Below are 56,308 nucleotides of genomic sequence, written 5' to 3'. Positions count from 1 at the left end.
CCGCCGGGAAACTCCCAGAGCCCGGCAAGCTGCTTGCCCTCGGGCCGCTGCGCCAGGAGCACGCGCCCGTCGGCGTCGACCAGGGCGCAGGCGGCGACCAGGAGCAGGCGCTTGCCGGCGATCGTCACATCATTCATGCCCGATTTCACCCATGAACAGGCGGCCGGCGGTAGTGGTAGCGATAGACCTCGTCGAAGCCGAGAGAATGATAGAGCGCCAGCGCCGGCACATTGCCGGCCTCGACCTGCAGCCAGGCTTCCCGCGCGCCGCGCAGCCGCGCCCATTTCAGCGCCGACAGGATCAGGTTGCGGCCGTGGCCCTTGTTGCGTGCCGACTTGTCGGTGGCGACCTCGAACAGGCCGGCGAGATCGCCGTCATGGACGCAGATCAGCGTCGCCAGTGGTTCCGCTCCAGCCTCGAGCGCGAACAGCCCGGCCTCGGGCTGGATGGCGCCGATGATCTCCGACAGGCCTGGCCGCAGCGACGCGTCCGAGCCGCTGACCTTGAGCGACGCGCCGATGAAGCGGCTGATGTCCTTCAACGGGATCTGGTCCATGGCGGCGTCGAGTTGCGCATCCGCCAGCGGCAGCCGCATCACCAGCGATTCGTCGAACCGGCTCCAACCCTCGCGGTCGAGATGGCTGGCCAGATCCGGCCCCGATAACGGCGACATGCGGAAGGTCAGCGGACGGCCATAGGCATCGAAACGGCGGCTGGCGCGGCCGATGCGGTCGGCGATGTGCTGGGTGTCGCCGGGATCGAGCGGATTGACCGAATTCAGCCGCTTGGCCGGATGTCCGGCCGTCAGCCGCACCACCCAGGTGCCGTCATAATGGACTGCCGCCGCGGGCCAGGCGCGGAACCCGGCCGCCTCATAGCGGCGCACTGTCGCCAGCATGCTGGCCGGATGTTTGGAAACCAAGTCCGTCAGCTCCGGTAGTCGCCATTGATGGCGACGTATTCCTTGGTGAGGTCGCAGGTCCACACCGTCGCCTTGCCGCGGCCGATGCCTATATCGGCGCGGATGCGGATGTCGTCGCGCTTCATATACGCCGAGGTCGCTTCCTCCGAATAGGCCGGATCGCGCTCGCCCTCATGCGCCAGCCTGTTGTCGCCGAACCAGATCGACAGGCGGTCGCGGTCAGCCGGCTCGCCGGCCTTGCCGACGGCCATGACGACGCGGCCCCAATTGGCGTCCTCGCCGGCGACCGCGGTCTTGACCAGCGGCGAATTGGCGATCGAGAGCGCGATGCGCTTGGCCGAGCGCGCCGATTTCGCGCCGGTAACGGTGACTTCGACCTGCTTGCGGGCGCCCTCACCGTCGCGCACCACTTGCAGCGCCAGCGACTTCAGCACTTTGCCGAGCGCACGGCGGAACGCCCCCAGACGGGCATCCTTGGGGTCGGTTACCTCCGGCGCGCCGCGTTTGGCGGCCTTTCCGGTGGCGAAGAGCAGCAGCGTGTCGCTGGTGGAGGTGTCGCTGTCGACGGTCACCGCGTTGAAGGTCTTGGCCGTGCCGCGCGACAGCAGATCCTGCAGCACGGGGGCGGCGATCGGCGCATCGGTGGCGACAAAGGACAGCATCGTGGCCATGTCGGGTGCGATCATGCCGGCGCCCTTGGAAATACCGTTGATGGTGACATCGGTGTCACCGAGCTTGACGGTCTGCGTCGCCACCTTCGGATAAGTGTCCGTGGTCATGATGGCTTTGGCCGCCTCGGTCCACAGGTCGGGCTTGCCGTTGCTGACCAGACCAGCCAGCAGATGGCTGAACTTGGTTGTGTCAAGCGGCTCGCCGATGACGCCGGTCGAGGCCAGGAACACCTCGCCTGGCGTGCAGCCGGCAGCCTTGGCTGCCGCTTCGCCCGTCAGCGCGGTGGAGTCCCGGCCCTTCTTGCCGGTGAAGGCGTTGGCGTTGCCGGAATTGACGACGAGCACCCGGGCCTTGCCCGCGGCAAGGTTCTGCCGGCAGAAATCGACTGGCGCCGAGGGGCATTTCGACTTTGTGAACACGCCGGCGACCGCCGTGCCGGGCTCGAAGACCATGGCCAGGAGATCGGTGCGGTTCTTGTATTTTATCCCCGCTTCGGCGGTGGCGATGCGCACCCCCTCGATCTCAGGCATCTTGGGGTATTTCTTCGGCGCGAGCGGCGAAATCGTCGTGGACATGGAACCTCGGACGGGAAAAATCGGCGGAGAAACGCCGGTTTGCCCGATACGGCGCGCCCGCGCAAGGCGTTTTGGTGGCGGCGTGAGAACCGGAATTGGCCTTGACCGGTTCGCAGCCGGCTCCGTTGCAGTTCGCTGGCACCGCCCCGCCCAGGTTGCGATCTCTCCCGAGGGCAGCTTCTGACCCTGGCCCTGGTATTTCTGGGAGCCGTTGCGACTCGGCGCGGGAGCGCGGGCAGAGTTGGTCAGCACCGATGGCGGCCTGCGCATCGTGCGGGGGGACATGGCAGGCAAAATCTCTCCTGCCTCAGCCGCCAAGAACGGGCCGTTTCGTTTCATCGCCGGATCACTTATATTGCCGGCCTAAACCGACGGCGAGGGCGACAGGATGGCCGAAGAGACGGATACGGCGCGTAAATCCATCGGTGCGCGGCGCAATCCCGACAGCGCGGAAGCCATTCTCGATGCCGCCGAGGCGGTGTTGGTCGAGGCCGGCTATGCCGGCTTCTCGATCGAGGCCGTGGCGCGGCGGGCGCGTGCCGGAAAGCCGACCATCTATCGCTGGTGGCCGAGCAAGGCCTCGCTGCTGCTGGAGGTCTACCAGCGCCAGAAACGCGTCGATGTTCCCGATACGGGAAGACTGGAAGAGGATCTCGTCGGCTTCCTCAAAAACCTGTTCGCGCACTGGCGCGAGACGTCGTCGGGCAGCGTGTTCAGGTCGCTGATCGCCGAGGCGCAGTCGGACGAAACGGCGGCCACGGCCCTTGCCGGCTATACCGGCGGGCGCCGGGCCCACACCGGCCAGATCATCGAGCGCGCCAAGGCAAGGGGCGAGGTCGCGGCCGATGTCGATCCGGCTGTGGCCGCCGACCTGGTGGCCTCCTATGCGTGGCGGCAGCTCCTGACCAACCGGCTCGACGAAGACGAGGCGACGATACGCAAGGTGGTCCGCTATCTCCTGCGAGGCATAGAGGGGCCCGACGGCTGAACTGACGCAAAAAAGGGCGCGGCGCCCTTTGGCCACCGCGCCCCTTTTTCGAGACCGTTCTGGTTTACTTGGCGCTTTCCAGCGTATCGACGGCCTTCTTCAAATTGGCGTCGGGAATTTCGACCTTGGCATCGGCGCGCAGCGACTTGACCAGCGCGAAATACTTGTCGCGGATGACCGCCTGCTTGGCCTGGTCCTTGACGTCGTCGAAGGCCGGCGGCTGCTTGGTGCGCTTGTCATCGAGCTTGATCACATGCCAGCCGAACTGCGACTGCACCGGCTGCTCGGTGTATTTGCCGACCTCGAGCGCGAAAGCGGCCTTGTCGAATTCCGGCACCATCTGGCCAGGTCCGAACCAGCCGAGATCGCCGCCACTGGTCTTGCCGCTCGGATCCGAGGTGTGCTCGTTGGCGAGCTTCTGGAAATCGGCGCCGCCGTCGAGTTGCTTGATGATCGCTTCGGCCTCTTCCTTCGTCTTCACGAGGATGTGACGGGCATGCACCTCGTTGACCGGCGGCGTGTTGGCGATCTCCTGGTCGTAGCGGGCGCGGATCTCGGCGTCGGTGACCTTGTCGACGACGCCTTTCTCGACCATCTCGCCATGCAGCGCGCGCTGCTGCAGGAAGGCCATGCGGCGCTGGAAATCGGGATCCTTGTCGAGACCGGTCGAGACGGCCTGGGCGGCCATGACGCGGATCTCGATTGCGGCCGAAAGCGCCGCGGCGCGGCGTTGCTCGGCCGGGAGTTGCGCGAACTGCTGCGACAGCTCGCCTTCGGCAAGCACGAGATCTGCTTCGGTGAGGGGTTGGCCGTTGACGGTGGCAACCACTGTATTCGGATCGACCGGTGCCGCCGGTGCGGCCGGTGCCGCTGGTGGTGCCGGCTGGGCTGGTGCGGTTTCCTGCGCCATCAGCGGCGACAGGCAAAGAGCCGACAGGCCGACGGCCAGGCCGAGGCTGGCGAGCGACGCACGGCGGAACAACAGGGACATTAAGATGACTCCGATGAGGATGTGAAGGACAGGAGGCTTCCAGATCAGCCAGATTGTGGCCGAATTTGGCGCGACCGGCAGGGCCAGCGCGGCGTTGACATCAGTTGAGCCCCCTCTTATCTGTCCAACGACTTTGCGTCCAGAACCGTTTTCCGGGCGCTTTTTGCGTTGCCCGCATACAGGCGGCGCATTCACGTGGATTTGATGGGGCCGGCCGGCGCTCGTCTCAGTTTGAGAATTCTATCGAAAGGACCATTGGATGGTCAGTCTCGGCGGTCTCGCCCGTAAGGTTTTCGGCTCCTCCAACGACCGCAGGGTCAAGTCGACCCGGCCCCGTGTCGAGGCGATCAATGCCATGGAAAACGAGATGCGGGCGCTCTCCGATGCAGAGCTCGCCGGCCGCACGGAAAAGTTCCGCCAAGACATCGCCAACGGCGCCAGCCTCGAGGACCTGCTGATCCCGGCCTTCGCCACCGCCCGCGAGGCGGCGCGCCGCGTGCTCGGCATGCGCCCCTTCGACGTCCAGCTGATCGGCGGCATGGTGCTGCACAATGGCGGCATCGCCGAGATGCGCACCGGTGAGGGCAAGACGCTGGTCGCGACCTTGCCCGTCTATCTCAATGCACTGGCCGGCAATGGCGTCCACGTCGTCACCGTCAACGATTATCTCGCCACCCGCGACTCCGAATGGATGGGCCGCGTCTATAAGTTCCTCGGCCTCTCGGTCGGCGTCATCGTCCATGGCCTGTCCGACGAGGAGCGCCGCGTCGCCTACGCCGCCGACGTCACCTATGCCACCAACAACGAACTCGGCTTCGACTATCTGCGCGACAACATGAAGTACGAGCGCGCCCAGATGGTACAGCGTGGTCACAACTACGCGATCGTCGACGAAGTCGATTCCATCCTGGTCGATGAAGCGCGCACGCCGCTGATCATTTCCGGTCCGCTCGAGGACCGTTCGGAAATGTACAACACCATCGACACTTTCATCATCCAGCTGCAGCCGCAGGATTATGAGATCGACGAGAAGCAGAAGACCTCCATCTTCACCGAGGAAGGCACCGAGAAGCTCGAGAACCTGCTGCGCGACGCCGGCCTGCTCAAGGGCGAGTCGCTCTATGACGTCGAGAACGTCGCCATCGTCCATCACGTCAACAATGCGCTGAAGGCGCACCGCCTGTTCCAGCGCGACAAGGACTATATCGTGCGCAACGGCGAGATCGTCATCATCGACGAGTTCACCGGCCGCATGATGCCCGGCCGCCGCTATTCGGAAGGCCTGCACCAGGCGCTTGAAGCCAAGGAGCATGTGGCAATCCAGCCGGAGAACCAGACGCTCGCCTCCGTTACCTTCCAGAACTATTTCCGCCTCTACAAGAAGCTTTCCGGCATGACCGGCACCGCGCTGACCGAGGCCGAGGAATTCGGCAACATCTACGGCCTCGAAGTCACCGAGATCCCGACCAACCTGCCGGTCATCCGCAAGGATGAGGACGACGAGGTCTACCGGACGGTCGAGGAGAAATACAAGGCGATCGTCAAGGAGATCCGCGAAGCCAGCGCCAAGGGCCAGCCGACGCTGGTCGGCACCACCTCGATCGAGAAGTCCGAGCAACTGGCCGAGCGGCTGCGCAAGGAAGGTTTTAAGGATTTCGAGGTGCTGAACGCCCGCCATCACGAGCGCGAGGCGGCGATCGTCGCCCAGGCGGGCAAGCCCGGCGCCATCACCATCGCCACCAACATGGCCGGCCGCGGCACCGACATCAAGCTCGGCGGCAATGCCGAGATGCGCATCGCCGAGGAACTGGGCGACATGCCCGAAGGGCCCGAGCGCGAGGCGCGGGAAAAGGAAATCTATGCCGACGTCGAGCGCCTGAAGGAAAAGGCGCTGGCCGCCGGCGGCCTCTACGTGCTCGCCACCGAGCGCCATGAATCACGCCGCATCGACAACCAGCTTCGTGGCCGCTCCGGCCGCCAGGGCGACCCCGGCCGCTCGAAATTCTTCCTGTCGCTGCAGGACGATCTGATGCGCATCTTCGGCTCCGAGCGCATGGACGGCATGTTGCAGAAGCTCGGCCTCAAGGAAGACGAGGCCATCATCCATCCCTGGATCAACAAGGCGCTGGAAAAGGCGCAGAAGAAGGTCGAGGCGCGCAACTTCGACATCCGCAAGAATCTTCTGAAATATGACGACGTTTCCAACGACCAGCGCAAGGTCGTGTTCGAACAGCGCATCGAGCTGATGGACGGCGAAGGCCTGTCGGAGACCATTGCCGAGATGCGCGAAGGCGTTATCGACGAGATCGTCGCCAAGGCCATTCCCGAGAACGCCTATGCCGAGCAGTGGGATGTCGCCGGGTTGAAGGCCGAGGTCGCCGAGTTCCTCAATCTCGACCTGCCGATTGAGGAATGGGTCAAGGAAGAAGGCATCGCCGAGGACGACATTCGCGAGCGCATCACGCAAGCCGCCGACGCCGCCGCCAAGGAGCGCGCCGAGCGCTTCGGGCCCGAGGTGATGACCTATGTCGAGCGCTCCGTGGTGCTGCAGACGCTCGACCATCTGTGGCGCGAGCACATCGTCAATCTCGACCATCTGCGTTCGGTTGTCGGCTTCCGCGGCTACGCCCAGCGCGATCCTTTGCAGGAATACAAGAGCGAGGCGTTCGAGCTGTTCCAGGCGATGCTGGGCAATCTGCGCCAGGCCGTCACCGCGCAGCTGATGCGCGTCGAACTGGTCCGCCAGGCTGCCGAGGCCCCGCCGCCGGAAGCCCCCGACATGTTCGGCACGCATATTGACGGTACCACCGGCGAGAACGATTTCGAAGGCGGCGAAACCGCCCTTCTGGTGCGCCAGGAAAGCAACGCCATCGTCGCCCCCGAAGACCGCGACCCCAACAACCCCGCCACCTGGGGCAAGGTCGGCCGCAACGAAGCGTGCCCCTGCGGCTCCGGCAAGAAATACAAGCACTGCCACGGCGCTTTCGCGTAAGGAAAACCCGCAGGGCTCACATTCCCGGATTTCTGATCCGGGCGCGATTCCTACGTGCTCAGATCAGCCCGGAATCGCGCGCGGCGGCGGTCGCCTCGCCACGCGAAATGGCGTCCAGCTTGCCCAGCACCGCCGAGACATGATGATCGACGGTCTTCGGTGAGATGGTCAGGTGCTCGGCTATTCTCTTGTTGGAAAAACCGCGTTCGATCAGTTGCAGGACCTGCATCTGGCGCAGCGTCAGACCAGCTTGATTGGCGCGCGTGCTCTGCCGTGGTCCCCTTGCAATGTTATTGACGCCATTCTGCCGCATGACGGCGCGGACGTGCTGGGCGACCGGCCGGGCACCGAGCCCCTCGAATATATCCAAGGCCAGGCGCAGGGCCGGCTCGTCGCCGCGCAGCAGGGCGAGCGCCTGCTCGAACGGAGCACCCAGCCGGGCCCACAGCGTCGCGGCACCGTGCCAATCGCCGGCGAGCAGCAGGCGATAGGGCTCCGCCATGCCGGTCGTATCGCCAGGGTCGCTTTCAGGCGACAAGAGCAGCCGCCAGACGGCCAGTTCGGCGAACATCGCCCTCGTCGGCGACAGGCTTTCTGCCAGCTCGATCAGGCGAAGCGCCTCACTGGCGTCGCCTTGCCCAAGCCATGCCAGTTCGGCCATCGACGCCGTGTAAGGCACCAGCCGCTGCAGCTCCATTCCCCTGTCCAGGAACCGCTTCATTTCCTCCAGCACCGGCCCAGCCGGATCGCCTCGCCTTATGCGCAGTTTCGCCAGCGCGACTAGGGATGGGTAACGCACCAGGGCTGTCGTTGCAGCATCGTCGATGACGTCGAGAGCCATGGCCGCCGCATCGTCCCAAAGGCCGCGTCGCAAAAGCAGCTGCGCCTGCACGCCCCGCATATAGTCGCGCCAGGTCGCGAGGTCGTTCTCAACGCAATAGGCAATGCCGCGGTCGAGAAAGGATTGCGCGCGCACAAGATCGAGCTGGTTCATTTCGGCGCAGGCGCAATTGGTGAAGCCGCGTGCCGCGTGCTCCTGGAAATTCTGCACGAGCGCGATTTCAAGGCTGCGGGCGAGGTGAAGCCGGCCTTTGGCCAGATCAAGCCACTGCTCGGCCGAGCCAAGATTGTTGAGCGCGTGGCAGATTATCTCCGGCTTGTTCAACCGTTCGGCCAGAGCGACTGCCTTGCCGCCAAGCAGCAGCGTCTCATCGAGCTTCTCGGCCAGCATCGCCAGCTGCGAGAGATTGGAATAGGCCATGGCAAGCTCCGGACTGGCAGGCGCCTGTTCCAGCAATTCCACTGCCTGGGCCCCGAACAGGTCCGCCTGTTCGCGGTCACCCACCAGATAGGCGAAGCGCGACAGGCATCTGAGGCTGTCGCCCTCCCTGAGCGTGTCGCCCAGCGCCTGCTGTAGCCGGCGCGCCTGGCTCTGCGCCTCGATGGCCGCATCGATGCGGCCGATCAGATGGCATTCAAACGCATATCCTTCGTAAAGCCTCGCCCGGTCGCTCATCGGCAGGCTGTCGGCATGCCGCAAGGCGACCTCGTAGTAGCCGGCGGCATCGCGATGCGCGCCGACGCGGGAAGCCTCGCGCGCTGCGAGCGGGGCAAGCTCGCGCACCGCCTCAAGATTCTGGGCCTCCACCGCATGGTGCACAAGCCTTGCGGTAGTCACCTCGGCGTTTTCCTGCAGTGCGGAAAGCGCGCGCTGGTTGAATTCGCGCCGACGGCTCGAGGTCAGCGCCATCTCGATGGCGCGACGGGCGATCTCGTGCCGGAAGGCGTAGCCATCGCCGAGATCGTCGAGCAAGCCATTCGAGACACATTCCGCCAGCTGGCCGGCGCTGGCGACGCCACAGAGGCCGCGCAGCGCCCAGGCATCGGCGCGGCGTGGAAACACAGACACCGCGTCGAGCATTGAGCGCGCCCCCTGCGACAGGCGCTCGGCACGCGCCAGCACGGCGTCGCGGACGCTGGCCGGCGGGATCATCTCGCTTTCGGCAGCTAGCAATTCGGTGACGAAGAAGGCGTTGCCCGCGGTGGCGCGATATATTGCGCTGCCGTCGCGGTTGGCTGCTTCGGCAAGCGACAACACCGCCGCCTCGCTGAGCAGTGGCACTTCGATGCGCTGGACGTTGCCGGCTGGAATTTCGCCGAGCACCCGGCGCGCACGCATCTGCCCTTCGCTGCGGTCGGTGCGTGCCGTGAACAGCACCAGCATATGCGTGTTGGTGATGCGCCGGCCCAGGAAACGGACGAAATCCAGGGTCGCGTCGTCGGCCCAGTGCATATCCTCGATGACCAGCAAACCCGGCCGAGACCTCGCCTCGAAAACCTCGAGAGCGTCTGAAAACAGGGGCAGCCGCTGACCTTGGCGATCGTCGATTGCCCGGGGCAGTGCCCACTGCGCGTCCCGGGCCAGATCATAGAGCGGTCCCAGCGGATCGGGAATCGACAGGTCTTCGCAAGCGCTGCGGAATATGGAAACGTGCTGCCCGGCACGGGTTACGAACGCCTCGACGAGTGCCGTCTTGCCGGCGCCGGCCTCGCCCAGCAATGCCGCCACGCGGCCGCGACCGCGCGCGGCCTCCGCGAGCAGTTCCTCCAACTGATCGAGTTGTGCCTGCCGTTCCAGAAGCATCGTCACTGGCCCATAAGTATCGTCGTCCCTCGACCCTTCTCCAAAATACCCCCGCTTCGGTATCCGCAGTGTGGCTCCCAGACCAAACGTCGAAAACATAGGGAATCGTCCCGCGCAATATGGGGAAAGGCTCCGATGTGCGCTTTCGACGATCGTGATTTTTCTCCAACCGCGCTCATTTCGAGCGTGAATCAGTCACAAAAGGAAGCCACTCCATGCCTCGCTATCTGATCGAACGGACATTCCCCGACGGGCTCAACGTGCCGACGAACGACGTCGGCGCGACGGCGCTCGGCGGCATCATCATGCGCAACGCCGAGAAGGGGGTCACCTGGCTGCACTCCTTCGTGTCGCCCGACAGGAACAAGAGTTTCTGCATCTACGACGCCCCCTCGCCGGAAGCGATCCGCAGCACGGCGCAGAAGAATTCGCTACCGGTGGACAAGATCACGGAGGTGAGGGTCCTGGACCCTTACTTTTATCGCTGACCCTATGGACCAAGGATGGAACAATGAGCGTGAGATCGTCCTGGGCAGCGATGGGTGTCGGCTTACCGTGCTGTTTCCTCCCGAAACGGCAGCCGCCGTCGTGGCGTTCGACCATGCACCCTCCCGGCGTGGTCTCGCATCGCGGATTGTGTCCGCGCTGCTCGCGCCGTTGCGAAGCCGGCGCAGGCGCCTGCCACCGCAAGACGATTATTTAAGGCGGGACGTCGGTCTGCCGGAGCACGAGACGCGGCGGGACTACTGGGAATACTGGTGGTGGCATCAATGAGACCGCCGCCCGGCTAGAGACGGACGGATCGGACCCGTCCCGCAACTGACAATCCAACGCGCAGGCAGGGCAGCAGGGCCTTACTGGCCGGTCCTGCCGCCTGCGCGTCACCAACAACCAATGGAGAATAAAATGAAAGTCAATTTCTGGCGCCTTGCCGCGCTGTCCATCATGGCGATCGCCGCCACTGCGGCATCTGCGGAGAGTGGCAATCGGCTGGCCGCCGAGGTGCGGGCGGCCAACGGCCGCTTCGTGAATGTCGCGGCGGCCACCGCCGAGGGCTATGCGCCGATTCCCTGCGCCAGCGGCATCACCGGCGGCGCGATGGGCATTCACTACGTCAACGGCGCCTATCTTAAGGATGATGCCGTCGACCTCGCCAAGCCGGAGGCCGTGATGTACGAGCCGATGGCCGATGGCAAGCTGAAGCTGGTGGCCGTCGAATATATCACCGCGAAGGGTCCCGCGTCGCTCGAAGGCCAGCTGTTCAACTTCGACAGCGCTCCCAACCGCTACGGCCTCGGCCCCTTCTACGAACTTCATGTCTGGGCCTGGAAGCCGAACCCGACCGGCGCCTTCGCCGACATGAACCCGAATGTCTCATGCGATGCCATGAAAAAGGCCGACTGACGGCAAAGGCCTGCCGGAACAGTGCCGGCAGGCCTTTCAGGCGTGGCGAGGAGAAATCATGATTGAGATCGGTACTTCCTGGCAAAGCTGCGCACCAGGGGGCAAGGCCAGCCGCAACGAAGCCTGCCCCTGCGGTTCCGGCAAGAAATACAAGCACTGCCACGGGGGCTTTCACGTAAAGGCGCAGCGCTTTCCTTCTCCCCGTCACTATACGGGGAGAAGGTGCCCGAAGGGCGGATGAGGGGCGGCGCCGGCGGTCCAGATTGGCGTCGCTAAAATCCTGCGAATGCCGCCTCGTCGACGGTCACTTCCTCGACCATCTTCACCCGCACGCCGACCTTCTGATCCTTGAGCAGATCACAAAGTCCGTCGCCATCAATCAGGTCGATAGCCGGAGCTCCGTCGCGCACTGCCTCTCGACGAGCATCCGCGGTAAATGTTCCTGTGGTGATAACAAGGCCTTTGTCGGCGCGGCCAACCATCGCGCCGCGAAAGTCGCGCACAACGCCTGCGCCGACCGAACCTTTCCAACGCTTGCATTGGAAAAGCACGTGAAATGAAAGGAGGTTAACCCGCAATACGCCCGTGCCGTCTATGCCACCGTCGCCGCTCCTTCCGGTGACTTCGACCTTGATAAAACCCGCCTCTCGCAGAAGCCGCTGGCACAACCGCTCGAACGCCGCCGGATCGAGCGCCAGAAGAATGTCGAGCAATTGCTCTCGCCAGTCCTTCAAAGCGATACCAGCTGCTTCCGCTTCAGCCTCCACCCGCTCAGGGGCAACGACAACTTTCGCCTTGCGCAATGCCGCGTCGGCTCGCCTCACACGCCGTACAATCTCGTCCGGATCAAGTGATAGCGACGCACGGCCTTCCGCCGTGAGAGCCCACACGCCGCGCTCGCTGTTGTTCGTAAGGCCTGCGTTCTTTAGCCAGCTTCGCGCCCACGCGCAGCGGTAGTCGAATTTCGACCGTGGCCCGTCGCCGACCAGCGCCGCCCGCGCCGCGTCGGAAACGTTCATCAACGCGGCCGTCTTGTCGTCGATTTCTTCGATGGAAGCCGAACCGCCGAGGGCGTCCAGCGCCTTGAGAACCGGCACAAAGAATTCTGCGAAAGGAGGAACAACCGCTTTCATCCCCCCATCCTCATGCTACCTTGCGCGAAGTGTACTTGCCGTCAGAAAGTGGCGTCACCCGGCCATAGCGAGCCAGCGTGAGAAGCACCTGCGCCACCCGTTGCTCGATCTTTTTGCCGCCACCCTTGAACGACCGGGAGATGGTCGCGGCGTCGAGTGGGACTGCACTTGCTGAGAGCAGCGCTTCTACAGCCAGCGGCTGCTCGTATCTGTCCTTCGGGAAGGCCGGCTTGCCGGTATCGATCGCCACCACACCTTCGCCGAGGTCCAGTTCGCCAGACTCCGCAGCCTTGCCCTTGGCAAAGCGTGGTATCTGGTAATCGGGCCTGAGCCAGCGCACATGGCCCGCTGCCTCTTCCTTCACGCGTTCGGCGTTCAACGCCACAAGTTTTTCAAGAATCTGTTCGTCGGACAGATCTGGCGACCAGCCGTAGGCTTCTGCCGTCAGGCGGTCGATCGTGTCGTGTATTTCCTTTAGGATCAGCACCAGTCCGCGATCTTTGATGTCTTCATCTTTATCTGTAAGCACCTCGCCAGCCTTTAGCTTTTCCAGAACGTTGTACAAACCGGTCAGTGTCAGATCGGGATAATCGGCCAATACTTTCTTCCTGACCTCGTCGAGGCTTTCGCCAGCGTCGCTGAGTTTTTGGCGAAGAACGTCAGAAGGAGCTGGAAAGGGGAACAGTGTAAAACAGGACGTATTGTAAACCGGCGTATTGGCCTTTCCCGCACGGCCTCCGACCGCAACAGTGAAGATGGAATGAGCCCTTGAAGAAAGCACCGCCAACACAAATGCGTCCTCAGTTGCAACAACTCGGAGCTTCTGATCCGGCAAAATGCTTTTCGGCAAAAATACGAAGTACCTTTGGGGGGAATTCTCCAACGTCACAACAAATCGTGACCGATCTACCAGTGCTTGCCGTAGCTCAGATCGGTTTGCCTCAAATTTCCAGAATTCATCTCGGAGTCTAGGATTTCTTTCCTTTTCTCGTTCCGGCTTCACTTTTTCGAGGATATAATTGTAAGCGTCTGGGAGATCCTTTCGCAATTGGTTTTGATCAAACGAATTGACGTCGATGACATACAAACCCCTCCAGCGCTGTCCGACGTCGTGCCCGTTCATAATTGCAGGTGAATATCTCTCTCGATCCGCTTCATTAGGAAAGAGGACGTTACGGGCCTTAGCGTCGATATGAAGCGCGCGTGAGTATGGCTTGACGCCAGCATGGCAAATTCCGAGATTCGCCTGCTGTTCATGCATTGTCGTGAGATTCGGGCCGACAGCTAGGTTCGGCCCGATGTTTTCGAGATTTATCTCTCTGTATCCATCATTTTCTCGCCGCGCGCCAGCAACCCTGTCGTGGTCAGGCGCAAGCATCAAGAGGCTAGGCCCGCTAGCTCGGTCCACAGTGATGAACGCAACTCGGACACTTGCTCCGTCATTGGCTGACGGCCAATCATGGTCTGGTATGGCAAAACGGATGAACCACCGGGTGGATAAAGCGTTTCGTAGAACGGCATTGTTCTGACTGAGTCGAATGCGACTAGTTGACACGAATCCGATTCGACGAGCAATGCCACTCTTTGCAGCCCGTATCCAGAAGAACAATATCAAGTCGGCAGCTTGCGTGAACTCGCGATAAAGTGGCTTGAGCTGATTTACATAACCATCCGAAAGTAATCCTCGCATATCTCGATTGGAGATGAACGGCGGGTTTTCCACTATGAACTCCGCATCTGGCCAGTCCGGCCACCTTGCATTGGGAAACGTCTCTAGTCGCTTGCCTTCTCTTTCAACGACCTTGGGCACTGGATAACCATCCCATGTCAGGACCGCATCATAGCCTTCGCGATGGCCGAAATTGATGTTTTTGAATGCCCGTAAAATCGGCTCCGCCGGATGGCCGGTCCGGGTGCGATAATGCTGTTGCAGATAACCGATCCAAACCACCAAGTTCGGCAATGGCTGCCGCGCGCGGATTGAGTTCCAACCCGAGGAACTGATGCGGATCGACCGTCTCCCGCTCCAGCCCAAGGCTTTCATTGAAGCCGAGGCGGGCTAGCGTTTCCAGAACCTCGCCTTCGAGCTTCTTCATCAGTTCGAGACTGACATAGAGGAAGTTGCCGGTGCCGCAGGCTGGGTCGAGCACGCGCGTCAGGCAAAGCTGATGATGGAAGCCCCGCACGATTTCGATCGCCTTGGCGTCATCGTGCGCGTCCTTGGCGGCCTCGGCCTTGGTCAGCGTTTTCTGCCAGTCGCCGCGTAGCGGCTCCATAACAGTTACCTCGACGAGCCGCTGCACGTAGGAGCGTGGCGTATAATGCGCGCCGAGCTTCTTGCGCTCGCCCGGCTCCAGTGCTTGTTCCAGCAGAGTGCCGAAGATGGCTGGATCGACCTCGGTCCATTTCGCCTTGGCTGCCTGCAGCAACTCGCCGATTTCTTCGCGACCGAGTGGAAACGCCCGCGCATTCTTGAAGAGATTGCCGTTGAAATAGCGAAGCTCGGTACGAAACGCCGAGAAGAAGCGCTTCTTCTGCACCGGTTCGTCCATCTTCGCCCACAGTTCCTCGATCAGTGGCACGAATGCCGAGGGCGATTTCACGCAATCCTCCAGCAGTTCGGTGAACGAGCCTTTCGGCAGCAGGTCCACATCCTCCGCGAACATCGTGAAGATGCAGCGCATGAGGAAATGCGCCACCTCCTCGGCCGCATGATTTTTCTCCAGCGCCTTGCTGACTTCCGCCAAGCGTTTGGCGATCTCGCGTGTAACCCGCGCCGATTCCTTTGCAGGATCGAGGCTTGCCGGATCGGTCCAGATACGTGCGAAAAGCTCGCGCGTTTCCTGATGCCTCAGGTCGTCGAGGTAGACGCGAAAACCCTTACGGTCTGGAAACTGGCTATAGGCGCGGCCGGTGCCGGTAAAATCGGCGAAAATCTCGAAGGCATTGCCGACGTCGCAGGCGATGACAAAGGGCGGCGCGGGGTGGCTGGCATCGAGCAGATAAACGTACTCCTCCGCCTGCTTGCGCGCATTCTGCATCATCACGTCCCAGCCGCGCGCGACGCTGCGCTTGCCGAGTTGTTCCGGTTCCTCAGCGAACAGCGCGCCCTGTCCTGGAATAGCATTCTTCGCGCCGGGCAACCGCGATTGTTTGGCTTCGAGTATGAAGCAGCCCTTCTTATAAAGATCGATTCGTTTGGAGGAGGCGATCTCGTCGCTCGCACGCCTTCGCACCGCGCGCTCGAACACGTAATCATTGTGTTCGCGTTCGGCACCGGAGGGCTCAGGACGCGGAACGCCGATCACGTCGCAGAACTCGGACAGGAACATCTGGTAGTTGGCGCGTTCCGCGCCGCCTTCCCGGGCTGTCCATCTGTGGATAAATTCTTCTATTTGCACGTATTCCCCCACTGGTTGCGGAGAAAAACAGAATTCGTTTTCAACAGCAACCGCACATTGGCGATATAGCTCTCGATAGGAATGCGTCCGTTCGTCTTCAGCCCACTTTCCCCAACCCGGCGCCGCCCCTCATCCGCCTGCCGGCACCTTCTCCCCGTATAGGGAACGGGGAGAAGGGAGCTCCCCACCCACCCTTTCTTAAGGTGTCTCCGCTACACCAAAGCCTGAAAAGAAGCGGAGAACGGAGAACAATCGGGGTGCGCTTTTCCGCGGCCACGACAGCCGGGCGGTTCTTGCCGCAGCGTTTGGCGCTGCGCGTGGAGCCGTTGCTTGGCCGCGTCGACGCCGTGCTGTTCACCGCCGACGAGCGCGGCGAGGCCGGCCGCATGTCTGTCATCGCCTTTTCCATCCGCATCGTCAGCGCCGTCATCGCCTTCGTCAGCCAGGTGCTGATGGCGCGCTGGATGGGCTCGTTCGAATACGGCATCTTCGTCCTTGTCTGGGTGACCATGGTCATCGTCGGCAATCTCGCCTGCCTCGGCTTCCACACCTCGGTCATCCGCTTCATTCCCGAATACCGCGAGCGCGGCCTCATCGACGAGTTGCGCGGCATCGTCGTGGCCAGCCGCCTGTTCGTCCTAATCGCCTCGACGGTCATCGCGGGGCTCGGCGCGCTCGGCGTGTGGCTCGCTTCGTCATGGACTGAAAACTACTATGTCCTGCCGTTCATCCTCGGCGTCATCTGCCTGCCGATGATAGCGCTGTCGGATCTGCTGCAAGGCCAGGCCAGGGCGAACAGCTGGGCGCTGTTCGCCCTGGCGCCGACCTATCTGATACGGCCCGTGCTGATCCTGCTGTTCATGGCGCTGATGCTTTTCGCCGGCTACGCGCCCGACGCGAAGACCGCGATCTTCGCCTCGATCGCCGCCACTTACGTCACCACGCTCGCCCAGCTTATCGGCGTCACCCGGCGCATGGAAAAGCAGATTCCGGCCGGGCCGATGAAGGTGCATTTCGCACAATGGTTCATTGTCTCGCTGCCGATCTTCCTGGTCGAAAGCTTCTTTTTCCTGCTCACCAATGCCGACGTGCTGATGGTCGGCGCCTATATGGACCCCAACGACGTCGCCGTCTATTTCGCCACGGTCAAGACACTGGCGCTGGTGCATTTCGTCTACTTCGCCGTCAAGGCAGGCGTCGCTCAGCGCTATGCCCAGTTCACCCATGGCGAGCCGGAAAAGCTTGCCGCCTTTGCCCGCGAGACGGTGTCGTGGACCTTCTGGCCATCGCTCGCCATGGCGCTGCTGGTGCTGGCGCTTGGCAAACCGATGCTGATGCTGTTCGGTCCCGAATTCACATCGGGTTATCCGCTTCTGTTCCTGCTCGTCTTCGGCGTCGTGGCGCGCGCCGCCGTGGGCCCGTGCGAAAGCCTGCTCACCATGAGCGGCAACCAGAATGTCTGCGCCGCCGTCTATGCCATGACGCTGGCCTTCAACATTGGCCTGAACGTGGTGCTGATCCCGCTCTTCGGCCTGTGGGGCGCCGCAATGGCCACCGCCTTCGCCATGATCTTCGAGGCCGGCGCGCTGTCCTTCACGGTCTGGCGCAAGCTCGGCATCGTCATGGCGATCTTCGTGCCAGCCAAAGGAGCCGCGTGATGGCCGCCATCCCCTTGCTCGAGGAAACCAGCGGCGGCCCCGCCGGCGCCATGGTGTCCGGCCTTGCCGGACTGGGGCGTGACACCGACCCGGCCCATATCGAGATCCTCGCCAACAACCGGCCCGAGCGGAAACTGGCCATCTATCCGGCGTCGGCCGGGTTCGACCTCGTCGAGGAGCTGGATTATCTGTGCGCCCGCACCATCGAGCCCAACGTCTTCTTCAACCCGCGTTTCCTCGCGCCCGCAATGCCCCGGCTGGAAGACCGCGAGGTGCGTCTGGCCGTCATCCGTGACGGCGATGAATACCGCAACCGGCTACGCCTTCTGGTGCCGTTCTCGGTGGAGCGGCCGGTGGTGCCGCTCGGAGTTCCGGTCATGCGCACATGGTCGAGCCCGTTCGGCCCGCTCGGCACCCCGCTGGTCGACCGCGACGATCCGGTCGGTGTCCTCGAGGATTTCTTCTCGATGCTGTCGCGCCCGCATCTGAAGCTGCCGAAAGTGTTCGTCCTGCCCGACATCAGGCTCGACGGCGCGGTGGCGAGCCTGGTTGCCACTGTGGCCGAAACGCGTGGCCTGATGTTGGTCACCACCGGTCACGCCCAGCGTCCGCTGCTCGAGAGCGAACGCGACGCCGAGGACTATCTGAAGGCTTCGCTGCGCGCGCACCATTACCGCGAGTTCCGCCGCCTCAAGCGGCGGCTGGGCGACCTCGGCAAGCTTGAACATGTCGTGGCGCGCGGCCCCGACGAGATCCGTCACGCCATCGAGAGCTTCCTGACGCTGGAGGCGGCCGGCTGGAAGGGCCGCGAGCGCACGGCCATGGCGATCGACCGCTACCGCGCCGCCTTCGCCCGCGAGGCCGTGCACAGGCTGGCCGAGCAGGACCTGTGCCGCATCCATTCGCTGACGCTCGACGGCCGCACCATTGCGTGCCTGATCGTCTTCGTCGAAGCCGGCGTTGCCTACACCTGGAAGACGGCCTACGACGAAACTCTGGCCGGCTATTCGCCAGGCACGCTGCTGATGATCGAGGTGACCAGGCAGCATCTCGACGACCCCAACATCATGATGACCGATTCCTGTGCCGTGCCCGACCATCCAGTGATGAGCAGGCTGTGGACCGAGCGCAAGCCGATGGGCACGCTGGTGATCGGCCTGACGCCGGACGCCGACCGTCTCGCCCGCCAGGCGGCCTCGCAACTGCATCTCTACCGGGAGACCCGCAACATGGCCCGCCTGCTGCGCAACCGGATGAAGAGCCTGCTCAAGAGACGATAGACGCGCTCGCATCTTCTGGATCGCGTGGATGCTTGCTTCAAGCCTGAGCATTTGGTTGCTTCATGGGATAAACAGTCACTGTATTGATAGCGTTTATTCGCCAGCGCCTGCTTGAGCAACAGTCACAATCTTTCAACAAAGCGCGACAAAGGTGATGCGATTTTGGGTATAATTCATGTCGCTTGCCGGCGGCGCATCCGTTTTTCTTCAGCGCTTTTCCTCGTGGCGGACATCAGAATTAGCTAATTCATTCGAACATATAAAGGACATTCACGGAACTTAAGTGGTAACATAAGACCTTTGGGACCAGACCCTGGGACTTTGGTCCGCCTTCACGAAATCCGGCAGCGAGCATGAGGCTAATCTTCATTGCTCTTCAGGAACTTGAAACGGCCGACCAGATCTAACTTGAGCCACTCGTCCTCATTCTTCCCCGTCGCTTTCGGCGGTGGCGCGCGGATTGCGAGGAACAGGCGCTGAACGCGAGAAATCCACCTGCCGGAACCAGCGGGTGAGCCGCCATGGGAAAGCTGCCGGCGCCAGAATCCTGGACGCGTAGAAGCCCGCCACGGAGCCCTACGGGGACGGTCTTGGGCGAGCGAGCGCCATGTCGAAAGTGTCCGGCAGGTGAGGATGCGCGCCGGTCCGTCTCACCGAAGCCGTGGTCATCGCGTCGACCGGGAGAATAATCGACATGCGAGCATAGTGGTCCGGCCACAGCGGCTTTCCAAACAGGAAGAACACGATCGCGAGAAAACAAATCAGCAGCAGGACGGCGAAGGTGTTCGCGATGATCTCGCCAAGCTGCATGTCTTTCTCCCCGAAGTCGGACACCCGCCGCTCGCAGCAACGGCGGGCGTCCAGGGACCGTCGATGAAGGGACTTTACTCGACGGCTTCCACGCCAATGAGGAACGGCGGCTTATGTTCAGGGTTTAGGACCAATGCGTCGATGCTTCGGACTTCAGTCCCAATTGCGGGTCCGAGGAGAAGGAGACAGTCTGCCTTTCGCACCGGCTAAGCCCTCCACCAAGGTACCTGACAGCCGGGAGCACAGCCCGGCCTGCTCGCCAAGTGCCGAACCTACCGCCAAAAGCAGGCCGGGCTCCTTCTGTCGATAGTCAAGATCGTCGCCCAACGGGGAAAATGACCAGCTACAAGGTGGAGGAAATCCTGGGCGAGAGAATTATCGGCACGCACGAGGTGGCGGCTTCAAGTCCCGCAGGGGCTGCCAGACGGGCAACCGGTCATCCGATGCAACCCCGCATTCCAGGCGCGCTGTTCGTTCGGGTCACCAGAGAGGACGGCACGGTCGCCGAATTCAGCTTCGCGGGATTTCCTTGTTGAACCCGGATGCCGTCGGATAGGACGGCACGAGTGGCGTTTCTTGCGACTATGGCCGGTGTCTACGCCGACCCATTGGCGCGGTTCGGCATTGAAGGAACCCGCTCGCTCTGACCCTTTGTATTCACGTGAATTCCGAAGCTCGTCGATGAATCGTTTCGACGCGACTTGCACCAGAATTGCGTTAGCGTCCCAGCGGCTGTCTGGATGCCGAAACCAATTCGTCTTCGTCCCTGATCCCGGCCATGTAATTCGCGATTATGCGGGATGAAATCGCTTCGCGTTGCTGGGCCGATCGGGCGTCGAGCTTCAGCCTGTCGAACACGCGGCCAAGCAGGGCCACTTCGGAGGAATCGAAGACGCCAGCCTCCTGAGCTTTCTGACGAATCGGCATGAGTTCCTCCCTTTCAGATAAATAAGCAACAACTGATGCAAGGGGCAATCTCAAGGCCTGATATATCCACACCGAGGAACGGTCAGGCGGCCAACATAGGTCCTGAAGCGTGAAAGCGGCTACCGCATTGGACAGGCCGTCCTGCACCCTGCCGAGCCGCTCCCGGATGTCGCTCTTGCGATATCGGCTTTAAGCGGCGCACGACAAACTCGAGCACCATATCCGCAGTGCCGAAACGCCGATCGGGAAATTAGCGGCAGACGCATCGAAGCGGCGACTGAAATGGTGCCCCTAGCCGGGATCGAACCAGCACTCCTTGCGGAACTCGATTTTGAGTCGAGCGCGTCTACCAATTCCGCCATAGGGGCTCAGGCCGGGCGGCCTGGATGGCGCGGACTATACGGTTGGAGGCCTGTTCGTCAACTGGCCTGTTGCCGATAGCCTGCGGAGCCGCGACCAAACCGCCCCTTTCGGTTTCCTGCGGGCACTGCCATTGTGCGGCGCGGAAAATCTTTCTAGACAGGCGTCGTGTCGAAGCGCCTGGCGTCCGGAAGAAGGAACGCGGCGCGCTTCGGGTCTTGGTTTCACGCATGCACCTGTTTCATCCATGCCCCTGGTTTTCTGCCTGCCCTTATGCCGGCCACGCCGTGCATGTGGGCGCCGTGCGGTAGGCATTTACGACATTAGGAGAGCCGATGCTTCGCGGACTGTACGACTGGACCTTGTCGCTGGCGGCGCGCAAATCCGCCGAATGGTGGCTGGCCTTCATCGCCTTCGTCGAGAGTTCCGTGTTCCTGGTGCCGGCCGACGTGCTCTATCTGCCGATGGCACTGTCGCGGCCTGATCGCGCCTATCGCTATGCGCTGATCGCCACCGTCGCCTCCGTGCTGGGCGGCATCGCCGGCTGGTTCATCGGCCACTACGCCTACGACGCGCTGGCGCGGCCCATCCTCGAATTCTACGGCAAGTATGACGAGTTCGAGGCGCTGCGCGTCTCTTCGGGCATCGGCTTCATCATCTTGATGCTGATCACCTCGGGCGCCGCCCATCTGCCGCCGATCAAGGTGGTGACGATCCTTTCGGGGGTCATCGGCGTCAATCTTTTGCTGTTCATCGCGCTGGCAATCGTGGCGCGCGGCGGGCGCTTCCTGCTCCTGGCCTGGCTGCTGCGCCGCTATGGCGAGCCGATCCGCGAGTTCATCGAAAAGCGCCTCGGCCTGATCGCGGGTGCGGCGGCAGCCGCCCTGATTTTGCTCTATATCCTGGTCAAATACGCCTTCTGATTCATGTCGCCCAAACCGCGCGGCGGCGTGGCGACATGGACCACAAGACCGGGCGAGCGGCGAACATAACGGACGAAAGACCCCATGACTGCGACCATGACTGCCAACACCGGACGCCAGCGGACCATGACGGCCCTGTTCCTTGCCGTAGCCATGGCCGCCACTGTCGGCTCCGCGCTCGCCTTCCAGTACATTGGCGGCTACATCCCTTGCCATCTCTGCCTGGAACAGCGCACGCCCTACTATATCGGCGTGCCGCTGATGCTGCTGGCGCTGCTTGCATCGGCGCTGCACGCGCCGGCATGGGTGGTGCGCGGCTTGCTGGCCATCGGCGGCCTGCTGATGCTCTATGGCCTTTATCTCGGCATCTATCATGCCGGCGTGGAGTGGGCCTGGTGGCAGGGCCCGGCCGATTGCACCGCGGGCGGAGGCCCGGTCGACACCGGCGGCAAAGGCGTCCTCGACGCGCTCGACAAATTCGTGCCCCCGTCCTGCGACAAGGCCGCGCTTCGCATTCTCGGCCTGTCGCTCGCCGGCTGGAACGCCATCGCCAGCCTTGTCCTCTCGGCCATCGCCTTCCGCAGCGCGCTTTCGCGCGACTGAGTCCGTTCAACCGAACGGCACGACAAGAGTTCGAGCAGAAATCCGGCGGGCCGAGTCGGATAGCGCGGCTTTCGACGTCCGAGCCAGGTCGACCCCCACTCCGTCTCGGCTCCGCCGAGCCACCTCTCCCCCGATCGACGGGGGAGAGGAATGGCGCGAACCTATTGCCTCAGGCTCCTTTCCTCTCCCTCCGGAGGGGGGAGAGGTGGCGCTGCGAAGCAGCGACGGAGTGGAGGAAGCCGGTCCTCAAAACGCGAAGCCGCTGATAAGTGAGCGCGGCCGAGCTGGTCCGATATCAGGGTATGTCAGACTATCATGGAGACAATCGCTTCAGACGGCCAGCGTCCCGAATTCTCGGACGATCTCAGGGTTCGAGTTCGACATCCCAGTACAGATAATCCATCCAGCTTTCATGCAGATGGTTGGGCGGGAACAGACGGCCATTATTGTGCAGGTCGTGCACCGTCGGCTGGTAGGGCTTCTGCAACGGCCACATCTTGGCATGGGCCGGCATCATGCCACCTTTCCTGAGATTGCAGGGCGAACAGGCGGCGACGACATTCTCCCACGTCGTAGCACCCCCGCGATGGCGGGGGATGACGTGATCGAAGGTCAGATCGTCGGGCGTGCCGCAATACTGGCACTGGAAGCGGTCGCGCAGGAAGACGTTGAAGCGTGTGAAGGCTGGATGCCGCGACGGCTTCACATAGGCCTTCAGGCTGACGACGCTCGGCAGCTTCATCGAGAAGGTCGGCGAGGACACCGCGTGCTCGTATTCGGCGACGATGTTCACCCGTTCGAGGAACACCGCCTTGATGGCGTCCTGCCACGACCAGAGCGACAGGGGGTAATAGCTGAGCGGACGGTAATCCGCATTCAGCACCAGCGCTGGAAGCCCATCCGGAGATACGGCAACCGTCACGTCGTTGGCCTCCTTGGTTCTCTAACCTGAATGGCGCGGATACTGTAAGCCCGACATGACAGGGATGTGAAGCGGATTGTCACGCGTCCGAAGGCACAAAAAAACGAGATTTTGATGCTTTTTCGCGTTTTCAGGCCGGGGGTGCGGCATCCCTGCCCTTCAATTCGCGATAATAGGACCAGAAAAGCCGCGATGCGACACCTCTCCATGGGCTCCATGATTCGGCGAGTTGGATCAGTGTTTTCTCCTGCGGACGCGGGTCGATGCCGAGCGCATGGCCGACGGCGGTCTGGAGCGCGACATCGCGCGCCGGGAAGATGTCGGGATGGCCTGCGGCGAACAGCAGATACACCTGTGCCGTCCACGGACCGATACCGGGCACCGCCGTCATGGTCGTGATTGCCTCGCCGGCGTCAAGCGAACACAAATGATGAAGATCGAGGCCGTCCGCCACCGCCTGGGCGGCGGCGAGGAGGCCGCGTTGCTTGGGTCGCGACAGGCCCGCCTCGCGAAACATGTCCTCGCCGGCGGCAAGGATCGCCAGCGGCGTCAGCGGGTCGACCAGTTTCGTCAGCCGGCCGAAGATCGCATCGGCGCTGGCGCGCGACACCTGCTGCGAGACGATGATCGAGGCAAGGCTCAAGAATCCCGGTTGGGAAAGCCGTAGCGGCACCTCGCCCGCCATGCCGCGGATCTTTTCCAGCCTTGGGTCGATCGCGCAAAGCGCGTCGAGCCCCCGGGCGATGTCGTCCAATGTGGCGATACGTTGCATGCTTTCTTGTTCCTGAACCGGCCGCACGGTAGCAATTGGCAAAACCGCCGCACAACCCGATTGCCGCTCAAGAGATGACACTCCTGACATTCCGTTTCGCGCCCAGTCCCAATGGCGAACTGCATCTCGGCCATGCCTTTTCGGCGCTGCTCAACCAGAAACTGGCGCGAGCGGTCGGCGGCCGCCTGCTGCTGCGCATCGAGGATATCGACACCACGCGCTGCTCGCCGGAATTCGAGGCGGGCATCTTTGCCGACCTGAAATGGCTCGGTCTTGCCTGGGAACAGCCTGTACGACGGCAATCCGAGCACTTCGCCTGTTATGAGACGGTGCTTGACCGGCTGATCCGGGAGGACCTTGTCTATCCCGCCTTCATGAGCAGAAGCGAGATCCGGGCTTTCATCACCGAGAGCGAAAAGCGCGACTGGCCGCGCGATCCCGACGGCGTGCCGGTCTATCCCGCCGTCGACAAGGCTCTGCCGGCGAAGGAACGCCAGCGCCGCATTGCCGAGGGCGCTCCCTTCGCCTGGCGGCTGGATGTCGATGCGGCGATGGCACGCGTCGGCAAGGATTTGTCATGGAACGAATTTTCAGACGAATCGCTTTCCGCGACGCGCGTCGTCGAGGCCCGCCCGCGCGATTGGGGCGACGTGATCGTGGCGCGCCGCGAAATCCCGACCAGCTATCATCTCGCCGTCGTCGTCGACGATGCGCTGCAGGGCGTCAGCCATGTCGTGCGCGGCCAGGATCTTTATTCCGCCACCGGGGTACAGCGGCTGCTTCAGGAACTGCTTGGCCTGCCGCAGCCAGCCTATTTCCATCACCGGCTGATCCTGGGACCCGACGGGCGCAAGCTGTCGAAAAGCCTGAAGGACACCGGCCTTGCCGTCTTGCGCGAAGCGGGCGTGTCGGCTCACGATGTCAGGCGGATGGTCGGTCTCTGACGCAGGCGAAGGCCGAAGAGACAGCTTGCAGAAAAGGCGGCCGGTTGAATTCCGGTGATGCATGGATCAATCGTTTCGTTTTGCGCGCCGGCTTGAACCGGACTAGAGCTTCGCCACGGCTCAATTCTCATCAAGCGCGGTCCCCGGAAAATGCACAGCGTCAAGCGGCTCATCCCCGCCACTTTCGTCGTCCTGTGGGCGACCGGCTTCATCGGCGCCCGCTATGCCATGCCGTGGGCCGAACCGTTTACGTTCCTGGCTGCGCGCTTCGTCCTGGCGGCGGCGTTGTTCGCCGGCCTGGTGGTCGTGCTTGGCTCCAAGAGAGCCTCCCGCGAAGAGGCATTGCACGCCACCGGGGCCGGCATTCTGATGCATGGCGTCTATCTCGGCGCGGTCTTCTGGGCTATCCACAGGGGCATGCCCGCCGGGCTGTCGGCGCTGATTGTCGGCCTGCAGCCGCTGATCACGGCGGTGCTCGCCGGCAAGTTTCTCGGCGAGGCGATCCTACCGCGCCATTGGGCCGGCCTCGCGGTCGGCCTGGCCGGCGTCGTCATCGTGCTCTGGCCAAAGCTCGGCGCGCTCGGCGGCGGCGTGACGTCAGCCACGTTGACAGCCTCGCTCGTCTCGGTGCTCGGCATGAGCGCCGGCACGATATGGCAGAAGCGTTTTGCTTCCGGCGGCGACCTCGTCGCCGCGACCATGTGGCAATATGTCGGCGGCGCTTCGGTGATGATCGTGGCTTCACTGGCCTTCGAGACCCACACGGTCGTCATCAACGGCGAATTGATCTTCGCCATGGCCTGGCTGGTGCTGGTGCTGTCGATCGGCGCCATCTTCCTTCTGATGGTGATGATCCGCGACGGCGAGATGTCGAAGGTCGCTTCGCTGTTCTATCTGGTGCCGGCGGTGACGGCCGTCATCGCCTGGGCCTTGTTCGACGAGCAGCTCAACGCGCTTCAGATTGCCGGCATGGCGATCACGACCTTCGGTGTCGGTCTGGCAACGGTGCGGCAGACCAAGGGAAGAATTGTAGAAATGAGGAATTGAGGAATTGAGGAATTGAGGAATTGAGGAAAATGGTGCCATCTGGCGCTGGGGGCTTCTTCTTCAATTCTCCAATTCTCCAATTCTCCAGTTCTTCAATTCAGCCGGTCATCCCACCCGCGCGCGTGCCTCGAGATAGCGGCTGATTGCTGCGTTGAGTTCGCCGCCGAGAATGAAGATCGCGGACACGATGTAGAGAAAGACCACCGCGATCATGATCGAGGCAAGCCCGGCATAGGTCGTCACATAGGACGAGAAATGGTCGAGATAGGTGGCGAAAATGGTCGAGCCGATCAGCCATGCGGCGAGCGTGAAGACGATGCCGGGGATCAGCGAGACGAAACGGCGCTTGCCGGCCGGCAGCCAGTAATGCACTGAAAACAGACCGCCGACGATGACGGTCGAGGCGATGACGTAGCGCCACAGCGTGATGGTGCCCGTATAGGGTTTTATCCACTCGAAATGCGCCTCGGCCAGCCGCGCCAGCAATGGCGCGAAGACCAGGAGCACGCTGATCGCCAGGAAGCCTGCCGTGGCGATCAGCACGAAGAAGATGCTCTGCACGCGGCGATAGATGATGCCGCGCGTCTCGGTGACGCGATAGGCCCGGTTGAGCGAGGTGCGCAGCGCCTCGATGCCGTTCGAGGCGAAATAGGCGGCCAGCAGCACGCCGTAGGTGAGCAGATCCGATCGTCGCACGGTGAGCACGTTCAGCACCTCTCGCGCGATCGGTTTGGCGATTTGTTCCGGCCAGGTGTCGAAGACCAGGTGCACGGCCGTGTCGGCGAAGGCTTGCGCGCCGAGGAAGCTCGCCAGCGTGGTGGCGAAGATCAGGAACGGAAACAGCGCCATCAGCGAGGTGATTGCCAGATGGCTGGCCATCGCCCAGCCGTCATCGGTGTTGAAATGACCGATCGCGTCGTAGAGCACGCGGCGCAGGGCGACGATATTCCGCAACAAGAACCGCGCTCCCCTTCGATTGTCTCGACGCCGCGAATATGGGAAGGGAATGCGGCAAATGGCAACCCTTGGTCATAAGACGAATCCGTCGGCACGCGCGTTGCGCGTCATCATCGTCACCGGCGCGTCGTCCGGCATAGGCGCTTATTGCGCGCGGGCGCTCAAGGCGGAAGGCTGGCGGGTGTTCGCCACGGCGCGCAAGCCCGAAGACATCGCGGCCCTGGAAAAGGAGGGCATCGAGGCGTTCTATCTGGACTATCGCGAACCTGCCTCCATCGAAGCGCTTGCGGCTTCAGTGCTGGAGCGGACCGGCGGCAGGATCGATGCTCTGTTCAACAATGGCGCCTATGCGCAAGCGGGCGCGGTCGAGGATCTGCCGGTGGCCGCCTTGCGCGAGCAGTTCGAGGCCAATTTCTTCGGCCGGCACGACCTGACCCGCCGGCTCGTGCCGGTGATGCGCCGCCAGGGCCGTGGCCGGATCGTTCATTGCTCGTCGATCCTTGGCCTGGTGCCGGTACGTTTTCGCGGCGCCTATTCGGCATCCAAACACGCTTTGGAGGCGCTGATGCTCTGTCAGCGCCAGGAACTGGCCGGCAGCGGCGTGCATGTCTCGCTGATCGAGCCGGGGCCGGTGAAATCGAAGATCGCCAGCAATGGCCTCGCCTGGTTTCTCAGGAATATCGACCATGAGAATTCCGTGCATCGCGCGGACTATGAGGCGCAGTTGGAACGGATGCGCACCGGCGGCAGCCAATCGGCGCTGAAGCCCGGGCCGGAAGTGGTCCACAAGGCGCTTCGCCATGCACTTCTGTCGCGGCGCCCGCGCCCGCACTATGTGGTAACAGTGCCCGCCAAGGTCGGCGCCACGCTCAAACGCATCCTTCCGGCATCGATGCTTCACCGCCTGCTCGCCAAACGCGCCTGAACAAGAAAAGGACTGGAAACGCAAATGGCATCCGTCTTCAACATCCTTGCCATCCTGGTCATGGTCGCCGTGGTGATCGTGCTGGTCCGGGGTCTGATCAACATGATGCGCGGCGGTTCCGGCATGACCTCCAACAAGCTGATGCAGACGCGCGTCGTGCTGCAGGCCGTGGCGCTGGCGCTGATCCTGCTGGCCGTGTATTTCACCCGCAAATGAGGACACCGGCCGTTCGGGAGGCGACGTGGTCAAGCTCAACAAGATCTACACCCGCACCGGCGACAACGGCACCACCGGGCTCGGCACGGGTGAGCGGCGGCTGAAGTCCGATCTCAGGGTGGACGCCTACGGCACTGTCGACGAAGCCAATGCCTGCATTGGCATGGCTCGTGTTCACACCGCCCCAAGCCACCCGGCGATTGACGCCATGCTTGCCCGCATCCAGAACGATCTCTTCGACCTGGGCGCCGATCTGGCCGTGCCCGACGACGGCAAGCCGCTCGGCTACGAGCCGCTGCGCATCATTGCCGCGCAGACCGAGCGCGTCGAACACGACATCGATCTCCTCAACAACGACCTCCAGCCGCTCAAATCCTTCGTGCTGAACGGCGGCACGCCGGCCGCCGCTGCGCTCCATCTCGCCCGAACGGTGGCGCGGCGGGCCGAGCGGCTGATGGTGGCGCTCGCACAGCATCCTGGTGAGCACGTCAACCGCGACGGGCTGAAATACATCAACCGCGTCTCCGACTTCCTGTTCGTCGCCGCCAGGGCGGTCAATGACAATGGAAATGCCGACGTGTTATGGGTTCCTGGCAAGAACCGCTGAACTATGCCAAGGCGGGAGAGGCCAGGCACCTATGTTCATCCCGCTCTACGACACCAACAGGCTGCGGCACATCAGGCTGCAATATGTGACGATCGCCCTGATCCTGGCCAACGCGCTGGTCTATTGCGCCACCGCGCTCGGGGGCGAGAATTTCACCAATGCCGCCGTGCTCGGCCTCGGCTTCATCCCCTCCGTGGTGCATGACACGGCAGAGCTCGACCCGCGCTTTATCGTCATTCCCGAAAGCCTGAGCTATCTCACCTACTCATTCCTGCATGCCGACATTTTCCACCTTGGCGGCAACATGCTGTTCCTGTGGGTGTTCGGCGACAATGTCGAGGACGCGCTCGGCCATATCCGCTATCTCATCTTCTACCTCCTGTGCGCCATCGCCGGAGCCGCCTTCCAGGGCCTCATCGCGTGGGACTCGCAGGTGCCGCTGATCGGCGCCTCCGGCGCCATCGCCGGCGTGGTCGTCGCCTACCTGATCCTCTATCCCAGGGTGAAGGTCTGGGTGCTGGCCTTTGCCCGCATTCCGCTGCGCATCCCGGCCTTCATCCCGCTCCTCCTGTGGGTGCTGTTCCAGATCGTCATGTTCGCCGCCGGTGGCGAGGACCAGATTTCCTGGGCCTGCCACATAGGCGGCATCATCGCCGGCGCCGTGCTGGTGCTCGTGCTGCGCAGCCGCGGCGTGCCGCTTTTTGCGGGCGCGGACGAAGAAGCCGCACCCGCCGACCAGCCCGCCGTCGCCGTAGATCCGGCCGTAAACGAGCCGATTGCCGCGCAGCCCGTGCCACGCTGGGGTCGAGGAAGTGCCCCGGCCCCGACTGAACCGATTGAGTGAATTGCCCGACGCCGTGGCATATTGACGTGCGGGTTCGCCGCAACTACGGAAGCGTTTCCGCCCGCCTTTGGCGGTTGAAGAGCAGAATTTCCATCCGGAATGTCGGCTTTCGACAACTCTGACAGGGTTCACGCTGGTATAGCGCGCCCCAACTATCTCAAGAGAGGTGACAGGAAAATGAAGATCCTTGTGCCCGTGAAGCGGGTTGTGGATGCGAATGTGAAGGTTCGCGTCAAGGCTGACGGTTCGGCGGTGGAATTGGCCAACGTCAAGATGGCGATGAACCCATTCGACGAGATCGCGGTGGAAGAGGCGATCCGGCTCAAGGAAGCCGGCAAGGCCGAAGAGATCATCGTCGTGTCGATCGGCCCGCAGCAGGCGCAGGAGACGCTTCGCACCGCGCTCGCCATGGGCGCCGACCGCGCCATCCTGGTCAAGACCGACGAGCAGACAGAGCCACTGGGCGTCGCCAAGGTACTGAAGGGCGTGGTCGAGGCCGAGCAGCCCGGCCTTGTCATCCTCGGCAAGCAGGCGATCGACGATGATTCCAACCAGACCGGCCAGATGCTCGCAGCCCTTCTCGGCTGGGCGCAGGGCACGTTTGCTTCCAAGGTGGTGCTGGAGGGCGACAAGGCCAGGGTGACGCGCGAGGTCGACGGCGGCCTGCAGACGGTTGAGCTGAAGATGCCGGCGATCGTCACTGCCGACCTTCGCCTCAACCAGCCGCGCTATGCATCGCTGCCCAACATCATGAAGGCCAAGAAGAAGCCGCTCGACGAGAAGAGCCCGGCCGACTACGGCGCTGACGTCAAGCCGCGGCTGAAGGTCATCAAGACCGAAGAGCCGGGCGGCCGCAAGGCGGGCGTCAAGGTCAAGAGCGTCGCCGAGCTCATCGACAAGCTGAAGAACGAAGCCGGCGTGCTCTGAGATCGGAAGGAACAGATAAAATGACCATTCTCCTCATCGCCGAACACGACAACGCTACCCTTTCCGACCAGACCGCCAAGGCGCTGTCGGCCGCGCTGCAGATCGGCTCGGACGTGCATGTGCTGGTGGCCGGCAAGGGCGCCAAGGGCGCAGCCGACGCCGCCGCCAAGCTGAAGGGCGTGAGCAAGGTGCTGCTGGCCGAAGCCGACGAGCTTGCCGAGCGTCTCGCCGAGCCGACCGCGGCGCTCGTCGTGTCGCTGGCCGGCTCCTATGACACCATCGTCGCGCCGGCAACCTCGTCGGGCAAGAACGTCGCGCCGCGCGTGGCCGCTTTGCTCGACGTGGCGCAGGTCTCCGAGATCATCGAAGTGGTCTCGCCGGACACCTTCAAGCGGCCGATCTATGCCGGCAACGCCATCCAGACGGTACAGTCGACCGATGCCAAGAAGGTCATTACCGTGCGCACCGCCTCCTTCCAGGCGGCGCCCGAGGGCGGTTCGGCCGCTGTCGAAACCGTCAGCGCTGCGGCCAATCCTGGCCTCTCCTCCTTCGTCGAGAACAAGCTATCGGAGACCGATCGTCCGGAACTGACGTCGGCCAAGATCATCATCTCGGGCGGCCGCGCGCTCGGCTCCTCGGAGAAGTTCCAGGAGGTCATCCTGCCGGTCGCCGACAAGCTCGGCGCTGCCGTCGGCGCATCCCGCGCCGCCGTCGATGCCGGTTATGCGCCGAATGATTGGCAGGTCGGCCAGACCGGCAAGGTCGTCGCCCCCGACCTCTACATCGCCGTCGGCATCTCCGGCGCCATCCAGCACCTCGCCGGCATGAAGGATTCGAAGGTCATCGTCGCCATCAACAAGGACGAGGAAGCGCCGATCTTCCAGGTTGCCGACTATGGCCTCGTCGGCGATCTGTTCGTTGTCCTGCCGGAGTTGCAGAAGGCGCTTTGACGCCCTGCCGCAAAGCGTATTAAATTGTGAGGGGTGGGGTAGACGAAGTCGCCCCACCCTTTTAGTTTGCACCGCACAAAAAGCAGGCCGCAAAGGCCTTTTTCGACGGGATCGGTGTAATGAGCAAGATCGAAACGATCGGCATCATCGGCGCGGGCCAGATGGGCGGCGGCATCGCCCATGTCTCCGCACTTTCGGGCTACAAGGTGCTGATCTACGATATATCGCCCGACCGTATCGAGAAGGGCATCGCCACTGTCAGCGGCAACATGGCCCGCCAGGTGGGGTCCGGCAAGCTCGACGAGAAGCTCCGCAACCAGGCGATGGCGCGCATCGCGGCGGCGCCATCCATGGCCGATCTCGCCGGTGCCGACCTGGTCATCGAGGCAGCGACCGAGGACGAGACGGTCAAGCGCAAGATCTACGCCCAGCTTTGTCCGCAGCTCAATCCCGAGGCCATACTGGCGACCAATACCTCGTCGATCTCGATCACGCGGCTAGCCGCGCAGACCGACCGCCCCGAGCGCTTCATCGGCATCCATTTCATGAACCCGGTTCCCCTGATGAAGCTGGTCGAACTGGTGCGCGGCATCGCCACCGAGGACCAGACCTTCGAGGCGGCAAAGACCTATGTGAAGCAGCTCGACAAGACGATCACGGTCTCGGAGGATTTTCCGGCCTTCATCGTCAACCGCATCCTTTTGCCGATGATCAACGAGGCGATCTACACGCTCTATGAGGGCGTCGGCACGGTCGATGCCATCGACACCGCCATGCGGCTCGGCGCCAACCATCCGATGGGGCCGCTGCAGCTGGCCGATTTCATCGGCCTGGACACCTGCCTGTCGATCATGCAGGTGCTGCATGACGGCCTGTCGGATTCGAAGTACCGCCCCTGCCCGTTGCTGGTCAAATATGTCGAGGCCGGCTGGCTCGGCCGCAAGACCGGCCGCGGCTTCTACGATTATCGCGGCGAGCATCCGGTTCCGACACGCTGACCCGACAGGGTTGATCGCGGCCCTATCGCGGGGCTACGACGCTGCGGCCAGGGGCTTGGGCGTCCCGATTTCGATCCTGTCGTCCGTGGCGTCATTCTCGGGCGCCATGGACACGCATCCGCGACCCGCAGCCTTGGCCACGTAGCAGGCGGCGTCTGCCCTGGCGATGATCTCGTCGACCGCGCCGCAATCTGCGTTGATAGGAGCCAGTCCGATGCTGGCGCCGATCGAATGGGGACGGCCTTCCCAGGTGAAGTCGAGGCCCTGTATCGCATCGATGATGGATCGCGCCGCGATCCTGGCCCCGGCGGCCGAGCCCGACTTCAGAATGACCGCGAATTCGTCGCCGCCCAGACGCGCGACCATGTCCTGCGGACCAAGCACGCCACGCACGGCCTCGGCAACGCGCTTGAGCAATGCGTCTCCCGCCGCGTGGCCGCCTGTGTCGTTGACCAGTTTGAAATGATCCAGATCGATGAACATGAACTGATGTCCGATCCCCTCCTTGCGGGCCTGATCGACCAGTTCTTCCATGGCGCGGATGAAACTCGCGCGGTTGGCAAGGCCGGTCAGCGCATCATGCGCGGCGGCGTGGGCAAGCTGGCGCTGCAGCGCGCGCGCATCGGTGAAGTCCTGGAAGACGATGACCAGTCCGCAGAATTCGTTGCGTTCGTTCATGATCGGCGACACGACCTGCCGGATGCTGCAGCGCGTCTCGTCGCGCCGGATGAGGACGGCGCGGCTGTTCTGGTCATCGGCTCCCTGGCCGCCGATCGCAGGCCGCGCCACGCCGATCCTGTGGCCGGTCTCCTCGTCGACCGCCCAATAGACATGGCCGAGCGTCTTGCCGAGGGCATCATTGCAGGAGACACCGGTCAGCTTTTCGGCGACAGGATTCATGAAGGTGACGCGGTTGGCGGCATCGGTGCAGATGACGGCATCGCCGATCGACTGGAGCGTCACTTTGAGGCGCTCCTTTTCGTCCGCCAGCATGGCCGCCGACACGGCGAGGCGCTCCTCCGCCTGCTTGCGCCGGGTGATGTCGGTCAGGCTGCCTATCGCCCTGATCAGCCGCCCCTCTTCGTCGCGCTCGATCGCCTTGCCGCGGTCGAGGAACCAGAGCCAGCGGCCATCCTTGTGGCGCATCCTGAATTCGGCCTCGAAGAACGGCGTGCGGCCTTCGAGATGGGCGCGGTCCGCCTCGGCCACTGCTTCGCGGTCGTCGGGATGTATCATCGCCAGCCAGTGATCGGGGTCACCGTCGAGTTCCCCGTCGGCGTAACCCAGCATCTTGACCCAGGTCGAGGAATAGTTAGTGCCGCCCCTGCGCTTGTCGAAGTCCCAGACGCCCTGGCCGGCGCCGGCCAATGCAAAGTTCCAGCGCGTTTCGGCCTCGGCGATCCGCGCCTCGGCCTGCTTGCGCGCATCGATGTCCTCTATCTGCGAGACGAGATACAGCGGCCGGCCGCTATTCCCGTCGCGAATGACGGAGCCGGCCAGCCTGGCCCAGACGGGCGTGCCGTCCTTCTTGAGATAGCGCTTCTCGAAATGAAAGGAATCGATCTTGCCGGCCTTCAGGTCTTCCATCGTCTCCCGCCCGATCTCCAGATCGTCGGCATGCGTGAGCTGGAAGAAGGTCAACGCCTCGATCTCGTCGCGGCGGTAGTCGAGCATGGCAGCGAAAGCCGGGTTGGCCTCGAGAATGCGCCCGTCGAGGCCGACGATGGCGACGCCGATGGAGGAATCCTCCATGGCACGGCGGAAGCGCTGCTCGCTCTCGGCGATCTGGCGGCGGTCCTTGCGGATGACGCGCGCGAACATGCAGGCCAGGAGAAGTGCGCCGGCTGCCACACCGACCGACGCCTGCACACATAATTCGAGCGTCTCGGCGCCGGGATCCAGCCGCGACAGCAGGATCGATGCCGTCATCGCCGCTGTCCCGCCCACGAGCAGAGCCAACCCCGCATGTCTGTGCGGCGCCGGCCCGATGATCCTTCGCATTGCCACGATTTGTACCACCCCGTGGGCAATCGCATTTCCCGTGAAAATCCTGACGGATCGATTTTAAGGAAAGGTTGCGTCGGGTATCGGCGATGCCGCCGGCCGGCAAACATTTGCCGGCATGATTAAGGATCGGTATGCGCGGGATGCAGCAGCGGGCGTCGCGCTACCAGCGCACGAAAAACCGGCCGCCGAGCGCGCCGAGCAGCGCCAGCGCGGCGATCGCGATCGTATACCAGGTGGCGACGAAAAGCGGCGAATCATCAAAGCAATGCGCGGCATAGAAGGTTGCCGCCAGCCCGCCGGCGAGCAGGCCCGCGGCCGTGCCGGCCAGCACCGGCCGTGTCGGCGCGCCATAGCGCAGCATCCACAGGAAGATGGCAAGCGGGCCGATGCCGATCAGCGGGATGAGCCCCATGCAGACCATCATGTTGGAACCGACGAGACGCCTGCCCCAGTCGGCCTCGGGCACGGCGTAAAGCTCCAGCACCACGGCCACTGCCACGAGCACGGGCGCAGCCGCCATCCAGGCCGCCGCCTTGCCTGTCGATGCTCCCGGTGTCGACAATGTCCTGACGAAGGCGAAGGCGCTGGCGGCGAGCACGATGGTGAACAGGAACTTCGAAAGAAAGCGCATCGTATGTGCGGCAGCCATGAAGTCGGGGCGCGGACCGATCGTCATCATGAAAACCGCGCCCGCGATCACGGCGGCCACACCGGCAGCCAGCCACCAGGCCGAGCGCAGCGGCATCGCCTTGCTGCGGGCGTCGGCATCAAGCGCCTTGATGAGATCCTCGGTCCTCATGTCATTCCCGCCCAAACCGCCCCTGCCCGAACCGCTTGGCAATGGCTGCAAGTCCGCGATGCAAAGAAACCCGCACCGCTGTTTCGCTGATGCCGAACTTGGCTGCCGTGTCGCCGATCGAGCGCCCCTCCACCGACACGGACGACACCACGGAGCGCTGTGCCGGCGGCAGGCCGTCGAGCGCCCGGCTGATGTCGCGTTCGCTGACGGTTTCCGTTTCCGGCTCGGCGAAGGTTTCGGCGATATCGTCGACATCGATCTCGATGCGCCGTCCGCGCCGCCGGAACGCGTCGATCAACTTGAAGCGCGCGATGGCATAGACCCAGGGCAGCACAGGTGCGTCCTGGCGCCAGGTGTGCCGTTTCACATGAATGGCCAGCAAGGTTTCCTGCACGACATCCTCGGGATCGACCCCGCCTTTGACGATCTTGCGCCTGGCAAAACCGCGAACCAGAGCGGCCGTCCGGTGCAGAAAGTCGGCATAGGCCCTTTCATCTCCCGCGATCGCGGCTCGCATCAGCCGGGAAAGCTCGGCCTCGTCCTTGCCGCTCACAAGAGTTCACTCCCCGATCTTCGCGCCTCGGCGCTGATTTGTTACGTGGCCGGCGAAATAATGTCCAAGGCAAACTACCGGCAAGTCACGAAAGATTGCGGGCGAACGCGAACTTGGGCTCGTCGACGGCGACTGTGTCCTGGACCGTCGGTCGCGCGCGGCCATCACGCGGAATTGTCCGCCTGGCATGGGTCTATGCCGCCAGCGGCCGATTGAAGCAGGCCAAAAATGTTGACTACACCTGTCATGTATCGATAGGTGCTGCGTGCCAGTTCAACGAGATCGAGGACGACGCCCATGAAATACGCTCTTTCCACCCTTGCCGGCGCCGCGGTGGTGGCGGTCAGCCTGATGGCTGGCCAGGCGATGGCTGAGGATACAGGCATCATCGTCTACAATGCCCAGCACGAGAGCCTCGCCAAGGAATGGGCCGACGGCTTCACCAAGGAAACCGGTATCAAGGTCACGCTGCGCAATGGCGGCGACAGCGATTTCTCCAACCAGATCGTCGCGGAGGGCACCGCCTCGCCCGCCGACGTGTTCCTGACCGAGAATTCGCCGGCCATGGTGCTGGTCGAGAATGCCGGCCTGTTCGCGCCGGTCGACGCCGACACACTGGCGCAGGTTCCGCAGGATTATCAGGCAGCGAGCGGCAAATGGGTCGGCGTTGCCGCCCGCAGCACCGTCTTTGCCTACAATACCACCAAGCTCAAGGCCGACCAGTTGCCCAAGTCGCTGCTCGACCTTGCCGATCCGAGCTGGAAAGGCCGCTGGGCCGCCTCGCCGTCGGGCGCCGATTTCCAGGCTATCGTCAGCGCGCTGCTGCAGCTCAAGGGCGAAGCCGCGACGGCGGACTGGCTGAAGGCGATGAAGCAGAATTTCACCGCCTATAAAGGCAACAGCACCGTGATGAAGGCGGTCAACGCCGGCGAGATCGAAGGCGGCGTGATCTATCACTACTACTACTTCGGCGATCAGGCCAAGACCGGCGAGAACAGCAAGAACGTTGCGCTGCATTATTTCAAAAACCAGGATCCGGGCGCCTTCGTCTCGACCTCCGGCGGCGGCGTGCTGGCTTCGAGCAAGCATCCCAAGGAAGCCCAGGCTTTCCTGAAGTGGGTGACCGGCAAGGGCGGCCAGGACGTGCTGAAGAACGGAACGTCCTTCGAATACGCGGTCGGCAAGGGCGCAGAGTCCAATCCGAAGCTGGTGCCGCTGGCCGACCTGCAGGCGCCGAAGATCGATGCCGCGACGCTGAACTCCAAGAAAGCCACCGACCTGATGACGGCGGCCGGCTTGCTTTAGTTGCCGTTCGTCCTAATAAGGACACCGGCCGTGCTCCCGCGGGAATTCCGCGGGAGCGTTTTGTTTTTTCGAGATGGCATTCGTCGATGACGACACGCTGTATTCCCGACCATGATCGTGGTCTTTCGATTGCCGCCGCCGGGCGGCAAGGGCGCGAAGTCTGAGCCGATGCAGTTCGCGGCCGACATTGCAAGCCCGGGCCTGCCGCCGAGGACGCGCCGCAGGGCGCGCCGGCGCGCTGCGTCATGGATCGTTGCCGCCGCTATCTTCGTTTCGCTGCTGGCCCTGCTGCCGCTTGCCTTCATCGTCTGGGTCGCCGTGCAGACCGGTTGGGAAACCGTCTCGGCGCTGGTTTTCCGGCCGCGTGTCGGCGAGCTTCTGGCCAACACCGTCCTGCTTGTCGCGCTCGCCGTGCCGATCGCCATCATCCTGTCGGTGGCGCTGGCCTGGCTGACCGAACGCAGCGACCTGCCCGGCGCCCGGCTGTGGGCCTGGCTATGCGTGGCGCCGCTCGCCATTCCCGCCTTCGTGCACAGCTATGCCTGGATCACCATGGTGCCCGGGCTGCATGGCTTGTGGGCCGGCGTGCTTGTCTCTGTCATAGCGTATTTCCCGTTCCTTTATCTGCCGGTATCGGCGGCCCTGCGCCGGCTCGATCCGGCGCTCGAAGACGCCGCGGCCGCACTCGGCCTTGGTCCCTGGCGTGTGTTCTGGCGCGTCGTGCTGCCGCAGCTCAGGCTTGCCATCTGTGGCGGCGCATTGCTGGTCGGCCTGCACCTGTTGGCCGAATACGGCCTTTACGTCTTCATCCGCTTCGACACCTTCACCACGGCGATCGTCGACCAGTTCCAATCGACCTTCAACGGGCCGGCCGCGAATATGCTGGCCGGCGTGCTGGTGAGCTGCTGCTTCGTGCTGCTCGGGCTGGAGGTGCTGGTGCGCGGGGAAGAGCGCTATGCCCGCGTCGGTTCGGGCGCCGCGCGCCACCAACAGCGCGCGCCGCTCGGCCGGGCGACCGTGCCTTGCCTGCTGCTGCTTGCCGCCACCACGCTTCTGGCGCTCGGCGTACCGTTCGTCACCATCGGACGCTGGCTTGCCGCCGGCGGCGCCGAGGTCTGGCGGCTCGACGAGATCGGCCTGGCGCTCGGCCAGACGTTGTTCCTGGCGCTCGCCGGCGCGCTGCTCGCCACCGTCGCCGCCATGCCGATGGCCTGGATCTCGATCCGCGCGCCGGGGCCTCTGCAGCGCTTGCTGGAGGGCTGCAACTACATCGTCGGATCGCTGCCCGGGGTCGTGATCGCACTGGCGCTGGTCACCATCACCGTGCGCATCGCCCTGCCGCTCTATCAGACCCTGTTCACCATCCTGGTTGCCTATGCCTTGATGTTCCTGCCCCGCGCCCTGATCAGCCTGCGGGCGTCGATCGCGCAGGCGCCGGTCGAGCTCGAGCGCGCCGCGTCCAGCCTCGGGCGGTCGCCGCTCCATGCATTGTGGTCGACGACGATCCGCCTGTCGGCGCCGGGTGCCGCCGCCGGCATGGCGCTGGTGGCGCTCGGCATCATGAACGAGCTGACCGCGACCCAGATGCTGGCGCCGAACGGCACCCGCACGCTCGCGATGGCATTCTGGTCCTACAGCGGCGAGATCGACTACGCTTCGGCAGCACCTTACGCCTTCATCATGGTGGCGATGTCGCTGCCCCTGACCTGGCTGCTCTATGTCCAGTCAAAACGGATGGCAGGACGATGAGCTTTCTCGAACTCAGGGGCTTGCACAAGCATTACGGCCCCGTCGCGGCGCTTGCCGGCATCGATCTCGACGTCGCCAGCGGCAGCCGCACGGCCATCGTCGGGCCGTCCGGCTGCGGCAAGACCACCTTGCTGCGGCTGATCGCCGGTTTCGAGGCGCCCGACCAGGGCAGCATCGTGCTTGACGGAAAGATGCTGGCCGACAGCGGCGGCGCCGTTCCGGCGCACCGCCGCGGTATCGGCCTGGTTGCACAGGACGGCGCCCTGTTTCCGCACCTGACGATTGGCGACAATATCGGTTTCGGGATGGACCGCCGGCTGGACAAGCGATCCGAGCGCATCGTCGAGCTCGCCTATATAGTGGGGCTGGACAAGGCGATCCTGAAGCGCCGCCCGCACGAACTCTCCGGCGGTCAGCAGCAACGCGTGGCGCTCGCCCGCGCCATGGCGATGAAGCCGCGGCTGATGCTGCTCGACGAACCGTTCTCGGCGCTCGACACCGGCCTGCGCGCCTCCATGCGCAAGGCCGTGGCGGAACTGCTCGAAGCCGCCGGCATCACCACCATCCTGGTGACGCACGATCAGGCCGAGGCGCTGTCCTTCGCCAGCCAGGTCGCGGTGATGCGCGAGGGCCGGTTTTCGCAGGTCGGCACGCCGCGCGAACTTTATCTCAAGCCGAAGGACAGGATGATTGCCGAGTTCCTTGGCGACGCCATCATCCTGCCGGCGAAGATAGCGGGCGGTTTCGCCACGTCGCCGCTTGGCCGCATCGCCGTCGATACGTCGGACAGCCGCGATGTCGCCCGCATCATGTTGCGGCCGGAGCAGATCGGACTGAAGCGGACATCGCGCGAGGGCATGTCGGGCACGCCGGACATGCTGTTTGGCGAGGTAACGGAATCCGAATTCGCCGGCTCGACCTGCACGGTCGCGGTGCGGTTGCTCAACAGCCCCGACCCGCCGGACGCCGCCGCCATCGGCAGTACGCCGCTGATCCTGCGCAAGTCCGGCATGGACGCCCCGGCGGTCGGTGAGATCGTCCGGCTCACCGTGTCGGGACAGGCGCATGTATTCGCCTGACCGGCCGACGGTTCGCGGCTCGCTGATCAGCATGCAAGATTGGCGTCAGTCGACCCTCTTTGCAGCCTGATCGAACCAGTGAAGTTTCTCGGCCTTGGCCACGACGCGCAACTGGTCGCCGGGCTTGGCTGTTGCGCGCGCGGCCACACGCACGACGATGCGGTCGCCGCCTGCCGCACAGTGAAGAAAGCTGTCCGCTCCCACCGGCTCGACCGCCTCCACCATTGTCGGCAGCACGAGCGCGCCGGACGGTGCCTCGGCCGCGAAAGTGACATCGGCATCCTCGGGGCGGAAGCCAAGCGTGACGGCATTCGCAGGCGCAAAGTCGCTCGTCTTGCTGCCGGTCAGCGCCGGACCCGAAAGGGACAGAAGATTCATCGGCGGTGCGCCGATGAAAGAGGCGACGAACGTCGAGGCCGGCTTTTCGTAAATGTCGAGTGGCGCGCCCGCCTGCTCGACCAATCCGCCATTCATGACGACAAGGATGTCGGCCAACGTCATCGCTTCCAACTGGTCATGGGTGACGTAGACCGAGGTGACACCGAGCGAGCGCTGCAAGTTCTTGATTTCGACCCGCATCTGGCCGCGCAGCTTGGCATCGAGATTGGAGAGTGGCTCGTCGAACAGGAAGACTTTCGGATTGCGCACGATGGCGCGGCCCATGGCGACGCGCTGGCGTTGACCGCCTGAAAGCTCGCGCGGGCGCCGGTCAAGCAGCGCTGAAAGCTCCAGCACCTTGGCGGTCGAACGAACCCTGCTGTCGATCTCGTCCTTGGGCGTACCGCGATTGCGTAGCCCGTAAGCCATGTTGTCGTAGACTTTCATATGCGGATAGAGCGCATAGTTTTGGAACACCATGGCGATGTCGCGCTCGGTCGGGCCGATCGTGTTGACGATCTTGCCGTCGATAGCGACCGTGCCGGAAGAAATGGTCTCCAGCCCGGCGATCATCCTCAAAAGCGTGGACTTGCCGCAGCCGGACGGCCCGACCAGCACACAGAGTTCCTTGTCGGGAATGGCAATGGAGACGCCCTTCACGGCTTCGACGCCGCCGGCATATACTTTCTTCACGTCCCTCAGATCGACCGTCGCCATCGGCTTCTCACTTTTCGGTGTCGACCAGTCCGCGCACGAACCAGCGCTGCATCAGCACCACAACCAGGATTGGCGGCAAGATTGCCAGGATCGCCGTGACCATGACCAAATGCCATTGGGTGTCGGCATCGGCGAAGGAGACCATCTTCTTCAGTGCGATGACGATGGTGTTCATATCGTTGCTGTTGGTGACCAGCAGCGGCCACAGATACTGCGTCCAGCCGTAGATGAAAAGAATGACGAACAGCGCCGCGATATTGGTGCGCGACAATGGCAACAGGATATCGAAAAAGAACCGCCATGGACCGGCGCCGTCGACGCGCGCCGCCTCGACCAACTCGCCCGGGATGGTCATGAAGAACTGGCGGAACAACAACGTTGCGGTGGCCGAGGCGATCAGCGGGATGATCAGTCCGGCATAAGTGTCGATCATACCGAGGTCGACCATTACCTTGTAGGTCGGCAGGATGCGCACCTCGACGGGAAGCATCAGGGTGATGAAGATCAGCCAGAAGAAAGTCATGCGCAGCGGAAAACGGAAGAAGACGATCGCATAGGCCGACAGGATCGAGATGAATATCTTTCCGACCGCAACGCCGAGCGCCATGATCGTGGAGTTGAGGAGCAGCCTGCCGACGCCGAGCCCGCCGATGCGGCCGACGCCGCCGAACAGCGCCTCGCCGTAATTGTTCCAGAACTCGCTGCCCGGCCGGAAAGGCAGTGGCGGCCTAAGGATGGTTTGCAGCGTCTGCGTCGAGGCAACGAAAGTGTAGTAGATCGGAAAGGCCACGATCAGTATGCCGAGGATGAGCACGGCATGTGCAAGGAAAATGCGAAACGGGGATTGACCGATCATCGCGCTCCTCAGCCGTAATGAACCTTCCGTTCCACGTAGCGGAACTGGATGGCGGTGAGCGCGATGACGATGACCATCAGGATGACCGACTGCGCCGCCGAATCGCCGAGGATCAGATTGACGAAGCCGTCATTGTAGACCTTGTAGACCAGTGTCTCGGTGGCCTTGCCCGGCCCGCCGCCGGTGACGGCGTGGACGATGCCGAACGTGTCGAACAGCGCATAGACGGTATTGACGACCAAAAGGAAAAACGTCGTCGGCGCCAAAAGCGGGAAGACGATGGTCCAGAAGCGCTTGGTTTCGCCGGCGCCGTCGATCGCCGCCGCCTCGATCAGCGTTTTCGGCACCGCCTGCAGCCCGGCGACGAAGAACAGGAAATTATAGCTGATCTGCTTCCAGGCGGCCGCCGCCACCAGAAGGATCATGGCGTCGGTGCCGTTGAGCAGCGGATCCCAGGCGACGCCCAAACGTCTCAGCAGATAAGACAGCGAGCCGATCGATGGATTGAACAGGAACAGCCACAGCATGCCTGCAATCGCCGGCGCCACCGCGTAGGGCCAGATCATCAGCGTGCGGTAGAGGCCTTTGCCGCGCACCACCTTTTCCGTCATCACGGCAAGGAGCAGCGCCACGCCCATGGCAACGATCACGGTCGCGAGCGAAAACACCACTGTGACCTTGATCGAGTTGAGATAGGCCGGGTCGGCAAGCACCTTGCGGAAATTGGCAAACCAGACGAACCTGCTCCTCAGCCCGAACGGGTCCTGCCTCAGCATCGACTGGTAGAGCGCCTGCCCGGCCGGCCAGTAGAAGAACACCAGCGTGATGGCAAGTTGCGGCGCCACCAGGAGGTATGGCAAGACTTTGTTGGGAAAGACGACGCGCGGGGTCAATGCGCCGCTCCGGCGTGGAAAGCCGAGCGGCACTCTACGGCGCTCACCGCTGCCCTGCCGGGCATCTCCCCTTCTTGGAGGAAGATTGGCAGTTCCTGCGGCAGCTGCCATTCTCCAGCTTTGACAATCGCCGAAAACGGTCGCGACAGCCAGTCTCCCCCCTTCAGGGGGAGATGCCCGGCAGGGCAGAGGGGGGCCTCGTAGAGCAAGGACTATAACTCGATAGGTTCGGACGCGCCCTAATTCCCCAGCGCTTCCTTGATCGCCGCGTTGCCACGCGTGACCGCATTGTCGAGCGCCTGCTGGGCGGTTTCCTGGCCGGCAAGCATCTTTTCGAACTCCTCGTTCTGGATGTCGCGCACCTGCGGCAGGTTCGGCAACCGCACGCCCTTCGAATTGTCGGTCGGCGCCTTGCCCGTCATCTGCAGGATCGGCGTCTCGCGACCGGGATTCTTGTCGTAGAAGCCGGACTTTTTCGTCGCCTCATAGGCGGCGAGCGTCACCGGCAGGTATCCCGATTTCTGGTGCAGATATTCCTGCACATCGGTCTTGGACAGATAGGCGAAGAAAGCCGCGACGCCTTTGTACTCCTCGTCGGACTTGCCGCCGAAGACCCAAAGGCTGGCACCGCCCGGCGTCGTGTTCTGCGGCGCGCCCTTGGCGTCGCCGTCATAGGGCAACTGGCCAATGCCGTAGTTCATGCCCGACTTGACGATGTCGCCTAGGCCGCCCGAGGATTCGGTGAAGATGCCGCATTCGCCGGCGAGGAATATCTGCTTGGCTTCGGAGGTGCGCCCGCCATATTTGAAGGTGCCGTCCTTGGCCAGATCGGCGAGCGCCTGGAAATGTTTGACGAAGATCGGCGAGTTGATCTTGAGTTCGACATCACCGCCGGCCAGGCCATTCTGCTGCGTGGCCCACGGCACATCGTTCCACGCCGCGAAGTTTTCCAGGTGTATCCAGGTCAGCCAGGTCGAGGTGTAGCCGCAAGCGGCGGCGCCGCTCGCCTTGATCTTTTTGGCATCCTCCCACACCTCGTTCCAGGTCTTGGGTGGGTTGTTCACATCGAGCCCCGCCTTCTGGAAGATGTCCTTGTTGTAGTAGAGGATCGGCGAGGAGGAGTTATAGGGGAAGGACAGCATGGTGCCGTCCGGCGTCGAATAATAACCGACGATGCCTGGCAGATACTGGCTCTTGTCAAAGTCCATCCCGGCGCCGGTCAGCACCTCGGCCACTGGCTTGATCGCGTCCCGGGCCGCCATCATCACGCCGGTGCCGACATCGAACACCTGGATGATGTCAGGCGACTGGCCGGCGCGATAGGCGGCGATGCCGGCATTCAGCGTTTCGGGATAGGTGCCCTTGAAAACCGGAACAATCTGATAGTCGCCCTGGCTGGCGTTGAAATCCTTGGAAATCTTGTCGACGACCTCTGCGTTGGCGCCGGTCATGGCGTGCCACCAGCTGATCTGCGTGACGGCGAAGGCGGAGGTTGTGGAAAGCAGGGTCACGGCGACACCGGCCGCGAAGCCAAAGAACTTCATGTTTCGTCTCCCGTTCTCATTGCTTGTCATTGGCGAAAGGGGCACTCCCGCAATGGCACTATGTGTCGTTCGCGCGCAGCGGACAACGGTTTTGTTGCGGGCAGGCGCACTTCATGTCCGGCTAAAGTAGCGTTCACTTCCGGATGAAAGTGACCCGGAAAAGGATTGCATAGCGGCTTGCTGCTTGAATTGATGTACCAGGGACCTGTCTCGAGACGGTCAGCGACCTCACCGACGGACGGCGTCTAACAGCACATGACAACACTGACATGACAACGCTGAAAAAGGCGTCGGTTTAATGCTCGGTCGATGCGTGGAAATTCCCGTCCCGCGCTCAGCCTGACGGATTTGACATCGGCCAATCAGTCTGCTGGCCGGGAATGGGTCTGCCGCCGCTCAGTTCTGCTGCCGCTCGGTTCCAGAAGCGCGCGGCAAGTAGAGATGCAGGCTTGTTCCCTGACCGATTTCGCTATCGATTCGGACATGCCCACCGGATTGCTTGATGAAGCCGTAAACTTGGCTTAGCCCGAGTCCCGTACCCTGCCCTTCCGATTTTGTTGTGAAGAATGGTTCGAAAACGCGCGCCAGGGTGTCCTTGCTCATTCCACAGCCGGTATCGCGTACAGTCACGCGAACAAATGAAGCCGCCGCTGAACGCAAATCCTCCAGATCATTTGGAAAATTGCTGGTCTCAATCGTGAGAGTGCCATTGCCTTTCATTGCATCTCTGGCGTTCACGGCAAGGTTAAGAACGGCGATGTCGAGCTGGTTGGCATCGATAAGGATAGGGTCCAAGGCTGGATCCAGATTGCATTGTACCCGGATGCCGCTCCCCAACGTCCGTTCCAGCAGCGTCGTCAGCCCCTTGATACGTTCATTGAGATCAATCTGTTCCGGGACCAGGGATTGGCGTCGCGAAAAGGCAAGCAGTTGCTGTGTTAGCGCTCCTCCATTTTCGATCCGCCTGAACATCTCCTCGACCAGCAGAGCGACTTTCTCATCCGCAGGATCTTTAGCGATCTGTTTCTCCAGAAGCCGAAGGCCAGACCCGAAAACGGCGAGTAGGTTGTTGAAGTCATGGACAATGCCAGCTGCGAGGCGTCCAATGGCCTCGAGCTTTTGTGACTGGCGTGCGTTTTCTTCTCTTGATCGCTGGGCCGAGACATCGCGCAGGCTGGCAAGCAATGCGGGCCTGCTGTCCCAGGTAACCTCGACCGTACGCATTTCCACTTCTGCCGGCTTGCGGCCGGAACGGTGAACGGTGATCTCGGCGATCTCTCCGGAGACGACCGGACGGCCGAGCGGAACGTGGAGGAGTTCGTCAAGCGGCTGTCCAAAAATTACGGCTGCCGCAGGATTGGCATAGAGCACTGTTCCGTCCAAATCGACCACCAGCATCCCGTCGGCGGTATTTTCGATCAACTGGCGAAAGCTGAGCTGGCTGATGCCAGCCGGAGATGTATCTCCGGGCGATTCCAGCATTTCGGCGGCGTTTTGCGCCGTATTCAAGGCGCTCTTCATGTCGACGTGTTGTCCACGGCGGAGTCGCCGAACACATCAGGCGCGCTGTCAAAGGGCTTTCCAAGATGCATACCGCCACTGTCGATGGTGAAGCGCCGTATCTGTTTGTCGTGTTCGCTGCCGCGCATTTTCAGCACCATCATGCCGCGATGCATGAATTCTTCCTGCTGAATGTAGCGCAACAGAATGATCGAATCGGTGAGTGTGGAAATATGCTGCTCGCTAGCGCTCTGGCCTCCGACAAGCGATTTGTTGGTAGCGGTGCAAAGGCCGGCAATTTCGCGCTTCTTTATGAAGGAGGTGACGCTGATCAAGAACTCACGAAACCCGGTTTCTGGCGCGATGCGCTCCAATGCCGACAAGCTGTCGATTGCCATGCGATCGGGTTTGAACTCCGCCACCAGTTCGCGGATCATCAGAAGGTGATCCGGCAAACTCTGCGCTTCCGGATAAAGGCAGACTACCTTCAGGCGACCATCCGCCTCCATCGCTTCGAAATCGACGCCCCAGCTACGCGCGTTGCGGAAAAGCTGGCCGCGGCTCTCCTCATAGCCGACGAGCAAGGCGCGTTCGCCCGCAGCCACTCCGCCCGCCAGAAAGTTGGTGACAAGTAGAGTCTTTCCGGTGCCTGTGGCTCCACTGACAAGGGTTACGCTGTCGCGAAAGAACCCGCCGCTGCACATTTTGTCGAGTTCGGAATTACCACTGGTGACCCGTTTCGTGCTTGATTGCTGCTCCAGGCGCAACGATGACAGAGGCACAGCTACGATGCCCTGTTCGGCGACCAGCGTTATGGGCACTTCGCCCTCAACGTGACGGCTGCCGCGCATTTTCAGGACTTCTATGGTCCGCCGACGGCGCTCGCGATCAAGGGCATTGCGAAGGATCACGACATTGTCTGCGACGAACTCCTCTATTCGGTGACGGGAGATTTCACCATATTCACTGTTGCGTTCCGCGGTCATAAGGACCGTCAGCCCTTCTTTCTTCAGCGCGGTCGCAATACGTAGAAGTTCGCGGCGCACTGCCGTCTGCTCGGCTACGAAATGATCGAAAAGTTGGGTAACCGAATCGAGCACGATGCGCTTTGCCCCGGCGCTTCGGCTCGCGTGCAGAATGCGGGTCAGAAGACCGGCGAGGTCGAAATCGCCCACAACCACCTGGTCCTGATCGCGCGGGCTCGCATCGACGAAAACAAGCTTGTCCGCCGCTCGCCAGCCGCGGATGTCCCAGCCGAAGCTCGCCATGTTCACCTCGATCTCGGTTGGCGACTCCTCGAAGGTGACGAAGACACCGGCCTCATTGAGACCGGTGATGCCATGCGCCAGGAACTGCGTGGCGAATACGGTCTTGCCGCTACCGGGCGTGCCGCCCACGATGGTGGTGCGTCCGCGCGGCAAGCCACCCATCACCAAGTCGTCAAAAGCCTCGATCCCTGTATTGACGCGTTCAAGAACCGGGTCGATAGAGATCTCATCCGTCGCGGTCATGAATATCATCCTTCTTGCGAAAACCGAAATAGTCCAGAACCTGAGCGATATTGCTGATGTCGCCCACCAGACGGCGCGGGGGATCGGCGGATTCGTCGGAGAGCGTCGGCGTTGCTAGTATCCCTGCTCGCTCCGCCTCATGAGGATGTTCCAGGATATCGAAGATCTGGATTTCAATGGATGCGCTCATCTCCTCGATTATCTTCAGGCGGCTTTCCAGTGCCCGACGAGCACCGGGCGTGTCTCCGGCGATGTAGAGCCGGAGAAGGGGATGGGCCCCTGAAGCGGGCGGTTGTTCCGGGTTCATATCTCACGCTGGTTGCACGGGTTCAGTATCGACGTGCTCTACGCGACACGCCAGCAATTCAACCGCAGGGCTTTGTTGTCCGCCTTGGGCGATCTTCTAGCATTTCGCCTGGAGCCGACGCGCCACAGCTCGCGCTCGATGGGGCCTGGATCAGCACCCCTGTCACTTCTTAGACATTCGCGCTTTGCGCGTCTGCGCACTAGTGGACATTTCTCCGGTTATTGGGATATGGGCCGCAAGCGATCGTTCGGAGGAGTGTAAATGGAAGCCCGCGCCCACATAGACTCCGGCATGATCGGCAACAATCTTCTGCGGGCACTCACCGCGGCAGATTGGGCAATCCTCGAGCCTTGGCTGGATGAGTGGTCGGCCCCCACCGGAACACTGCTTTATGAACCTGGCGACACGGTTCGCCATGCATACTTCCCGAGAGGTCCCAGCCTGATTTCCTATCTCGTCGTGCTGAGCGACGGGCGTGCGATCGAGACGGCTCTGGTCGGACGAGAAGGGGCAATTGGCGGAGTTGTCAGCCAAGGCAGGCTCCCAGCTTACGCTCGCGCTGAAGTACAATTGGGAGGTTCGTTCTTCCGCGTCGACCTGCTTAACCTTGAAGAGGCGAAGTCCAGGTCGTCGACGCTACGGAATCTGTTCGCGCGGTACGCGGACTGCCTGATGGCGCAGATGTTCCAGTCCGTCGCCTGCAATGCCGCGCATTCGATCGAGCAACGGACAGCGAAATGGCTGCTGGCCGCCATTGATCGGACGGGCACTCCCGATCTGGCGCTGACACAAGAACAGCTCGCCGTAATGCTCGGAGTCGGCCGGAGCTATTTGAGCCGCGTCATACGCGATCTGAAAGAACACGGTCTCATTGAGACCCATCGTGCCCGGATCGTCGTTCGCAAGGTCGACGGCCTGCGGTGGCTTGCTTGCGAGTGCAATGCGGCGGTCAGTCATCACTTCGACGAAGTATTGAAGGGCGTCTATCCCCTGCCGACCAACGGCTCGTCTGGCCGATAGCACAAACGGCTCGCCATATATGTCCTTAAGGTGAGTCCCTGGACGCCGAGGCTTGGACTACTATCTCGGCAAGCCGGCGCCGATCCAGGCATTCGACGAATTGACCGGGTCGGCTCAGGCCGACGCGGATGGGCTGGGCGGGACCGTTGCGTGGTCAGGCCGCGCTTGCGCCCAGCCTTGTCCCAGCCTCTTCAAGACCCGAGCGCGGCCTCGACAAGCCGCTTGGCGTCCGGCCCCGACCACTCGGCCGGGCCGTTCATATGAGCGATCAGGCAGCCTTCGCCGTCGATCAGCATGGTGACGGGCAGGCCGAGCGCCAGGCCGCGCGTCTTGAGCTCGTTGAACAGCGCCATCGTCGAATCCCTGTAATAGCCGAGTGCCTCGACGCCGGTGTCCTTGAGGAACTTCTTCGGCTTCACGTCGTCGCCGGCATCGACGTTGACGGCGACGACCTGGAACGCATCGCTGCCTTTCTCCTTCTGCAAGGTGTCCAGCGCCGGCATTTCGGCGCGGCATGGCGCGCACCATGTCGCCCACAGATTGAGCAGCACCGTCTTGCCGGCACGGTCGGCGATGGTCATCGGCTTGCCGTCCGGGCCGTTGAAGGCGAGGCTCTTCATCGATTGCGGCGGATCGGCTGGCAAGAGCGCCGCGACCTCGCCGGTGGCGGCTGCGGCGATCTTCTTGGCGCGTTCGCTCTTGGCGGCGCAGGCGACATCGTCCTTGCTGTCGCCGACGGCGACTTGCGACGCGGCGTTGTTGCCAGACCGGCTCTCGCTGACATATACCGCGACCGCGCCGGCCAGCGCTCCCGCCACCAGGGCGGCGAGGATCAGGCGCGGGGCCGGGAAAAATCTGTTTCCGTCTGCCATTTTCTCAAAACTGCTCCGAGCACGGGTTTTATAGCCATGAGCGACAAGAAGACCAGCAACCAGATGTGGGGCGGACGATTTGCCTCGGGTCCGGCCGCGATCATGGAAGCGATCAACGCGTCGATCTCGTTCGACCGCAAACTCTATGCGCAGGACATCAGAGGTTCGATCGCCCATAGCGCGATGCTGGCGCAAACGGGCATTATTTCGGCGGCCGATCAAGAGAAAATCGCTCACGGCCTGAACACGATCTTGAAAGAGATCGAGGCGGGCACGTTTGAATTCTCGACCAGGCTGGAAGACATCCACATGAATGTCGAGGCCCGCCTCGCCGAGCTGATCGGTCCGGCCGCCGGCCGGCTGCACACGGCCCGCTCTCGCAACGACCAGGTTGCAGTGGACCTCCGGCTCTGGGTCAAGGACGAGTGCTTTCGTGTCGCCGAGGCCTTGAAGGGCCTGGTCGGTGCGTTGCTGGAGCGGGCCGAGCAGCATGCCGCGACGGTGATGCCGGGCTTCACTCATATGCAGGCGGCGCAGCCGGTGACATTCGGCCACCATTGCATGGCCTATGTCGAGATGTTTTCGCGCGACCTGTCGCGGGTGCGCGACGCCGTCGAACGCATGGACGAGAGCCCGCTTGGTGCGGCCGCCCTTGCCGGCACCAGCTTTCCGATCGACCGCCACCAGACCGCCAGTGCGCTCGGCTTCCGCGAGCCGATGCGCAATTCGCTGGACAGCGTCTCGGACCGCGATTTCGCGCTGGAATTCCTGGGACTGGCGGCCATATGCGCCACGCATCTGTCGCGGCTGGCGGAAGAAATCATCATCTGGTCGACGCCGCAATTCGGCTTCATCAGGCTGTCGGACAGCTTCTCCACCGGCTCCTCGATCATGCCGCAGAAGAAGAACCCCGACGCCGCCGAACTGGTGCGCGGCAAGACCGGGCGCGTCACCGGCCATCTGGTCGGCCTGCTGACGGTGATGAAGGGCATGCCTTTGACCTATGGCAAGGACATGCAGGAAGACAAGGAATCGGTGTTCGATGCCGCCGAGACGCTCGACCTGATGCTGGCGGCGATGACCGGCATGGTCTCCGATATGACGGTGAACGCGGCGGCGATGAAGAAGGCTGCCGGCTCCGGCCACGCAACCGCGACCGACCTTGCCGACTGGCTGGTGCGCACGCTCGGCCTGCCGTTCCGGGAAGCGCATCATGTCACGGGACGGGCGGTGGCGCTGGCCGAAGAGAAGAAGCTGAGCCTGGAGAAGCTTGCGCTGGAAGACTTGCAGTCGATCCACCCCGGCATCACGAAGGACATTTTTTCGGTGCTGGCCGTGCAGAACTCTGTGAAGAGCCGCACCTCCTTCGGCGGCACCGCACCGTCGGAAGTCAGGAAGCAGATCCGCTACTGGAAAAAGCGGCTGGCCAAGGCGTGATGCCGGACATTGCGGCCAGCCATATCCCGGATATTGCAACCGCCAATATCCACGATATTGCAACGGCAATATCCAGGGTGCAATGCGCCGAGAACTCGGCTAAAAGCAGCGGCGGAAAAAAGTTTCGGACGGATGGATCGATGACCGGAAGCAGGATTTTGGTGACACTGACGCTGCTTGCGGCGGTTGCCGCCGTTACGGCTTGCGGCAGAAGGTCCGGTCTCGACACGCCTTACGAGGCGGCCGTGCAGGCGCGCAAGGACGCCGAGAAGGCACACCAACCCGTGCCGCCGGAACCGGAAAAACCGGTCGCGGACAAGAAGTTCATTCTCGACCCGCTGCTCTAGAGCCGGTCAGAGCGGTTTAGAGTGCTAAACCCGCTCCTACCCTGCTCCAACTTTTCGGAACCACTCTCGTGAACCATTTCGACTACCGCGACGGCGTGCTTCATGCCGAGGACGTGGCGATATCGGACATCGCCGCAACCGTCGGCACGCCATTCTACTGCTATTCGACGGCCACGCTGACCAGGCACTACCACGTCTTCGTCCAGGCATTTGCCGGGCTCGATGCACTGGTCTGCTACGCCATGAAGGCGAATTCCAATCAGGCGGTGCTCAAGACCTTGGCCAGGCTCGGCGCCGGAGCCGACGTGGTGTCGGAAGGCGAGTTGCGGCGCGCGCTGGCAGCCGGCATCCCGGCCAGCAAGATCCTGTTCTCCGGCGTCGGCAAGACCGCGCGTGAGATGGACTTTGCGCTGGCAGCCGGCATCCTGTGCTTCAACGTCGAATCCGAGCCCGAACTCGAACTGCTCTCGTCGCGCGCAGTTGCCCTGGGCAAGGTGGCGCCGGTCTCGCTGCGCATCAATCCGGATGTCGACGCCAGGACACACAAGAAGATCTCGACAGGCAAAGCCGAGAACAAGTTCGGCATCCCATGGCGGAAGGCGCGTCAGGTCTATGCGCGCGCGGCTGAATTGCCGGGCATCAAGGTCACCGGCATCGACACCCATATCGGCAGCCAGATCACCGAGCTGCAACCCTTCGACGATGCCTTCGCGCTTTTGGTGGAACTGGTCGGCGCGCTGCGCGCCGACGGCCATGCCATCGAGCATGTCGATCTCGGCGGCGGTCTCGGCATTCCCTACCGCGTCGACAACAACCCGCCGCCCTTGCCCGATGCCTATGCCCAGGTCGTCCGCAAGCACGTCACCAAGCTCGGCTTGAAGGTGATGTTCGAGCCGGGCCGGCTGATCGTTGGCAATGCCGGTATCCTCGTCTCGCAAGTGATCTTCGCGAAAGAAGGTGATGCCAAGAATTTCCTCGTCGTCGACGCCGCCATGAACGACCTGATCCGGCCGACGCTCTACGACGCCTTTCACGACATAAGACCGGTGGTGCTGCCGCCCGCCGACGCGCCGCGCATGACGGTCGATATCGTCGGCCCGGTCTGCGAGACCGGCGACTATCTCGGCCTCGACCGCGACCTGCCAAGGCTCAAGTCCGGCGACCTGATCGCCATCGCCACCGCTGGCGCCTATGGCGCGGTGCAGGCCGGCACCTACAACACCCGCCTGCTGGTACCGGAGGTGCTGGTCGACGGCGATCGTTTCCACGTCGTGCGCCCGCGCCAGACCTATGACGAACTGATCGGCCTGGATTCGATCCCCGACTGGCTTGCATAGAAGCCAAACGACGGAGGTCCTACAGTCGGTTCTGGATCAGCGCTCTCGCCTCGGCGATCCTGCCCTCGTCGCGGCGATAGAAGGTCCATTGCTTGGTGCGCTTGGTCCGTAACAGCCCTGCCTGCGTGAGCACACGCATGTGCTCGCTGAGCGTCGCCTGCGTAATGCCGAGCTTTTCAGCGATCAGCAGTGCACAAACACCGTCCTCGACCAGATCGCCATCCGCCTGGGCCGGGAAATGCGCGCGCGGATCCTTCAGCCAGTCGAGGATCCGCAGCCTTCGTTCGTTGGCAATCGCCTTGAACACGTCAACCTCTTGCATTTAGGCATTTTGCCAAGTTACTAATTGCTGTCAATCCCAAGGAGATGGCCATGACCGACGGCAGCACCATAACGCGCGAACGCATCGCGGCGATGGAACCGCGCATCCGCCCCTATGTGCGCCAGACGCCGGTGCTGCGCGTCGACATGGCCGATTTCGACCGGCCGCCGCTGGCGGTCGACCTCAAACTCGAATGCCTGCAGCATTCCGGTTCGTTCAAGGCGCGCGGCGCGTTCACCAATCTTCTCGAGCGGCAGGTCCCCGAGGCCGGTGTCGTCGCCGCCTCGGGCGGCAATCATGGAGCGGCGGTGGCGTATGCCGCCATGCGGCTCGGCCATAGGGCGACCATCTTCGTCCCGGAAGTGAGCCCGCCGGCCAAGCTGGAGCGCATTCGCAGCTACGGTGCCGAGCTGGTCGTCGGCGGCGCCCGCTATGCCGAGGCGCTAGCCGCCAGCGAACGTTTCGCCGAGCAAACCGGCGCCTTGCAGATCCACGCTTTCAACCAGGAGGAAACGCTTATCGGGCAAGGCACGCTCGGGCTGGAAATCGAGAACGACCTGCCTCAGATCGACACTTTGCTGGTCGCCGTGGGCGGCGGCGGCCTGATCGGCGGCATCGCCGCCTGGTTCGCCGGCCGTATCCGCATCGTCGCCGTAGAACCCGAGGGCGCGCCGACACTCTATCGCGCCCTCGAGGCCGGCCATCCGGTTGATGCGCCGGCCGAGGGCATCGCCGCCGATTCCCTGGCGCCCAAACGTGTCGGCGAGATGATGTTCCCGATCGCCGAGGCCTTCGTGGAACGCTCCATCCTGGTCAGCGACGACGACATCGCCGCCGCCCAGAAGGCGCTGTGGGACCGGGTGCGGATCATCTCGGAACCCGGTGGCGCCGCGGCGTTCGGCGCCATCCTGTCCGGCCGCTATGCGCCTGCACCCGGCGAACGGCTCGCCGTCCTGGTCTGCGGCGCGAACGCAAACCCGGCGAAATTCTGATCGCCGCGCCTTTCTCTCCTTCACGTTTTTCAGGAACTGCCTCGCCTTCGCCGCGTTTGCTGGGTATTCTTCGAGTCGTGAGGTTCGGGCCATCCCGCCCGCTCCCGTGGAAGGGCCGATGACGGAACGACCGATCTTCAGCAGCGATCGTGGTCTCGCCGGGCGCCTGGCGCTCAGCCGGCTGGCGACGCGGGTGTCGATGATGGTCGAACGGGGCTGGCCGCTCCTGCTGCCGCTTCTCGTCGTCGCCAGCCTGTTTCTCAGCATTTCCTGGCTAGGGCTTTTCCCGCGCCTGCCCGATGCCGCGCGCATCGGGCTGGTCGCCGCCTTCGGCGTCGCGACACTGGCCGCGCTCTACCCGCTGCGCTTTTTCCGCATGCCGGGCGGCGCCGAGATCGACCGCCGCATCGAGGCGGCCAATCACTTGCTGCACCACCCCGTCCAGACCCAGACGGACCGGCCGAGCGGCCGCGAAAGCAGCTTCTCGCAGGCGCTGTGGCGCGAGCACCAGAAGCGCATGGCCGACAGGCTCGACAGCCTCGGCGCCGACGTGCCGCGCACGCGCGTGCCGGAACGCGATCCCTGGGGATTGCGCGCCGTGGCAGCGCTTCTGCTCGTCACCGCCTTCGCTTTTTCCTTCGGACCGACTGGTGGCCGGATAGCCGACGCGTTCAGCGCCCAGGACGCGCATGACGCCGTGCCGCCGCGGATCGATGCATGGGTGACGCCGCCCGCTTATACCGGCAAGCCCCCGATCTTCCTTACGGCAGACGCCAACCAGGCGGCGCCGGCTTTCCACGTTCCCGAAGGCAGTGATGTTTCGCTGCGCGTCACCGGCGGCTCGGGCGAGGAGACGCTTGCCTATGCCGACAAGGATGGCAATGCCCGCGCCATCGATCCCGCCGACCCGCAGGCGGCCGCGGCCAAGCCGGCGGCAAGCCCGGCAGCGCAATCCAAAGTGCGCCAGTTCATCGGCAAGCTGACGAGCGATGGCACGCTGACGCTGAAGTCGGGCGAGGACCAACTCGGCCGTTGGGCCTTCGCGGTGATCCCGGACAAGCCGCCGCAGATCCGTTTCGTCGGCGAGCCGAAGCGCGCTGTCAACGGCGCTTTCGAGCTCAATTACCAGATCGACGACGATTATGGCGCCGCCAACGCCAAGGCCGTGTTCGCGCTCGCCGATCCGCAGGCTCCCGATGCGCGTCCGCTCTACGGTCCGCCTGACATGCCGCTGACGCTGCCGCGCCGCGGCGGCAAGGCGAATGCCGCCAGGACCTCGAAGGACCTGACCGAGCACGTCTGGGCTGGCGCCGAGATCAAGTTGACGCTGGTCGCCACCGACGATGCCGGGCATACGGCGAGCAGCGAAACCAAGACGTTGGTGATGCCGGAGCGGCCGTTCTCCAATCCGCTGGCGCGTGCCGTTATCGAGCAGCGCCGCCTGCTGGCGCTCGACGCCAACGCCAAGCCGCGCGTGCTCGACCTGATGGATGCGATCACGCTGCGGCCCGAGGACACGTTCGACAACATGTCCCACTACCTCGCAATCATGAGCGCGCGCAGCCGGTTGAAGATGGCCGACAGCGACGACCAGTTGCGCAACGAGGTCTCCTATCTCTGGGAAATCGCACTCGGCATCGAGGAGGGCAATCTCTCGGCTGCCGAGAAGCGGCTGCGCCAGGCGCAGCAGGCTTTGCAGGACGCTATCAAGAACGGCGCCAGCGACGCGGAGATCGAAAAGGCGATGAAGGAACTGCGCGAGGCGATGAACCAGTTCCTGCAGGAATTCGCCGAGCGCGCCAAGCAGAATCCCAACGCCCCGCAGATGCAGCAGAACGGCCAGGAACTGCGCCAGAGCGACATCGATCGCATGATGGACCAGATCGAGAACCTGGCGAAGTCCGGCGATCGCGACAAGGCGCAGCAATTGCTGTCGCAGCTGCAGGACATGATGAACAACCTCCAGGCAGGCCGCCAGCAGCAGGGTGGCCAGCAGGACAGCCAGATGCGCCAGCAGATGGACAAGCTCGGCGACATCCTGCGGCGCCAGCAGGAGATGATGAACGACACCTTCCGCATGGACCAGATGCAGCGCGGCGAGCGCCAGCGCGGCCAGAACCGCGATGAACAGCTCGGCGAAGGCGGCGAAGATCAGAACAGGCCGGGCGCAGGCGAGAACCGCGATCCGCTCGCCGGGCAAAAGCCGATGACGCCGCAGGAATTCGCCGATGCGCTGAAGCAGTTGCAGGAAGGCCAGGGCCAGCTGAAGAACGACCTCGAACAGTTGAAGAAGGGGCTCGAGGGGATGGGCATGGAGCCCAATGAAGGATTTGGCGAGGCCGGCAAATCCATGGGCAATGCCGAGCAGGCCCTGGGCGATGGTGAAGGTGA

At 63.1% G+C, this 56,308-nt stretch carries 52 protein-coding genes and 1 tRNA gene (2 of these 53 only partly in view); 27 read left to right on the top strand and 26 right to left on the bottom strand.

Annotated elements, in window-relative coordinates:
* The 3 genes in view from FJ490_RS28400 to argJ are tightly spaced (at most 29 nt apart) and all read right to left on the bottom strand, a layout consistent with a single transcriptional unit that may run on beyond the window.
* Positions 1-137 carry the beginning of a (deoxy)nucleoside triphosphate pyrophosphohydrolase gene (locus FJ490_RS28400; RefSeq protein WP_140500914.1) on the bottom strand. 286 nt of this gene lie to the left of the window's left edge, so only the first 137 of its 423 coding nucleotides appear in the window; the start codon lies at positions 135-137; its stop codon lies off the left edge, out of view.
* A gap of 8 nt (positions 138-145) precedes the next feature.
* Positions 146-898 (bottom strand): GNAT family N-acetyltransferase, encoded by a 753-nt coding sequence (locus FJ490_RS28395; RefSeq protein ID WP_140500961.1) that lies wholly within the window; start codon positions 896-898, stop codon positions 146-148.
* Positions 899-927: 29 nt separating this feature from the next.
* On the bottom strand, positions 928-2,169 hold the full coding sequence (argJ, locus tag FJ490_RS28390; protein ID WP_140565928.1) for a bifunctional glutamate N-acetyltransferase/amino-acid acetyltransferase ArgJ: 1,242 nt from the start codon (positions 2,167-2,169) through the stop codon (positions 928-930).
* Between the two features lie 388 nt (positions 2,170-2,557).
* On the opposite strand from argJ, the gene FJ490_RS28385 reads away from it, so the two are divergent.
* On the top strand, positions 2,558-3,157 hold the full coding sequence (locus FJ490_RS28385) for a TetR/AcrR family transcriptional regulator (protein ID WP_140729336.1): 600 nt from the start codon (positions 2,558-2,560) through the stop codon (positions 3,155-3,157).
* Between the two features lie 64 nt (positions 3,158-3,221).
* On the opposite strand, the gene FJ490_RS28380 is transcribed toward FJ490_RS28385, so the two are convergent.
* The gene (locus FJ490_RS28380; RefSeq protein WP_140729335.1) at positions 3,222-4,148 is read right to left on the bottom strand and encodes a peptidylprolyl isomerase; all 927 of its coding nucleotides are present in this window, start codon (positions 4,146-4,148) and stop codon (positions 3,222-3,224) included.
* A 259-nt stretch (positions 4,149-4,407) separates the two neighbouring features.
* Here FJ490_RS28380 and secA point away from each other — a divergent pair, with 259 nt between their 5' ends.
* A complete protein-coding gene (gene secA / locus FJ490_RS28375) occupies positions 4,408-7,140 on the top strand; it encodes a preprotein translocase subunit SecA (protein ID WP_140500910.1) in 2,733 nt (910 codons plus the stop codon).
* 58 nt (positions 7,141-7,198) lie between these two features.
* Here secA and FJ490_RS28370 read toward each other — a convergent pair whose 3' ends face one another.
* Complete coding sequence (locus FJ490_RS28370) at positions 7,199-9,784, bottom strand: AAA family ATPase (RefSeq protein ID WP_140625594.1); 2,586 nt, start codon at positions 9,782-9,784, stop codon at positions 7,199-7,201.
* Between the two features lie 215 nt (positions 9,785-9,999).
* Here FJ490_RS28370 and FJ490_RS28365 point away from each other — a divergent pair, with 215 nt between their 5' ends.
* Positions 10,000-10,272 (top strand): DUF4242 domain-containing protein, encoded by a 273-nt coding sequence (locus FJ490_RS28365; protein WP_140500909.1) that lies wholly within the window; start codon positions 10,000-10,002, stop codon positions 10,270-10,272.
* 418 nt (positions 10,273-10,690) lie between these two features.
* A complete protein-coding gene (locus FJ490_RS28355; protein WP_140729334.1) occupies positions 10,691-11,188 on the top strand; it encodes a hypothetical protein in 498 nt (165 codons plus the stop codon).
* Between the two features lie 272 nt (positions 11,189-11,460).
* Here the strand turns inward: FJ490_RS28355 and FJ490_RS28345 are convergent, their stop codons facing one another.
* Both FJ490_RS28345 and FJ490_RS33675 read right to left on the bottom strand, forming a co-directional pair.
* Positions 11,461-12,321, bottom strand: coding sequence for a restriction endonuclease (locus FJ490_RS28345; RefSeq protein ID WP_140672141.1), 861 nt, complete (start codon positions 12,319-12,321; stop codon positions 11,461-11,463).
* Between the two features lie 1,838 nt (positions 12,322-14,159).
* The gene (locus FJ490_RS33675) at positions 14,160-15,722 is read right to left on the bottom strand and encodes a type IIL restriction-modification enzyme MmeI (RefSeq protein WP_348641020.1); all 1,563 of its coding nucleotides are present in this window, start codon (positions 15,720-15,722) and stop codon (positions 14,160-14,162) included.
* A 257-nt stretch (positions 15,723-15,979) separates the two neighbouring features.
* Between FJ490_RS33675 and FJ490_RS28335 the strand changes: the two genes are divergently transcribed.
* Both FJ490_RS28335 and FJ490_RS28330 read left to right on the top strand, forming a co-directional pair.
* Positions 15,980-17,380 (top strand): lipopolysaccharide biosynthesis protein, encoded by a 1,401-nt coding sequence (locus tag FJ490_RS28335; RefSeq protein WP_140513849.1) that lies wholly within the window; start codon positions 15,980-15,982, stop codon positions 17,378-17,380.
* The gene (locus FJ490_RS28330) at positions 17,380-18,660 is read left to right on the top strand and encodes a GNAT family N-acetyltransferase (RefSeq protein ID WP_140525444.1); all 1,281 of its coding nucleotides are present in this window, start codon (positions 17,380-17,382) and stop codon (positions 18,658-18,660) included. Before FJ490_RS28335 ends, FJ490_RS28330 begins: the two co-directional genes overlap by 1 nt.
* Before the next feature lie 576 nt (positions 18,661-19,236).
* Here the strand turns inward: FJ490_RS28330 and FJ490_RS28325 are convergent.
* Positions 19,237-19,470, bottom strand: coding sequence for a polymerase (locus FJ490_RS28325; RefSeq protein WP_140500900.1), 234 nt, complete (start codon positions 19,468-19,470; stop codon positions 19,237-19,239).
* Between the two features lie 335 nt (positions 19,471-19,805).
* Between FJ490_RS28325 and FJ490_RS28320 the strand changes: the two genes are divergently transcribed.
* On the top strand, positions 19,806-20,006 hold the full coding sequence (locus tag FJ490_RS28320) for a hypothetical protein (RefSeq protein WP_140525443.1): 201 nt from the start codon (positions 19,806-19,808) through the stop codon (positions 20,004-20,006).
* A 181-nt stretch (positions 20,007-20,187) separates the two neighbouring features.
* On the opposite strand, the gene FJ490_RS28315 is transcribed toward FJ490_RS28320, so the two are convergent.
* The gene (locus FJ490_RS28315; protein WP_140500898.1) at positions 20,188-20,397 is read right to left on the bottom strand and encodes a hypothetical protein; all 210 of its coding nucleotides are present in this window, start codon (positions 20,395-20,397) and stop codon (positions 20,188-20,190) included.
* A gap of 283 nt (positions 20,398-20,680) precedes the next feature.
* Positions 20,681-20,765: transfer RNA gene (locus FJ490_RS28310), tRNA-Leu, on the bottom strand.
* A gap of 327 nt (positions 20,766-21,092) precedes the next feature.
* On the opposite strand from FJ490_RS28310, the gene FJ490_RS28305 reads away from it, so the two are divergent.
* Both FJ490_RS28305 and FJ490_RS28300 read left to right on the top strand, forming a co-directional pair.
* Positions 21,093-21,680, top strand: coding sequence for a YqaA family protein (locus tag FJ490_RS28305; protein ID WP_140500881.1), 588 nt, complete (start codon positions 21,093-21,095; stop codon positions 21,678-21,680).
* An 84-nt stretch (positions 21,681-21,764) separates the two neighbouring features.
* Positions 21,765-22,283: a disulfide bond formation protein B gene (locus tag FJ490_RS28300; RefSeq protein ID WP_140729332.1), complete on the top strand. Its 519-nt coding sequence runs from the start codon at positions 21,765-21,767 to the stop codon at positions 22,281-22,283.
* Between the two features lie 364 nt (positions 22,284-22,647).
* On the opposite strand, the gene FJ490_RS28290 is transcribed toward FJ490_RS28300, so the two are convergent.
* Together FJ490_RS28290 and FJ490_RS28285 are read right to left on the bottom strand one after the other, a co-directional pair.
* Complete coding sequence (locus tag FJ490_RS28290; protein ID WP_023677956.1) at positions 22,648-23,205, bottom strand: HNH endonuclease; 558 nt, start codon at positions 23,203-23,205, stop codon at positions 22,648-22,650.
* 130 nt (positions 23,206-23,335) lie between these two features.
* A complete protein-coding gene (locus FJ490_RS28285; protein WP_140500879.1) occupies positions 23,336-23,977 on the bottom strand; it encodes a DNA-3-methyladenine glycosylase in 642 nt (213 codons plus the stop codon).
* 74 nt (positions 23,978-24,051) lie between these two features.
* On the opposite strand from FJ490_RS28285, the gene gluQRS reads away from it, so the two are divergent.
* Complete coding sequence (gluQRS, locus tag FJ490_RS28280; protein WP_140633263.1) at positions 24,052-24,921, top strand: tRNA glutamyl-Q(34) synthetase GluQRS; 870 nt, start codon at positions 24,052-24,054, stop codon at positions 24,919-24,921.
* Between the two features lie 150 nt (positions 24,922-25,071).
* A complete protein-coding gene (locus FJ490_RS28275; protein WP_140500877.1) occupies positions 25,072-25,968 on the top strand; it encodes a DMT family transporter in 897 nt (298 codons plus the stop codon).
* A gap of 105 nt (positions 25,969-26,073) precedes the next feature.
* Here the strand turns inward: FJ490_RS28275 and FJ490_RS28270 are convergent, their stop codons facing one another.
* On the bottom strand, positions 26,074-26,925 hold the full coding sequence (locus tag FJ490_RS28270; RefSeq protein WP_140500876.1) for a YihY/virulence factor BrkB family protein: 852 nt from the start codon (positions 26,923-26,925) through the stop codon (positions 26,074-26,076).
* A gap of 58 nt (positions 26,926-26,983) precedes the next feature.
* Between FJ490_RS28270 and FJ490_RS28265 the strand changes: the two genes are divergently transcribed.
* The 7 genes from FJ490_RS28265 (at position 26,984) to FJ490_RS28235 (ending at position 32,392) form a co-directional block, all read left to right on the top strand.
* Positions 26,984-27,850, top strand: coding sequence for an SDR family oxidoreductase (locus FJ490_RS28265; RefSeq protein ID WP_140729331.1), 867 nt, complete (start codon positions 26,984-26,986; stop codon positions 27,848-27,850).
* A 24-nt stretch (positions 27,851-27,874) separates the two neighbouring features.
* Positions 27,875-28,066, top strand: a complete 192-nt coding sequence (locus FJ490_RS28260) for a twin transmembrane helix small protein (RefSeq protein ID WP_140500874.1) — start codon at positions 27,875-27,877, stop codon at positions 28,064-28,066.
* Positions 28,067-28,091: 25 nt separating this feature from the next.
* Positions 28,092-28,673 carry a cob(I)yrinic acid a,c-diamide adenosyltransferase gene (locus FJ490_RS28255; protein ID WP_140500873.1) on the top strand — a complete coding sequence of 194 codons (582 nt, stop codon included), beginning with the start codon at positions 28,092-28,094 and terminating at the stop codon, positions 28,671-28,673.
* A gap of 31 nt (positions 28,674-28,704) precedes the next feature.
* Positions 28,705-29,517 (top strand): rhomboid family intramembrane serine protease, encoded by an 813-nt coding sequence (locus FJ490_RS28250; protein ID WP_140560186.1) that lies wholly within the window; start codon positions 28,705-28,707, stop codon positions 29,515-29,517.
* A gap of 177 nt (positions 29,518-29,694) precedes the next feature.
* Positions 29,695-30,444 (top strand): electron transfer flavoprotein subunit beta/FixA family protein, encoded by a 750-nt coding sequence (locus FJ490_RS28245; RefSeq protein WP_140525441.1) that lies wholly within the window; start codon positions 29,695-29,697, stop codon positions 30,442-30,444.
* A gap of 20 nt (positions 30,445-30,464) precedes the next feature.
* Positions 30,465-31,394 carry an electron transfer flavoprotein subunit alpha/FixB family protein gene (locus FJ490_RS28240; protein WP_140558136.1) on the top strand — a complete coding sequence of 310 codons (930 nt, stop codon included), beginning with the start codon at positions 30,465-30,467 and terminating at the stop codon, positions 31,392-31,394.
* 119 nt (positions 31,395-31,513) lie between these two features.
* Positions 31,514-32,392 carry a 3-hydroxybutyryl-CoA dehydrogenase gene (locus tag FJ490_RS28235; RefSeq protein WP_140500869.1) on the top strand — a complete coding sequence of 293 codons (879 nt, stop codon included), beginning with the start codon at positions 31,514-31,516 and terminating at the stop codon, positions 32,390-32,392.
* Between the two features lie 33 nt (positions 32,393-32,425).
* On the opposite strand, the gene FJ490_RS28230 is transcribed toward FJ490_RS28235, so the two are convergent.
* The 4 genes from FJ490_RS28230 to FJ490_RS33590 form a co-directional block, all read right to left on the bottom strand.
* The gene (locus tag FJ490_RS28230; protein WP_246672791.1) at positions 32,426-34,321 is read right to left on the bottom strand and encodes a PAS domain S-box protein; all 1,896 of its coding nucleotides are present in this window, start codon (positions 34,319-34,321) and stop codon (positions 32,426-32,428) included.
* A gap of 238 nt (positions 34,322-34,559) precedes the next feature.
* A complete protein-coding gene (locus FJ490_RS28225) occupies positions 34,560-35,198 on the bottom strand; it encodes an NrsF family protein (protein WP_140525439.1) in 639 nt (212 codons plus the stop codon).
* 1 nt (position 35,199) lies between these two features.
* Complete coding sequence (locus tag FJ490_RS28220; RefSeq protein WP_140500812.1) at positions 35,200-35,751, bottom strand: sigma-70 family RNA polymerase sigma factor; 552 nt, start codon at positions 35,749-35,751, stop codon at positions 35,200-35,202.
* A 164-nt stretch (positions 35,752-35,915) separates the two neighbouring features.
* The gene (locus FJ490_RS33590; protein WP_263490082.1) at positions 35,916-36,050 is read right to left on the bottom strand and encodes a hypothetical protein; all 135 of its coding nucleotides are present in this window, start codon (positions 36,048-36,050) and stop codon (positions 35,916-35,918) included.
* Between FJ490_RS33590 and FJ490_RS28215 the strand changes: the two genes are divergently transcribed.
* The 3 genes from FJ490_RS28215 (at position 36,049) to FJ490_RS28205 (ending at position 39,884) form a co-directional block, all read left to right on the top strand.
* A complete protein-coding gene (locus FJ490_RS28215) occupies positions 36,049-37,056 on the top strand; it encodes an iron ABC transporter substrate-binding protein (protein WP_140513868.1) in 1,008 nt (335 codons plus the stop codon). The genes FJ490_RS33590 and FJ490_RS28215 overlap by 2 nt on opposite strands.
* 168 nt (positions 37,057-37,224) lie before the next feature.
* Entirely contained in the window at positions 37,225-38,805 is a 1,581-nt protein-coding gene (locus tag FJ490_RS28210) for an iron ABC transporter permease (RefSeq protein WP_181165391.1), read from the top strand.
* The gene (locus tag FJ490_RS28205) at positions 38,802-39,884 is read left to right on the top strand and encodes an ABC transporter ATP-binding protein (protein ID WP_140558133.1); all 1,083 of its coding nucleotides are present in this window, start codon (positions 38,802-38,804) and stop codon (positions 39,882-39,884) included. Before FJ490_RS28210 ends, FJ490_RS28205 begins: the two co-directional genes overlap by 4 nt.
* Positions 39,885-39,929: 45 nt before the next feature.
* Here FJ490_RS28205 and FJ490_RS28200 read toward each other — a convergent pair whose 3' ends face one another.
* The 7 genes from FJ490_RS28200 to FJ490_RS28165 all read right to left on the bottom strand — a co-directional run bounded on the left by FJ490_RS28200 (position 39,930) and on the right by FJ490_RS28165 (position 47,590).
* The gene (locus FJ490_RS28200; RefSeq protein ID WP_140500808.1) at positions 39,930-40,979 is read right to left on the bottom strand and encodes a sn-glycerol-3-phosphate import ATP-binding protein UgpC; all 1,050 of its coding nucleotides are present in this window, start codon (positions 40,977-40,979) and stop codon (positions 39,930-39,932) included.
* A gap of 7 nt (positions 40,980-40,986) precedes the next feature.
* On the bottom strand, positions 40,987-41,835 hold the full coding sequence (gene ugpE / locus FJ490_RS28195) for a sn-glycerol-3-phosphate ABC transporter permease UgpE (RefSeq protein WP_140500807.1): 849 nt from the start codon (positions 41,833-41,835) through the stop codon (positions 40,987-40,989).
* An 8-nt stretch (positions 41,836-41,843) separates the two neighbouring features.
* Entirely contained in the window at positions 41,844-42,728 is an 885-nt protein-coding gene (ugpA, locus tag FJ490_RS28190) for a sn-glycerol-3-phosphate ABC transporter permease UgpA (RefSeq protein ID WP_140625577.1), read from the bottom strand.
* Between the two features lie 239 nt (positions 42,729-42,967).
* A complete protein-coding gene (ugpB, locus tag FJ490_RS28180; protein ID WP_140729330.1) occupies positions 42,968-44,272 on the bottom strand; it encodes a sn-glycerol-3-phosphate ABC transporter substrate-binding protein UgpB in 1,305 nt (434 codons plus the stop codon).
* 396 nt (positions 44,273-44,668) lie between these two features.
* Positions 44,669-45,793 carry an ATP-binding protein gene (locus FJ490_RS28175; protein WP_140525435.1) on the bottom strand — a complete coding sequence of 375 codons (1,125 nt, stop codon included), beginning with the start codon at positions 45,791-45,793 and terminating at the stop codon, positions 44,669-44,671.
* Positions 45,790-47,283, bottom strand: a complete 1,494-nt coding sequence (gene kaiC, locus FJ490_RS28170; protein WP_140500803.1) for a circadian clock protein KaiC — start codon at positions 47,281-47,283, stop codon at positions 45,790-45,792. Before kaiC ends, FJ490_RS28175 begins: the two co-directional genes overlap by 4 nt.
* Complete coding sequence (locus tag FJ490_RS28165) at positions 47,267-47,590, bottom strand: circadian clock KaiB family protein (protein ID WP_140500802.1); 324 nt, start codon at positions 47,588-47,590, stop codon at positions 47,267-47,269. Before FJ490_RS28165 ends, kaiC begins: the two co-directional genes overlap by 17 nt.
* A gap of 261 nt (positions 47,591-47,851) precedes the next feature.
* Between FJ490_RS28165 and FJ490_RS28160 the strand changes: the two genes are divergently transcribed.
* Positions 47,852-48,610 carry a Crp/Fnr family transcriptional regulator gene (locus tag FJ490_RS28160; RefSeq protein WP_140729329.1) on the top strand — a complete coding sequence of 253 codons (759 nt, stop codon included), beginning with the start codon at positions 47,852-47,854 and terminating at the stop codon, positions 48,608-48,610.
* Positions 48,611-48,801: 191 nt separating this feature from the next.
* On the opposite strand, the gene FJ490_RS28155 is transcribed toward FJ490_RS28160, so the two are convergent.
* On the bottom strand, positions 48,802-49,482 hold the full coding sequence (locus FJ490_RS28155; RefSeq protein WP_140513874.1) for a TlpA disulfide reductase family protein: 681 nt from the start codon (positions 49,480-49,482) through the stop codon (positions 48,802-48,804).
* Positions 49,483-49,518: 36 nt separating this feature from the next.
* Here FJ490_RS28155 and argH point away from each other — a divergent pair, with 36 nt between their 5' ends.
* From argH to lysA, 3 genes are all read left to right on the top strand, one after another.
* Positions 49,519-50,919, top strand: a complete 1,401-nt coding sequence (gene argH, locus FJ490_RS28150; protein ID WP_140560180.1) for an argininosuccinate lyase — start codon at positions 49,519-49,521, stop codon at positions 50,917-50,919.
* 140 nt (positions 50,920-51,059) lie between these two features.
* Entirely contained in the window at positions 51,060-51,266 is a 207-nt protein-coding gene (locus tag FJ490_RS28145) for a lipoprotein (protein WP_140500798.1), read from the top strand.
* A 68-nt stretch (positions 51,267-51,334) separates the two neighbouring features.
* A complete protein-coding gene (gene lysA, locus FJ490_RS28140) occupies positions 51,335-52,603 on the top strand; it encodes a diaminopimelate decarboxylase (RefSeq protein WP_140560179.1) in 1,269 nt (422 codons plus the stop codon).
* 19 nt (positions 52,604-52,622) lie between these two features.
* On the opposite strand, the gene FJ490_RS28135 is transcribed toward lysA, so the two are convergent.
* Positions 52,623-52,925 carry a metalloregulator ArsR/SmtB family transcription factor gene (locus FJ490_RS28135; RefSeq protein WP_140500796.1) on the bottom strand — a complete coding sequence of 101 codons (303 nt, stop codon included), beginning with the start codon at positions 52,923-52,925 and terminating at the stop codon, positions 52,623-52,625.
* 50 nt (positions 52,926-52,975) lie between these two features.
* Here FJ490_RS28135 and FJ490_RS28130 point away from each other — a divergent pair, with 50 nt between their 5' ends.
* Complete coding sequence (locus FJ490_RS28130; RefSeq protein WP_140729328.1) at positions 52,976-53,917, top strand: threonine/serine dehydratase; 942 nt, start codon at positions 52,976-52,978, stop codon at positions 53,915-53,917.
* A 118-nt stretch (positions 53,918-54,035) separates the two neighbouring features.
* Positions 54,036-56,308: the 5' portion of a TIGR02302 family protein gene (locus FJ490_RS28125; protein WP_140729327.1), read on the top strand. The gene runs 319 nt beyond the window's last position; the window shows 2,273 of its 2,592 coding nt (coding positions 1-2,273); its start codon is at positions 54,036-54,038; the stop codon falls past the right edge of the window.

Origin of the sequence: Mesorhizobium sp. B2-5-11 (assembly GCF_006440835.1) — a bacterium.
Classification (GTDB): Bacteria; Pseudomonadota; Alphaproteobacteria; order Rhizobiales; family Rhizobiaceae; genus Mesorhizobium.
The sequence above is the reverse complement of the archived record's forward strand: the minus strand, read 5'-3'. Positions and strand labels throughout refer to the sequence as shown.

Bases quoted from the DNA above. Each gene is read 5' to 3' on its own strand.
- FJ490_RS28245 (WP_140525441.1), top strand. From the start codon at position 29,695: ATGAAGATCCTTGTGCCCGTGAAGCGGGTTGTGGATGCGAATGTGAAG.
- FJ490_RS28380 (WP_140729335.1), bottom strand. From the start codon at position 4,148: ATGTCCCTGTTGTTCCGCCGTGCGTCGCTCGCCAGCCTCGGCCTGGCC.
- FJ490_RS28225 (WP_140525439.1), bottom strand. From the start codon at position 35,198: ATGAGGACCGAGGATCTCATCAAGGCGCTTGATGCCGACGCCCGCAGC.
- FJ490_RS33590 (WP_263490082.1), bottom strand. From the start codon at position 36,050: ATGGGCGTCGTCCTCGATCTCGTTGAACTGGCACGCAGCACCTATCGA.
- argH (WP_140560180.1), top strand. From the start codon at position 49,519: ATGAGCGACAAGAAGACCAGCAACCAGATGTGGGGCGGACGATTTGCC.
- FJ490_RS28305 (WP_140500881.1), top strand. From the start codon at position 21,093: ATGCTTCGCGGACTGTACGACTGGACCTTGTCGCTGGCGGCGCGCAAA.
- FJ490_RS28175 (WP_140525435.1), bottom strand. From the start codon at position 45,793: ATGAAGAGCGCCTTGAATACGGCGCAAAACGCCGCCGAAATGCTGGAA.
- ugpE (WP_140500807.1), bottom strand. From the start codon at position 41,835: ATGATCGGTCAATCCCCGTTTCGCATTTTCCTTGCACATGCCGTGCTC.
- ugpB (WP_140729330.1), bottom strand. From the start codon at position 44,272: ATGAAGTTCTTTGGCTTCGCGGCCGGTGTCGCCGTGACCCTGCTTTCC.
- FJ490_RS28210 (WP_181165391.1), top strand. From the start codon at position 37,225: ATGCAGTTCGCGGCCGACATTGCAAGCCCGGGCCTGCCGCCGAGGACG.
- FJ490_RS28345 (WP_140672141.1), bottom strand. From the start codon at position 12,321: ATGAAAGCGGTTGTTCCTCCTTTCGCAGAATTCTTTGTGCCGGTTCTC.
- FJ490_RS28235 (WP_140500869.1), top strand. From the start codon at position 31,514: ATGAGCAAGATCGAAACGATCGGCATCATCGGCGCGGGCCAGATGGGC.
- FJ490_RS28315 (WP_140500898.1), bottom strand. From the start codon at position 20,397: ATGCCGATTCGTCAGAAAGCTCAGGAGGCTGGCGTCTTCGATTCCTCC.
- FJ490_RS28215 (WP_140513868.1), top strand. From the start codon at position 36,049: ATGAAATACGCTCTTTCCACCCTTGCCGGCGCCGCGGTGGTGGCGGTC.
- gluQRS (WP_140633263.1), top strand. From the start codon at position 24,052: ATGACACTCCTGACATTCCGTTTCGCGCCCAGTCCCAATGGCGAACTG.
- argJ (WP_140565928.1), bottom strand. From the start codon at position 2,169: ATGTCCACGACGATTTCGCCGCTCGCGCCGAAGAAATACCCCAAGATG.
- FJ490_RS28365 (WP_140500909.1), top strand. From the start codon at position 10,000: ATGCCTCGCTATCTGATCGAACGGACATTCCCCGACGGGCTCAACGTG.
- FJ490_RS28370 (WP_140625594.1), bottom strand. From the start codon at position 9,784: ATGCTTCTGGAACGGCAGGCACAACTCGATCAGTTGGAGGAACTGCTC.
- FJ490_RS28275 (WP_140500877.1), top strand. From the start codon at position 25,072: ATGCACAGCGTCAAGCGGCTCATCCCCGCCACTTTCGTCGTCCTGTGG.
- FJ490_RS28260 (WP_140500874.1), top strand. From the start codon at position 27,875: ATGGCATCCGTCTTCAACATCCTTGCCATCCTGGTCATGGTCGCCGTG.
- FJ490_RS28285 (WP_140500879.1), bottom strand. From the start codon at position 23,977: ATGCAACGTATCGCCACATTGGACGACATCGCCCGGGGGCTCGACGCG.
- secA (WP_140500910.1), top strand. From the start codon at position 4,408: ATGGTCAGTCTCGGCGGTCTCGCCCGTAAGGTTTTCGGCTCCTCCAAC.
- FJ490_RS28265 (WP_140729331.1), top strand. From the start codon at position 26,984: ATGGCAACCCTTGGTCATAAGACGAATCCGTCGGCACGCGCGTTGCGC.
- FJ490_RS28240 (WP_140558136.1), top strand. From the start codon at position 30,465: ATGACCATTCTCCTCATCGCCGAACACGACAACGCTACCCTTTCCGAC.
- FJ490_RS28355 (WP_140729334.1), top strand. From the start codon at position 10,691: ATGAAAGTCAATTTCTGGCGCCTTGCCGCGCTGTCCATCATGGCGATC.
- FJ490_RS28395 (WP_140500961.1), bottom strand. From the start codon at position 898: ATGCTGGCGACAGTGCGCCGCTATGAGGCGGCCGGGTTCCGCGCCTGG.
- FJ490_RS28320 (WP_140525443.1), top strand. From the start codon at position 19,806: ATGACCAGCTACAAGGTGGAGGAAATCCTGGGCGAGAGAATTATCGGC.
- FJ490_RS28135 (WP_140500796.1), bottom strand. From the start codon at position 52,925: ATGCAAGAGGTTGACGTGTTCAAGGCGATTGCCAACGAACGAAGGCTG.
- FJ490_RS28145 (WP_140500798.1), top strand. From the start codon at position 51,060: ATGACCGGAAGCAGGATTTTGGTGACACTGACGCTGCTTGCGGCGGTT.
- FJ490_RS28300 (WP_140729332.1), top strand. From the start codon at position 21,765: ATGACTGCGACCATGACTGCCAACACCGGACGCCAGCGGACCATGACG.
- FJ490_RS28155 (WP_140513874.1), bottom strand. From the start codon at position 49,482: ATGGCAGACGGAAACAGATTTTTCCCGGCCCCGCGCCTGATCCTCGCC.
- FJ490_RS28130 (WP_140729328.1), top strand. From the start codon at position 52,976: ATGACCGACGGCAGCACCATAACGCGCGAACGCATCGCGGCGATGGAA.
- FJ490_RS28330 (WP_140525444.1), top strand. From the start codon at position 17,380: ATGGCCGCCATCCCCTTGCTCGAGGAAACCAGCGGCGGCCCCGCCGGC.
- FJ490_RS28325 (WP_140500900.1), bottom strand. From the start codon at position 19,470: ATGCAGCTTGGCGAGATCATCGCGAACACCTTCGCCGTCCTGCTGCTG.
- FJ490_RS28160 (WP_140729329.1), top strand. From the start codon at position 47,852: ATGGAAGCCCGCGCCCACATAGACTCCGGCATGATCGGCAACAATCTT.
- FJ490_RS28385 (WP_140729336.1), top strand. From the start codon at position 2,558: ATGGCCGAAGAGACGGATACGGCGCGTAAATCCATCGGTGCGCGGCGC.
- FJ490_RS28230 (WP_246672791.1), bottom strand. From the start codon at position 34,321: ATGACGGCATCGATCCTGCTGTCGCGGCTGGATCCCGGCGCCGAGACG.
- kaiC (WP_140500803.1), bottom strand. From the start codon at position 47,283: ATGACCGCGACGGATGAGATCTCTATCGACCCGGTTCTTGAACGCGTC.
- FJ490_RS28165 (WP_140500802.1), bottom strand. From the start codon at position 47,590: ATGAACCCGGAACAACCGCCCGCTTCAGGGGCCCATCCCCTTCTCCGG.
- FJ490_RS28205 (WP_140558133.1), top strand. From the start codon at position 38,802: ATGAGCTTTCTCGAACTCAGGGGCTTGCACAAGCATTACGGCCCCGTC.
- FJ490_RS28200 (WP_140500808.1), bottom strand. From the start codon at position 40,979: ATGGCGACGGTCGATCTGAGGGACGTGAAGAAAGTATATGCCGGCGGC.
- FJ490_RS28250 (WP_140560186.1), top strand. From the start codon at position 28,705: ATGTTCATCCCGCTCTACGACACCAACAGGCTGCGGCACATCAGGCTG.